General features: G+C 50.2%; 58 protein-coding genes, 1 pseudogene and 3 riboswitches (2 of these 62 cut by a window edge). Of the genes and pseudogenes, 12 read left to right on the top strand and 47 right to left on the bottom strand.

Annotated features, from left to right (window positions below):
• The 6 genes from Psch_RS06810 to Psch_RS06835 form a co-directional block, all read right to left on the bottom strand.
• Positions 1–1,364, bottom strand: partial view of an ABC transporter ATP-binding protein gene (locus Psch_RS06810; protein WP_190239611.1) — the 5' portion only. It extends 328 nt beyond the left edge of the window; only the first 1,364 of its 1,692 coding nucleotides appear in the window; the start codon lies at positions 1,362–1,364; the stop codon falls past the left edge of the window.
• Positions 1,337–2,266: an energy-coupling factor transporter transmembrane component T gene (locus Psch_RS06815; RefSeq protein ID WP_190239612.1), complete on the bottom strand. Its 930-nt coding sequence runs from the start codon at positions 2,264–2,266 to the stop codon at positions 1,337–1,339. The genes Psch_RS06810 and Psch_RS06815 overlap by 28 nt, the downstream gene beginning before the upstream one ends.
• A 65-nt stretch (positions 2,267–2,331) precedes the next feature.
• Positions 2,332–3,051 carry a DUF4430 domain-containing protein gene (locus Psch_RS06820; protein ID WP_190239613.1) on the bottom strand — a complete coding sequence of 240 codons (720 nt, stop codon included), beginning with the start codon at positions 3,049–3,051 and terminating at the stop codon, positions 2,332–2,334.
• Between the two features lie 138 nt (positions 3,052–3,189).
• Positions 3,190–5,955 (bottom strand): S-layer homology domain-containing protein, encoded by a 2,766-nt coding sequence (locus Psch_RS06825; RefSeq protein WP_190239614.1) that lies wholly within the window; start codon positions 5,953–5,955, stop codon positions 3,190–3,192.
• Positions 5,956–6,329: 374 nt separating this feature from the next.
• A riboswitch (cobalamin riboswitch) is annotated at positions 6,330–6,517 on the bottom strand.
• A gap of 138 nt (positions 6,518–6,655) precedes the next feature.
• Positions 6,656–7,195 (bottom strand): cob(I)yrinic acid a,c-diamide adenosyltransferase, encoded by a 540-nt coding sequence (locus tag Psch_RS06830; protein WP_190239615.1) that lies wholly within the window; start codon positions 7,193–7,195, stop codon positions 6,656–6,658.
• 116 nt (positions 7,196–7,311) lie between these two features.
• Positions 7,312–7,495, bottom strand: a riboswitch (cobalamin riboswitch).
• Positions 7,496–7,533: 38 nt separating this feature from the next.
• Complete coding sequence (locus Psch_RS06835; protein WP_190239616.1) at positions 7,534–8,316, bottom strand: DUF3793 family protein; 783 nt, start codon at positions 8,314–8,316, stop codon at positions 7,534–7,536.
• Positions 8,317–8,578: 262 nt separating this feature from the next.
• On the opposite strand from Psch_RS06835, the pseudogene Psch_RS21095 reads away from it, so the two are divergent.
• The 8 genes and pseudogenes from Psch_RS21095 to Psch_RS06870 all read left to right on the top strand — a co-directional run.
• Positions 8,579–8,914, top strand: a pseudogene (locus Psch_RS21095) (metal-dependent transcriptional regulator); the annotation flags it as partial.
• Between the two features lie 66 nt (positions 8,915–8,980).
• Entirely contained in the window at positions 8,981–9,265 is a 285-nt protein-coding gene (locus Psch_RS21100) for a FeoA family protein (RefSeq protein WP_243124040.1), read from the top strand.
• A 2-nt stretch (positions 9,266–9,267) separates the two neighbouring features.
• The gene (locus Psch_RS06845; RefSeq protein ID WP_190239618.1) at positions 9,268–9,513 is read left to right on the top strand and encodes a FeoA family protein; all 246 of its coding nucleotides are present in this window, start codon (positions 9,268–9,270) and stop codon (positions 9,511–9,513) included.
• A gap of 52 nt (positions 9,514–9,565) precedes the next feature.
• The gene (gene feoB, locus Psch_RS06850) at positions 9,566–11,620 is read left to right on the top strand and encodes a ferrous iron transport protein B (protein ID WP_190239619.1); all 2,055 of its coding nucleotides are present in this window, start codon (positions 9,566–9,568) and stop codon (positions 11,618–11,620) included.
• Positions 11,621–11,653: 33 nt separating this feature from the next.
• Positions 11,654–11,809 carry a FeoB-associated Cys-rich membrane protein gene (locus Psch_RS06855; RefSeq protein ID WP_190239620.1) on the top strand — a complete coding sequence of 52 codons (156 nt, stop codon included), beginning with the start codon at positions 11,654–11,656 and terminating at the stop codon, positions 11,807–11,809.
• Positions 11,810–11,964: 155 nt separating this feature from the next.
• Positions 11,965–12,155: riboswitch (cobalamin riboswitch) on the top strand.
• Positions 12,156–12,481: 326 nt separating this feature from the next.
• Positions 12,482–13,735, top strand: coding sequence for a sirohydrochlorin cobaltochelatase (locus Psch_RS06860; protein WP_190239621.1), 1,254 nt, complete (start codon positions 12,482–12,484; stop codon positions 13,733–13,735).
• A gap of 424 nt (positions 13,736–14,159) precedes the next feature.
• Positions 14,160–14,441 carry a type II toxin-antitoxin system RelB/DinJ family antitoxin gene (locus tag Psch_RS06865; protein ID WP_190239622.1) on the top strand — a complete coding sequence of 94 codons (282 nt, stop codon included), beginning with the start codon at positions 14,160–14,162 and terminating at the stop codon, positions 14,439–14,441.
• A 306-nt stretch (positions 14,442–14,747) separates the two neighbouring features.
• Positions 14,748–15,224, top strand: a complete 477-nt coding sequence (locus Psch_RS06870; RefSeq protein ID WP_190239623.1) for a superoxide dismutase family protein — start codon at positions 14,748–14,750, stop codon at positions 15,222–15,224.
• 148 nt (positions 15,225–15,372) lie between these two features.
• On the opposite strand, the gene Psch_RS06875 is transcribed toward Psch_RS06870, so the two are convergent.
• The 21 genes from Psch_RS06875 to Psch_RS06975 form a co-directional block, all read right to left on the bottom strand.
• Positions 15,373–15,897: a DUF2284 domain-containing protein gene (locus tag Psch_RS06875; RefSeq protein ID WP_190239624.1), complete on the bottom strand. Its 525-nt coding sequence runs from the start codon at positions 15,895–15,897 to the stop codon at positions 15,373–15,375.
• Positions 15,898–16,016: 119 nt separating this feature from the next.
• Positions 16,017–17,789 (bottom strand): aldehyde ferredoxin oxidoreductase N-terminal domain-containing protein, encoded by a 1,773-nt coding sequence (locus tag Psch_RS06880; protein WP_190239625.1) that lies wholly within the window; start codon positions 17,787–17,789, stop codon positions 16,017–16,019.
• Entirely contained in the window at positions 17,789–18,202 is a 414-nt protein-coding gene (locus tag Psch_RS06885; RefSeq protein ID WP_243123969.1) for a 4Fe-4S dicluster domain-containing protein, read from the bottom strand. Before Psch_RS06885 ends, Psch_RS06880 begins: the two co-directional genes overlap by 1 nt.
• A gap of 453 nt (positions 18,203–18,655) precedes the next feature.
• Positions 18,656–19,300 carry a fructose-6-phosphate aldolase gene (fsa, locus tag Psch_RS06890; protein WP_190239626.1) on the bottom strand — a complete coding sequence of 215 codons (645 nt, stop codon included), beginning with the start codon at positions 19,298–19,300 and terminating at the stop codon, positions 18,656–18,658.
• A 56-nt stretch (positions 19,301–19,356) separates the two neighbouring features.
• Positions 19,357–19,719 carry a VOC family protein gene (locus tag Psch_RS06895; protein ID WP_190239627.1) on the bottom strand — a complete coding sequence of 121 codons (363 nt, stop codon included), beginning with the start codon at positions 19,717–19,719 and terminating at the stop codon, positions 19,357–19,359.
• 175 nt (positions 19,720–19,894) lie between these two features.
• Positions 19,895–21,919, bottom strand: coding sequence for a transketolase (gene tkt / locus Psch_RS06900; protein ID WP_190239628.1), 2,025 nt, complete (start codon positions 21,917–21,919; stop codon positions 19,895–19,897).
• A gap of 910 nt (positions 21,920–22,829) precedes the next feature.
• Positions 22,830–24,248, bottom strand: a complete 1,419-nt coding sequence (locus Psch_RS06905) for an S-layer homology domain-containing protein (protein ID WP_190239629.1) — start codon at positions 24,246–24,248, stop codon at positions 22,830–22,832.
• Positions 24,249–24,314: 66 nt separating this feature from the next.
• The gene (locus Psch_RS06910; RefSeq protein ID WP_190239630.1) at positions 24,315–25,436 is read right to left on the bottom strand and encodes an outer membrane protein assembly factor BamB family protein; all 1,122 of its coding nucleotides are present in this window, start codon (positions 25,434–25,436) and stop codon (positions 24,315–24,317) included.
• A gap of 225 nt (positions 25,437–25,661) precedes the next feature.
• Complete coding sequence (locus Psch_RS06915; RefSeq protein ID WP_190239631.1) at positions 25,662–26,117, bottom strand: YhcN/YlaJ family sporulation lipoprotein; 456 nt, start codon at positions 26,115–26,117, stop codon at positions 25,662–25,664.
• 14 nt (positions 26,118–26,131) lie between these two features.
• Entirely contained in the window at positions 26,132–26,485 is a 354-nt protein-coding gene (spoVAE, locus tag Psch_RS06920) for a stage V sporulation protein AE (protein WP_134217535.1), read from the bottom strand.
• 11 nt (positions 26,486–26,496) lie between these two features.
• Positions 26,497–27,504, bottom strand: coding sequence for a stage V sporulation protein AD (spoVAD, locus tag Psch_RS06925; RefSeq protein ID WP_190239632.1), 1,008 nt, complete (start codon positions 27,502–27,504; stop codon positions 26,497–26,499).
• Between the two features lies 1 nt (position 27,505).
• Entirely contained in the window at positions 27,506–27,985 is a 480-nt protein-coding gene (gene spoVAC / locus Psch_RS06930) for a stage V sporulation protein AC (protein WP_134217533.1), read from the bottom strand.
• Positions 27,986–28,134: 149 nt separating this feature from the next.
• Entirely contained in the window at positions 28,135–28,995 is an 861-nt protein-coding gene (locus Psch_RS06935; protein WP_190239633.1) for a DUF421 domain-containing protein, read from the bottom strand.
• Positions 28,996–29,077: 82 nt separating this feature from the next.
• The gene (locus tag Psch_RS06940; protein WP_134217531.1) at positions 29,078–29,284 is read right to left on the bottom strand and encodes a DUF1657 domain-containing protein; all 207 of its coding nucleotides are present in this window, start codon (positions 29,282–29,284) and stop codon (positions 29,078–29,080) included.
• 106 nt (positions 29,285–29,390) lie between these two features.
• Positions 29,391–29,597, bottom strand: coding sequence for a DUF1657 domain-containing protein (locus Psch_RS06945; RefSeq protein WP_190239634.1), 207 nt, complete (start codon positions 29,595–29,597; stop codon positions 29,391–29,393).
• Positions 29,598–29,656: 59 nt separating this feature from the next.
• Positions 29,657–29,917 carry a GIY-YIG nuclease family protein gene (locus Psch_RS06950; protein ID WP_190239635.1) on the bottom strand — a complete coding sequence of 87 codons (261 nt, stop codon included), beginning with the start codon at positions 29,915–29,917 and terminating at the stop codon, positions 29,657–29,659.
• Positions 29,918–30,188: 271 nt separating this feature from the next.
• The gene (locus Psch_RS06955; protein ID WP_190239636.1) at positions 30,189–30,944 is read right to left on the bottom strand and encodes a tRNA threonylcarbamoyladenosine dehydratase; all 756 of its coding nucleotides are present in this window, start codon (positions 30,942–30,944) and stop codon (positions 30,189–30,191) included.
• 89 nt (positions 30,945–31,033) lie between these two features.
• The gene (locus Psch_RS06960; RefSeq protein ID WP_190239637.1) at positions 31,034–31,885 is read right to left on the bottom strand and encodes an MBL fold metallo-hydrolase; all 852 of its coding nucleotides are present in this window, start codon (positions 31,883–31,885) and stop codon (positions 31,034–31,036) included.
• A gap of 137 nt (positions 31,886–32,022) precedes the next feature.
• Entirely contained in the window at positions 32,023–32,826 is an 804-nt protein-coding gene (gene pflA / locus Psch_RS06965; protein ID WP_190239638.1) for a pyruvate formate-lyase-activating protein, read from the bottom strand.
• Positions 32,823–35,072 carry a formate C-acetyltransferase gene (pflB, locus tag Psch_RS06970; protein ID WP_190239639.1) on the bottom strand — a complete coding sequence of 750 codons (2,250 nt, stop codon included), beginning with the start codon at positions 35,070–35,072 and terminating at the stop codon, positions 32,823–32,825. Before pflB ends, pflA begins: the two co-directional genes overlap by 4 nt.
• A gap of 145 nt (positions 35,073–35,217) precedes the next feature.
• Positions 35,218–35,667, bottom strand: coding sequence for a hypothetical protein (locus tag Psch_RS06975; RefSeq protein WP_190239640.1), 450 nt, complete (start codon positions 35,665–35,667; stop codon positions 35,218–35,220).
• Between the two features lie 375 nt (positions 35,668–36,042).
• On the opposite strand from Psch_RS06975, the gene msrA reads away from it, so the two are divergent.
• The gene (gene msrA, locus Psch_RS06980; protein WP_190239641.1) at positions 36,043–36,987 is read left to right on the top strand and encodes a peptide-methionine (S)-S-oxide reductase MsrA; all 945 of its coding nucleotides are present in this window, start codon (positions 36,043–36,045) and stop codon (positions 36,985–36,987) included.
• Here the strand turns inward: msrA and Psch_RS06985 are convergent.
• The gene (locus tag Psch_RS06985) at positions 36,974–37,882 is read right to left on the bottom strand and encodes a TIGR01777 family oxidoreductase (protein WP_190239642.1); all 909 of its coding nucleotides are present in this window, start codon (positions 37,880–37,882) and stop codon (positions 36,974–36,976) included. The two genes, msrA and Psch_RS06985, sit on opposite strands and share 14 nt — an antisense overlap.
• A 322-nt stretch (positions 37,883–38,204) precedes the next feature.
• Here Psch_RS06985 and Psch_RS06995 point away from each other — a divergent pair, with 322 nt between their 5' ends.
• Positions 38,205–38,768, top strand: a complete 564-nt coding sequence (locus Psch_RS06995) for a peroxiredoxin (RefSeq protein WP_243120496.1) — start codon at positions 38,205–38,207, stop codon at positions 38,766–38,768.
• 57 nt (positions 38,769–38,825) lie between these two features.
• On the top strand, positions 38,826–39,179 hold the full coding sequence (locus Psch_RS07000; protein ID WP_243120491.1) for a carboxymuconolactone decarboxylase family protein: 354 nt from the start codon (positions 38,826–38,828) through the stop codon (positions 39,177–39,179).
• A 168-nt stretch (positions 39,180–39,347) separates the two neighbouring features.
• On the opposite strand, the gene Psch_RS07005 is transcribed toward Psch_RS07000, so the two are convergent.
• The 3 genes from Psch_RS07005 to Psch_RS07015 all read right to left on the bottom strand — a co-directional run bounded on the left by Psch_RS07005 (position 39,348) and on the right by Psch_RS07015 (position 41,580).
• Positions 39,348–40,052, bottom strand: a complete 705-nt coding sequence (locus Psch_RS07005; RefSeq protein ID WP_190239643.1) for a type 1 glutamine amidotransferase — start codon at positions 40,050–40,052, stop codon at positions 39,348–39,350.
• Between the two features lie 371 nt (positions 40,053–40,423).
• Positions 40,424–40,834 carry a hypothetical protein gene (locus Psch_RS07010; protein ID WP_190239644.1) on the bottom strand — a complete coding sequence of 137 codons (411 nt, stop codon included), beginning with the start codon at positions 40,832–40,834 and terminating at the stop codon, positions 40,424–40,426.
• 137 nt (positions 40,835–40,971) lie between these two features.
• Positions 40,972–41,580, bottom strand: coding sequence for a TatD family nuclease-associated radical SAM protein (locus tag Psch_RS07015; RefSeq protein WP_206663732.1), 609 nt, complete (start codon positions 41,578–41,580; stop codon positions 40,972–40,974).
• 213 nt (positions 41,581–41,793) lie between these two features.
• On the opposite strand from Psch_RS07015, the gene Psch_RS07020 reads away from it, so the two are divergent.
• Positions 41,794–41,961, top strand: coding sequence for a hypothetical protein (locus tag Psch_RS07020; protein ID WP_190239645.1), 168 nt, complete (start codon positions 41,794–41,796; stop codon positions 41,959–41,961).
• Between the two features lie 165 nt (positions 41,962–42,126).
• On the opposite strand, the gene Psch_RS07025 is transcribed toward Psch_RS07020, so the two are convergent.
• The 16 genes from Psch_RS07025 to Psch_RS07100 all read right to left on the bottom strand — a co-directional run.
• Positions 42,127–44,454 carry a DUF6519 domain-containing protein gene (locus Psch_RS07025; RefSeq protein ID WP_190239646.1) on the bottom strand — a complete coding sequence of 776 codons (2,328 nt, stop codon included), beginning with the start codon at positions 44,452–44,454 and terminating at the stop codon, positions 42,127–42,129.
• Positions 44,455–44,564: 110 nt separating this feature from the next.
• On the bottom strand, positions 44,565–45,086 hold the full coding sequence (locus Psch_RS07030) for a hypothetical protein (protein ID WP_190239647.1): 522 nt from the start codon (positions 45,084–45,086) through the stop codon (positions 44,565–44,567).
• Positions 45,087–45,089: 3 nt separating this feature from the next.
• On the bottom strand, positions 45,090–47,534 hold the full coding sequence (locus Psch_RS07035; RefSeq protein WP_190239648.1) for an exo-alpha-sialidase: 2,445 nt from the start codon (positions 47,532–47,534) through the stop codon (positions 45,090–45,092).
• A complete protein-coding gene (locus Psch_RS07040) occupies positions 47,524–49,071 on the bottom strand; it encodes a baseplate J/gp47 family protein (RefSeq protein WP_190239649.1) in 1,548 nt (515 codons plus the stop codon). The genes Psch_RS07035 and Psch_RS07040 overlap by 11 nt, the downstream gene beginning before the upstream one ends.
• 2 nt (positions 49,072–49,073) lie before the next feature.
• The gene (locus Psch_RS07045) at positions 49,074–49,451 is read right to left on the bottom strand and encodes a GPW/gp25 family protein (RefSeq protein WP_190239650.1); all 378 of its coding nucleotides are present in this window, start codon (positions 49,449–49,451) and stop codon (positions 49,074–49,076) included.
• A 12-nt stretch (positions 49,452–49,463) separates the two neighbouring features.
• Positions 49,464–49,778: a hypothetical protein gene (locus tag Psch_RS07050; RefSeq protein ID WP_190239651.1), complete on the bottom strand. Its 315-nt coding sequence runs from the start codon at positions 49,776–49,778 to the stop codon at positions 49,464–49,466.
• Positions 49,779–49,802: 24 nt separating this feature from the next.
• On the bottom strand, positions 49,803–50,525 hold the full coding sequence (locus tag Psch_RS07055) for a phage baseplate assembly protein V (protein WP_190239652.1): 723 nt from the start codon (positions 50,523–50,525) through the stop codon (positions 49,803–49,805).
• Positions 50,526–50,534: 9 nt separating this feature from the next.
• Positions 50,535–51,674: a phage late control D family protein gene (locus Psch_RS07060; RefSeq protein ID WP_190239653.1), complete on the bottom strand. Its 1,140-nt coding sequence runs from the start codon at positions 51,672–51,674 to the stop codon at positions 50,535–50,537.
• 2 nt (positions 51,675–51,676) lie between these two features.
• Positions 51,677–51,970 (bottom strand): LysM peptidoglycan-binding domain-containing protein, encoded by a 294-nt coding sequence (locus tag Psch_RS07065; protein ID WP_190239654.1) that lies wholly within the window; start codon positions 51,968–51,970, stop codon positions 51,677–51,679.
• 8 nt (positions 51,971–51,978) lie between these two features.
• Entirely contained in the window at positions 51,979–52,563 is a 585-nt protein-coding gene (locus tag Psch_RS07070) for a CIS tube protein (protein ID WP_190239655.1), read from the bottom strand.
• 27 nt (positions 52,564–52,590) lie between these two features.
• Positions 52,591–53,829, bottom strand: coding sequence for a hypothetical protein (locus Psch_RS07075; RefSeq protein ID WP_190239656.1), 1,239 nt, complete (start codon positions 53,827–53,829; stop codon positions 52,591–52,593).
• 5 nt (positions 53,830–53,834) lie between these two features.
• A complete protein-coding gene (locus Psch_RS21375; protein WP_282432437.1) occupies positions 53,835–53,969 on the bottom strand; it encodes a hypothetical protein in 135 nt (44 codons plus the stop codon).
• A gap of 53 nt (positions 53,970–54,022) precedes the next feature.
• Positions 54,023–54,781: a T4 family baseplate hub assembly chaperone gene (locus Psch_RS07085; protein ID WP_190239657.1), complete on the bottom strand. Its 759-nt coding sequence runs from the start codon at positions 54,779–54,781 to the stop codon at positions 54,023–54,025.
• Between the two features lie 22 nt (positions 54,782–54,803).
• On the bottom strand, positions 54,804–55,265 hold the full coding sequence (locus tag Psch_RS07090) for a phage tail protein (RefSeq protein ID WP_190239658.1): 462 nt from the start codon (positions 55,263–55,265) through the stop codon (positions 54,804–54,806).
• Positions 55,266–55,280: 15 nt separating this feature from the next.
• Positions 55,281–57,422: a phage tail sheath family protein gene (locus Psch_RS07095; RefSeq protein WP_190239659.1), complete on the bottom strand. Its 2,142-nt coding sequence runs from the start codon at positions 57,420–57,422 to the stop codon at positions 55,281–55,283.
• Positions 57,422–57,671, bottom strand: partial view of a Pvc16 family protein gene (locus Psch_RS07100; protein WP_190239660.1) — the final stretch only. Its footprint extends 419 nt past the window's final position; only the last 250 of its 669 coding nucleotides appear in the window; its start codon lies beyond the right edge, outside the window — the gene reads right to left on this strand; it ends in the stop codon at positions 57,422–57,424. Before Psch_RS07100 ends, Psch_RS07095 begins: the two co-directional genes overlap by 1 nt.

Genomic DNA, 57,671 nt, shown 5'->3' on the forward strand with positions numbered 1-57,671 from the left:
ATGAGCCGGGGTCCGGTGACCATGACCGAAGCCAGGGCAACTCTTTGCCGCTCTCCGCTGCTCAAGTCCCGGGGGTTCGTCTTGCGGTACTTCGACAGATGAAATTTTTCCAGTATTTCATTGACAACAGATAAGTCTTTTAAGCCAAAATTCTTTAAGGTAAAGAGCAGCTCTTCTTCTACGGTGTCCTGGAAAAGATAATCATTGGGATTTTGGGACAGGTAGGCGGTAAACCTTCTGATCTCTTTAAACCCGTTCTTGCTTATATCCTTGCCCAGCACCTCGACCCTGCCCCGGTCCGGCTTAAGCATGCCGGTTATCTGTTTGAGCATGGTCGACTTGCCCGCGCCGTTTTCGCCCAGGACTGCTACAAATTCTCCTTCTTTTATATCAAGGCTGACGCCTTTTAAAACCTGCCGCCCCCCTGGATAGGCGAACCACAGGTTTTTCATGCTGACTGCGCTCTGACGCTCCATCAAATCTCCAGCGCGGACACTTTTATGGCATGCGCCGGATTGGTTCCCGCCGGCAGTTTGATTTTCTTTTAGATAAGACCGTAAAAGCTTCCTGCCTTCTTTTACCGTAATGGGCACAGAGGAGACATTCAGGCCGGCAAAAAACCTGGACACCGGCGGTACAAAAGGCATGCCTCCTTTTATTGTTTTACGGGCCACCTCTTGAGCGCTCCCGTCACATGAAATTTCGCCGTTTTCCATAAACAGAACCCGGTCCGCTAAATGAAAACAGCGCTCCAGCCGCTGCTCAACCATGATCACCGTAAAGCCCATTTCCTCATTAAGCCGCTTGGCCAGATTCAGGATGTCTTCCGCCGAGACGGGATCCAGCTGGGAAGTGGGTTCATCAAGGATGAGCGCGTGAGGCTGCATGGCCAGAACGGAAGCCAGCGCCAGCTTTTGTTTCTGACCGCCGGAGAGATTGGCCGCAAATGCCTCTCTGATCTGCTCCAGATTCATGAAACAGATTACCTCCGCAACCCGCCGCAGCATCTCTTCATTACTTAAGCCCAGATTCTCCAGGCCAAAGGCAATTTCCGCCTCAACATGGGTTTGCACGATCTGCTTCTCCGGGTCCTGGAAGACCATACCTACTTCCCTGGCCAGCTTTTTGCGGTTCATGGTCCTGATGTCCTTCCCTTTAAAGAAAACCTTGCCTCCGATCCTGCCCCCATAAAAATCAGGGGCCAGTCCCGCCAATACCCTGGCCAAAGAGGACTTGCCCGAACCGGAGCCGCCCGCCACCAGAATGAATTCCCCTTCCTCGATCTCCAGATTTATATTTCTTAATGCGGCCCGATCCGTTTCAGGATAAAAATAGGTTAAATTTTCGACTTTAAACAGCGGCAATTTTTCCACCCCTCGCTCAAAATAAGCGGTACGGACATATAAAAAAGAACGGCAGCCAGGGTAATGATTGTTGGCATACCTTTAATCAAAACATCTGCCTCAGGATAAAAGGTGTATTGACCACACCCGTATTGCAAACCCCAGATGGCGGCAAACAAAGCCAGGAAGCTCCCCCCCGCGCAGAGGATATCTCTGGATCTCAGCATATAACGGCTGTAAACCGAACGCTTACCGCTTCCAAAAGCCCTGGCCTGCATGGATTCGGCAATCTCCATGGAATCTTCCATGGAGGATAAAAGCATAACATTATAAAGATAGGAGTATTTCTTTACTTTCTTCCACAGGCTTCCCTCATCGAAATCAACGCCGCGAAACTGCAGCACTTCTTTTATCCTTTTTAAGTCCCGCACCATGGTGGGAAACATTCTCGTGGCTAAAACGATCATCAGAACGGATTGGCCGGCCACTTTGGAAAAGAGATTCAGGATATTGTCCGGGTTGATCATCAGGTTATAAAGACAGAATATGCTCATGATTACCAGCAGCCTGATCCCCGAAACAGCTCCATAATACAGGGCTTCCATTGATATATCGAGCTTGCCCAGATACGGCGCCTGCGGGCCGTGCCAGATGATCGTGGAGCCGGCCCTGATTACCAGGGGGTTGATAAGCATGATCATAAGCATCAAAAAGACGCCTGCTTTCAAAAACCCCTCCCAGGCCTCCATGCCGTCTACCTCTTTGATTAAAAGGGCAAGAAGAAAAAACAAGGCTAAAAGATAAAGGGGATTTGCATACAGCAGACTGAGCACAAGGAGCACCAAAAGGTATGCCAGGACTGCAGCAGGGTGAAAGCTCTGCAAGAAAAGGCCCTTTTCCTGATAGTAAAGCTTGTCGAACAAATTTGCCGCCCCTTTACTTTTTATGTATATCTTCAATGAAACCGGTATCAAGGCAGGGCGTTCTTTTACTGGGCCAGCTCTTCCCATTGGGGCTGGGGCTGATCCATGCTGTTGCTGTACCACCAGATCACTTTATCTCCTGCTTTTACCGGGTGTTTATCAGCCATATGCATGGGAACATCACCGTTGACTGAATACATCCAGCCTGACACGCCACTGTTGGCCTGCCCGCTGATGGAATAAACAAAATCGGGCCAGGTCGGCGACGTGGTATAAGGGATGCCGGTGGCATCAAGGACGCCTAAGGCGGTAATGCCCCATTTATTGTCCTTTCCCACAACAACCTGTCCAGCCCTGTAAAGTAATTCGCTATTTTTCCCCACAATGGCAATCCACACCGCGCAGCCGTTATCAGGCGCCGCAGCCGCCACAGTATCACCCGCGGTCTGGACAGTTGCAGCGGCATCGTCCGAAGTCTGGGTAACCGCCGCTTTTGTCTGGGAATCGCTGGTCGACGCAGCCGCCTGCTGTTCCGGAGCCGGATCGCCTTGCCTTGTTTCATCAGCAGGCTGGACTTTACCCGGCTCAGGAGAAGCAAGGCCATCACCCGCGTCTGGCCTGTTCTGGTTTGCCGGACTGCCCTGTTCTTCAGCATTTATGCCGGTGCTTTCCGTCTGCCGGGACTGCTGGCCGGAACTAAACACTTTGTCCATGCAAAGGGCCGGCACGATTACCCCGGCCAGAATAACCAGCAAAGCAATAAGATAAAAGGCCTTTCGCTTCATAAAATCACCTCATATTAAAAAAGCGACACATTTGCGCACCATTTTCGGGGTATCGCTTTATGTGCTGAGCAGTTGTTTTCAGAGCAGAGAGCGGAGTAAGACCCGCTCCCGCGCAAAAAACCAGTCAATTAGCTCAAATCATAATGTTCCTGCCTGTTGGAGCTTTTGCAGCACACGGTAGAGCATAACCGTGGCTTCCGCCCTGGTAGCATTGCCAAGCGGCATGAACTGTCCGTTTTCCCGGCCGAGCATTAAACCATCCCTTACCACCAGGGCTACCGGCAAGCAGGCCCAGGGAGAAATATCTGCGGCATCGTTAAAACCTCCCAGCAATTCAGCTGCGTCTGCGTCGCTGAGGGTCATGTCCAGGCCGTTTTTTGCCATCAGTCTTATGATCATGGCCGCCATTTGTTCACGGGTAACCGGCTCGTCCGGCGCAAAGCTGTTTTCGGACGTCCCGTTGATTAAACCGGCGTTAGTAGCTGCGCCTACCGTGCCCCTGTACCAGGCGCCGGCAGGTACATCGCTGAAGCGATCCGCTCCGCCGGGATCGGCCGTCAATCCAGTCATACGGACCAGGATAGCAGCAAATTCGGCCCGTGTGACCGTGACCTCCGGCGCAAATTCATTGTCGCCTACACCGGCCACATACCCTTTTGCGGCCATGAATTCAATCTCCTTCTGCGCCCAATGTCCGGCTATATCTTTGAAGCTCTTCACCTCAAGTGGGGAAATTGATTCCATCAAGGCGTACTTGCTGAAGTGTTCGGTTTTAAAGGTGATGGTATTGCTGTCAGGATCGTATGTGCCGCCCACTTCTTCCCACATTTTGCTGTCTTCATTGTACCGGTAGGCCATTAACTTGCCATCAGCCGCTGTCTCCCGTAAATCTTCTGGTACTGGCAGCAGCACCGTGCATCCAGGAAATTGTTCAATTTTTTGCTGCGTGCCGTCCTCATTAACGGCCAGAACGTTTAGCTCATAAATATCGCCGGCCAGTCTAAATTTGACCCCAAAGGACTCCATTAGACTTTGCGCGTCCTTACTGCTTAATTTCTGCGCTGTCAGCTGCAGCTGTACTGTACTTGCAGACGTTAACTCAGGTACTTTGAGGCTGTCTGTGGATAAAACGAACTGCACTCCCTGGACGGTAACGGCCAGCGGTTTATCTGTGTTTATTATTTTGGTCAACTGGTCCTTTGACAGGGCCAGTGAAGTTTGAGTATCATCCGCCTGTAAGGCAACCAAGCCGGCAGCGTAGGCCTTTTGGATAGCGGTGTTTAAGACGGTATCGCTCACCGGGGCAGGCAGGTTGGTGGATTGGTCACCGGAACCCCCGGAAGAAGTCTGTTTTCCAAGCTCATCCCATTTGGGAGGCTGCTGATTCATGCTTTTGCTGTAATAAAAGATGATCTTGTCATTATTCTTAATATTGTATTTATCAGCGCCGACACTTGGGCTTGAACCGTTAACGACATACATCCAGCCGGCCATACCGCTGTTTGCCTGTCCACCGATTGAATTTACCAGATAGCCGTAAGACCATGAAGAAGTCTGGTAGGAAATGCCGGAGGCGTCCAGAGCACCCAAGGCCGTGAGACCCCATTTATTTGTCTCAGCCACGGCGACATCAGAAGGGCCGTATAAAAGCTCACCATTTACACCCACAACGGCCAGGCCCACGGTCTTTTCTGTCCCACTATTCCCACCCGAAGAATTTACGGTCAAATCAGCTGAAGCCGTAAGTCCACCGTAAACAGCATTCACTACGGTCTGCCCGGCTTTTAAAGCGGTGACCAGGCCGCTGCTGTCGACACCAGCAATGCTGCTGTCGGCGACAGACCACTGCGCGTACTGCGTTACATCAGCTGTCCCGTAAGTATTCTGCCAGACCGCTTCCAACTGCTTTGTATCGCCTACCTTCAGGGTCGCGCTGGAAGGGTCAAGATAAAACTGGGTATCCAATAAGTTATAAGCGCTAAGGGCCCAGATGGCATCCATGCCGTTCTTTGACGTGCCAAAGCTCCCGTCATCGTTAAGGGCGTTATTCATCATATAGTCAACGGGAGTTTTCCCCCCACTGCTTTCCCATGAGGCAGGATCCAGCCCCCTTACCTTTAAGGTCACAATCACTTCCGAGGTGTCTATAACCGGATCGTCCCAACCTCCAACATTGAAGCTTCCGTCAGCTTGTTGCTGATTCTTCATCCAGCTGCACCCGTCATTGATGGCGTTTTGTGTTTGACTGTCACTTTTGCCCGGGTCTAAATAATTCAGTGCACGCACTGCTTCAGCCGTGGTCATAAAGTCGGGATAAAAAATTCCGCCAAATGTACCGCCAAAACTTCCATAGTTCTGGTCACCGGCTGTTGTATTCTGTGACCCTAAAATACAGTCCTTAGCGTAGTCTATATTTATTTCACCAACAGAATCCACCCTGCCTAAAAGATCATAGGCCGGGATATCGCTGTACAGGTTGCTGTCAAAACCGGCGCTGCTCTGCCTGTTTTGCAAAATCTGCACTAATTGGTCAGCCAAATCATCTCGTCCCAACGCTTTTGCAGCCGCCAGATCCTGAGCCAGGAGCTTGGCGGAAGCTTTGGACGGGTCTGCGGCGTTTGTTATGTCCCCGGATATTGCGCTTATTACCGCATCTTTAAGATTCTCACCATTATATTCCCAGGTACTGACATCAACATCTGCCTGGGTTAACACAAAAAGGGCATAAGAACCCACTCCGGCGTCGGAGTTGTTTATCCCGTTTGTCGTGTAGTCGTTGTAGAGAAACTGCACGGCGCAATTTGCCGGCGAACCCGCCCCCCCTGCCGCATTAGCGCTGACCACGGGTATTAACAGCATTATGGTCATCAACACAGTAAGCCACAAGCTTGGCTTTTTAAACATTTTGTTACCCCTTGTATACAAATCTTCCAACCTCCCTTAAGTTTATTTTGTATCAAGCTGATCTGCCATGTGCCAGGGTCCATTCCAGTGTTTTCTTGGGTTCGATTTCGTCACCTATTAGTTTCACCTCCTAAACTTCCTGAATAATGTCAATATCCATGATAATGCTGCATCAAGGTGTGTAAAAGTATGGGTTTGAAGGCTCTATATGTAGTTGCTAATTATTTTAAAAAGGATACCTATTCATCACTGAACAGGTAAAACGAAAGAAGGAGATATCAACATGAAAAACCCGGCCTCATCCGTTAAGAGGCCGGGTTTTTCAAGGTACATACCTTAATAAACACAGCTAAAGCCCTGTCCTTTCCACGGAAGGCGGCGCTATTGACCAGGCAGGTCTCCTGACTTGTGGATCACAGCATGCCTCCCGCCTTCCCGGATTATAAATCCAGTGGCATTTTGGGAGTCGCTCCCCACTTACAGTGGCCAGACCGTCCGGGATTTTCACCCGGTTCCCTTTTCACCCCCGCTATGCGGAGGAACCTGGACAAATTTCTTAAATTATCCACATTTAAACACTAATCAATTATTATGTCAATACCAATTATTATCTGTCTTATTTGTTATTGTGCTTTTTCATATGCCTTTGAATTTATAAACCTGTTTCAAGAGCACTCTAAAGATTTATCGCCAAAGCGTGTTACCGTTCAATACCATCACGGGCAGGGACATCCTTGGTGTAATAATGCTTTATTTCCAGCATTTCCGTTACCAGGTCCGCAGCTTCAATAATTTCCTGCGGAGCATACCTGCCGGTAAATATTACTTCAACCTGATCAGGTTTGGAGTTGATAATTTCGAGCATTTCTTCAATTGTAATGAGGTTAAAGAAATGAGCGGTATTTATTTCATCGAATACGATTATATCGTATGCACCTGAATTCATTGCTTTTTTCGCTTTTTCAAGCCCTTCCCGGGCCATTTTAACGTCCTCTTCCAGAGGTGGATTTTGCACGTGAATAAATGTGTCCTTGCCGTATTGCTCAATAGTTATATAAGGCTTGCACATCTCCGCCGATTTTAACTCGGAGTACTTTTGACCTTTCATAAACTGGCCAATATACGTTTTTAACCCGCGGCCCATGGCACGGAAAGCCAGACCCAGGGCAGCCGTCGTTTTACCCTTGCTGTTGCCGGTATAAACCTGCACATATCCTTTTTCCAAACCAGTTAAAACCATATAAATACCCCCTTTAAATCAATTTGGAGCAAAATAAAAATCCCGGCTTTTCCAATAGAAAAACCGGGACTTTGATGTCAAAATTATGACAATCAAATCACGCGCCTTTCCCTGGAAAGCGCTTAATTTAAAAGACAGGTTTCCTGACTCATGGGTCATCGACGCTTCCGCCTTCCCGGACGACAAATATCCAGTGGCTAGTGGAAGTTACTACCCGACATACAGTGGCCGGACCGTCCAGGATTCTCACCTGGTTCCCCGTTCATATTTTGTTTAGCAATCAGTTGGTTTCATTAATATTTGCATTATACTTTATTTTCATTATTCTGTCTATAGTTTCAATTATAGGAATGCGGTATCAAGCTTTCTGATTCCGCGCAACCTTCGTTGCCGCTACAATATTCCCAATTCTTAGCATTCCCCACGACAGCCCTGGCAACACTGCTCCTTGCCGCGTCATAAACTCTGAAAAGAATCTCGGCGCGCCTGGGATTCTTATACACCTTCCAATCCCTGCTGGTGAGGCACTCTTTACCGTTATGCTTGATAAATCCTTCGACATCCTCCACGGGAATGCCCAGAAATATGCCTACCTCATGAGGGCATATCTCCTTAAACCTTTTCTTTAACATATGGAGCTTCTGCTCCAGGGTCACTGCTTCCCCATAACCCATTCTTCTTAAGAATTGCAGACTACGCTCGTTATTAACAAACAACTCTAGCATTGCGCTCTTGTAAAAGAGCACCAGCACATTCCCGTCCCCTTCTTTAAGCACGAGGTATTGCAGTTTGAGTTCTTCACATACCTCCCTGCCATACCGCTGCCATAAAAACATATGACCTTTAACTTTACTATTAAAGGCGATAAGAGAAGAAGGTTTTTTGCCCATTACCGTTGGGGCAGCTCCAAAGGCAATGAAAGCAGCTATATACTCTTTTCCTTCCATCCTGTTTAAGGCTTCTATAAACTGCAGCTTAAGCTCTTTGTCCAATAAAGACATCCCCCGTTGCAGCCTTTTTTCATCAAGAAGCCCTTTCCCGGCGGCGGTCATTCCTAGCTCACCAGGAGTTTCTTGCAAGGTTAATCCTGCAGCAACACGCTTGACACCTGTTTTCTTCATTCTTCCCTCCCGCTTCCTTATCCATTCGCCGTCGCCCCAACTTCCTTTTGTAGCAAGATCCACTTCCGCGTGTCCGACGCCGGCATTCTCAAAAATTATTCTTGACAAAGAGGCAAATAAAAGTTTATCTTTAGAATAGGATATTGATAATGATTATCATTATCCTTTATTTTTAATCTGAGAGTTAGGCTTGCTTAACCTTTCTCTGCCATTTATTCAAGGAGGTGTCGTCATGACCGGGACCTTTGCCATATCTTCGTCTATGCAGGACTACCTGGAAGCAATACTGAACCTGTCCGAAAAAGACGACGGTTTGGCCAGGATTACTGATATAGCCAACATGTTGAGCATCGCCAAAGCAAGTGTATCCCAGACTATCAGCAGCCTGAAAGACCTGGGGCTGGTAGCTCAGGAAAGATACGGACCGGTTGAATTAACCTGCGCAGGAAGAGAGTTGGCGATTAAAGTACGCCACCGGCACCGAACATTGAGAAGATTTCTCGTTGAAGTGCTGGGTGTCGATCCTAACATTGCCGAAAAGGACGCCTGCCTGATGGAACATGTGGTCAGCCAGCAAACCCTGGAAAAGTTTATGGAATTTCTGGAGACAACCGGTAAACCGGAAGGAGCCGCTGGCGCTGGCATCTCCTCCGGGGCGGGCGCCATGAAAAACCCGATAGGGGATGAAGGAAGGGAGGCAAAAATATTGAGATCGGTTAATACCAGGGCTCTCAGCGAGCTGCAAACCGGAGAAAAGGGTAAAGTGCTGCGCACTACGGCGAAAGGGCCTGTTCACCGCCGGATCCTGGAAATGGGTGTTACACCGGGGGCAGAAATCTTCGTGAAGGGCGTGGCCCCTCTAGGAGATCCTATTGAGGTATTGGTGAGAGGCTATCATCTGAGCCTCAGAAAAGAAGAAGCCGCTACTATCTTTGTGGAGGTGGTGTAGCCATGGGTGGCAGCGTTTTACCCCTTGGATTTCTCCAGGTAGGCAGGGACGCCGTCGTCAGGGAACTCGGCAGCGGCAGGAATTTAGCCCAGCGATTGTCGGAAATGGGTATTGTCCGCGGGACCAGGTTAAGCATTATCAAAAACGATATGGGCGGCCCGCTGATTATTTCTGTCGGGGATGGGCGCCTGGCTATCGGCCGGGGTATGGCTTTGAAGATTTTCGTAGAAGAAGCCAGTAAAGCATAATTTTTTTCAAAAAAGTGTTAGTCTCGACTAACTATCAGGAGGTGGTTTCCATATGGAAGCGGCGCAAGCCATAAAAAATGAAAAACAGATCGTGGTGGCCCTGGCTGGCAACCCCAACTCCGGCAAGACCACAATCTTCAACAGCTTGACAGGAGCGCATCAGCATGTGGGCAACTGGCCCGGCGTAACGGTTGAAAAAAAGGAAGGACAACTTGTTTCTGAAGGAAAGGTGATCCGGGTGGTGGACCTGCCCGGGACATACAGCCTTGGAGCTTACTCGGAAGACGAAGCGGTTGCCCGCGATTATATTCTATTTGAAAAACCTGACGTGGTCATCAATATCATTGACGCTACCAACCTCGAACGCAACCTTTATCTGACCACACAGCTTCTGGAGATGGGCTCCAATCTGGTAATCGCCCTGAACATGTCTGACGAACTGAAAGCAAAGCAGATAGACATTAATGCGGCCAGGTTCTCCGAGCTATTAGGCGTACCGGCGATCCGGACGGTAGGCACCCGCGGCCAGGGGACGAAAGAGCTGGTGGCACAGGCTTTACAAGCGGCCGGCAATAAAAACCCGCGAGTTGTTCAAATCAACTATGGTAAAGAAGTGGAAACTGAACTGGCCGCCCTGGAACAAGATATCTTGTCAAACCGGCAGTTGGTGGAAAATTTTGCGCCCCGGTGGCTGGCGGTGAAGGTGCTTGAGGGTGATCAAGGCGTCCTGAAAAGCCTGGCGAAGTATCCCGGCCTGGAGCGTCTGCTGGCCCGGCGCGCCGAAGCCGTCAAACGCCTGGAGGGACTTCTGGGAGAGGACATTGAATCCCTGCTCGCCGACAAACGCTACGGCTTTATCGGCGGCCTGGCCAAAGAGGTCATGACGCGGCGGCAGACGACCGAAGAACGGCTTTCCAGATCCGACAAGATCGACCGTATTGTCACCAACCGCTACCTGGGAATTCCGATCTTCTTATTCGCCATGTGGGCCATATTCCAGTTCACCTTTACAGTCGGCGACCCCTTTATCGGCTGGATTGAAACCTTCTTTGAGTGGTTTGGCGGAGTGACCGGAGCCTGGCTGGAGAGCGCAGGCATGCCCGGGCTTCTGATGTCACTGATAGTTGACGGCATTATTGGCGGCGTAGGCTCTGTCCTGGTCTTTATTCCTAATATATTTCTGTTGTTTTTTGCTATCTCACTTTTGGAAGACAGCGGGTACATGGCCCGCGCGGCGTTTATCATGGACCGGCTTATGCACGCCCTCGGCTTACACGGCAAGTCCTTTATTCCGCTTTTGATCGGCTTCGGGTGCAACGTCCCGGCTGTCATGGCCACCAGAACATTAGAGAATAAAAGAGACCGGTTGATCACCATCTTGATCACGCCGCTGATGTCCTGCACGGCGCGGCTGCCTGTCTATATCTTGTTTGCCGGCGCCTTTTTCACCGCAAACCAGGGATTGGTAATCTTCTCGCTTTACCTTCTGGGGCTGGCGCTGGCTATCCTGATGGGGATGCTGTTCAAGCGGTTCCTGTTTAAAGGGGAAACCTCCCACTTCGTCATGGAATTACCCCCATACCGCGTACCCACCCTTAAAAGCACCTTCATCCACATGTGGGAGAAGGGCAGTTCCTTTATCCGTAAGGCCGGGACGATTATTTTCGCAGTAGTGGTACTGGTCTGGGCACTGTCCAACTTGCCCGTTGGTGTAGAATACGCCAGCCAGGATAGCATCCTGGGCTGGATTGGCAGCTTTGTGGCGCCAATCTTTAAACCTGCCGGGTTCGGTACCTGGGAGGCGGCAGTCGCTCTGGTATTCGGCATCCTGGCCAAAGAGGTGGTTGTCGGCACCCTGGGTGTAATCTACGGAGCTGAAGAGGCCGGCTTAACGGCGGCAATCGCTCAAGCCTGGACACCCCTGTCCGCTTATGCCTTCATGGTTATGACTTTGCTCTATATTCCCTGCGCCGCCGTGATCGGGACAATTAAGAGGGAAACAAACTCCTGGACCTGGACGGCTTTTGCCGTGGCATACACGCTGGTACTCGGTTGGCTGATGGCAGTCCTGGTCTACCAGTTCGGCAGACTGCTCGGTCTCGGCTAAGAAGATATTTGATTAAAGGAGGCTTTTAGGGAGATGGAAACTATCATTTTGCTGGGAATAGGCGTCCTGGCTGCGGGGCTCCTGGTGCGCCAGTTTGTCAGAAACGCCAAGGTTGAAGGCTGCTCTTGCTGCGAACAGGAGTGCGGCAACCATTGCCAACAAACTGATGATCAAGAACGGTTGTCCTGAAATCATGATGCAAATGCATTTGATGCCCAATACTGAAACAGCGGAAGGACAAGCTTGGGCTTAAGCGCAATTATCAGGACAAAGTCATCGCATCGACTATCATGAATTAGTTCTTTATTCTATAGACAAACACAAAAAACGATGTTATTATGAAAAAAATGAATAACTATCCAGGAATCTCCGGTCATGCCGGGGATGAAAAGGGAACCGGGTGCGAATCCCGGACGGTCCGGCCACTGTAAGTGGGGAGCGGCTCCCGATATGCCACTGGGTTTCGACACCTGGGAAGGCGGGAAGTACGCTGTGAGCCACGAGTCAGGATACCTGCCTGAATAGTGTTGTACTACGTGTTGCCTTCCATAGAAAGGCCGGTGGTGTAAATGAGCATATTTCCGTGGCAATTAAATTGCTCATAATGATCATTACCCTGGCTCTTCCCAAAGGCCGGGGTTTTCATTTACCCCTACAGCGAGAGAAATTTGCGGAAAAATTTTGGTTTCGCGCGTACCGGCAGTTTCTATGGATAAAACCCGGGGGGTGGCAAAGCTGCTATGAACTAAGTAGAAATCGCACCTGCATCGCTGACTTTCATCCTCCGCTGGTACTGCGTAAAGCATGGGCATCCATTATCGAAAAGAAGCTATTTAATTACCGTAAGGGGGTAGCCAAATCGTGATATGTCTCAAAAGAGTTACCGTTTCCATCCTGACTCTTGCACTGGTCCTTATATTCTGTGCAACAGCGCCGGCCGAACAGAGTGAAAAAGGTAAAAAAGCCATCTTGCTGGTAACCTTCGGGACCAGCGTCCAGTCGGCAATGCCTGCCTACGACAATTTAGAAAACGCTGTTAAAGAGGCTTTTCCTGGCGTTGAGGTGCGCTGGTCTTTTACCTCAGGAATAATCAGAGATAAAATCGCCGAAAGGGACGGCAGGATTGTTGATGATCCCTTTACCGCGCTGAGCAAATTGAAGGCGGAAGGCTATGACCAAATAGTTGTTCAGTCGGATCATATTTTCTCCGGACAGGAGTACAGCGATCTCCGGGAACTCGTCAACAACTTTCTGGCGCTCCAGACGGCTGACGGCAGCCTCGGCCCCAAAAAGCTGGCCCTGGGCAAGCCGCTTTTGTATTACCACGAGGACTACTTCGATGCGGTAGAAGCTTTAGCTTCCCAGTTTCCCGCCGATACCTCGTCGAATGCCGTAGTTTTAATGGGACACGGTAGTGAACATCCTGCCGATTCCGCTTACGGTAAACTAAACGATATTCTAAGGCATAAGTACAAAAACGTATTTTTGGGCACGGTCGAAGGTTATCCCACCCTGGAGGAAATCCGGCAAGACCTGAAGGACTCCGGCGTTACGAAGATCACCCTGATGCCCTTTATGAACATCGCCGGAGATCATGCTTTGAACGATCTTTACGGTGACGAGGAAGAATCCTGGAAATCCCAGCTTGCGGAGAACGGCTATACAATCGATGGCTATCTGAAGGGGCTCCTGGAAAACAAGGCTGTCGTAAACATGTATGTCAACCACCTATCGGCAGCCATGGCAGAGTTTGAAGCAGACGGCATAAAAGAGGCAACTACACGGGTAAACGGCGAAAGGCTTAAATTCAGCGAGCCCTTGCGCCCCGAAGACGGTTCCATTTTAGCCCAATTGAAGCCGGTTTTTACCGCTTTGGGCTTCACGGTTACGTGGAATGAGGCTGAGGGGGTGGCAACGGCCAATAAAACAGATCTGACGGTGTCCTTCCAACCAGGCAGCAGTGTGGCGCTGGTTAACGGCGCCGAAATGATCATGGATACGAAATGCCAACTGGTTAACGGTTCGACTATGATTCCCCTTTCCTTTCTGAGTAAAAACCTTGGCTGCACGGTTAACTGGGATGCTGATAATACTATCAACATATTTAAAGAATAGGCAAATACCTTGCGCTTGCCATACACGATATCTATATCACCAAGAAGATGAAAAGAACTATAAATTCCATGCCGCAAAGGCCTGACTCTGATAGTCTATCGGAGTCAGGTCTTTGAGATTTTTCTGCAATCTTCTCGTGTTATAAAAACAATGTATTGCTCAATTGCTTGTTTCAATTCCTCATAGGTAGGCTAAAAACTTTAGCCAGCCACCCTACCGCTGCGAGTCAGCAGCGCAATGTTAGAGAGAGTTCCCAATAAAGAAGTATGGGGTTTAAGCAAACGGTGTAGCGCCGCTGCCGCAACAGTACAATGTGTATAAGAGCAGAGGAAAGAATAACACGGAATAATTATTGCAATATATTTACAATGCACATATTTTGTATTAAAATGTATATAATGAATCGTAAAGGGGGGAATTGCACGTGGCTGAAACGACAAATTTAAGTATCCGCATGGATAAGGAACTGAAAAAGCAGGCGGAACAGCTTTTTTCTGAATTGGGCATGAATATGACGACAGCATTCAACATCTTTGTCCGGCAGGCTGTGCGGCAGGGGAAAATACCCTTTGAAATTTCCCTGAATGTTCCAAATGCCGACACAATAGCGGCTATGGAAGAAGCCGATAAAATAAGCCGAGACCCAAACGCAAAACGCTATTCAAGTTTTGAAGAACTGGTAGCAGAGGTTCAGAATGAAGTATGAGATTTTGGCAACAGGAAGATTTAAAAAGGACTTAAAGTGTTTTATGCTATCCAGAACCGTACAGCAACTTTTTTAATCCGGCTTTGTATCTCATAGCAAAAAGTAAGGCTGCCACAGATTGCGGGGCGGCTCCCATACGGGGCCGCCCCGTATTTATTTTATGTCTGGAAGCATTTGCTTTAATATGGGTGGGCTCTGTAACAATAACCGGTAAATTTTTTTAGAGGGCTTATTTCAGTTGGTCTCATATTTTCACATTTTTTCATAGCATAAAAAGAGATCCTTGTAAAGGGGAACAATTCCAAAATGAATACCACAAAACCAGCCTATGGAACGGCCGGGGCTATCATACGTGGCGGGCCTTTAGCTCCGCAGATAACCGGAGTCGTGCATTTTATTGACGTCCCAGGCGGCGCCTGGGTTTATGTCGACGTGGCAGGGCTGCCGCCTTATCAACCCGCTCAGGCCGGCAACCCGCCTATCGGGCCCCATGGCTTCCATATCCACGAATTCGGCAACTGTGAAGTCGGCGATCCCGGGAACCCATTTCAAGCAGCCGGTGAACACTGGAACCCTTACAACCAACCGCACGGCAACCATGCCGGTGACTTTCCCGTGCTGTTTTCAAATAGCGGCCGGGCTGTTATGAATTTTTTCACCAACAAGTTTCGTGTCGCGCAGTTAATTGGCAAGGCTGTAATCATCCATCAAAACCCGGACGATTACCGGACTCAGCCGGCAGGAGCTGCGGGTAAGCGCCTGGCGTGCGGCGTAATCATGTAGGCAGCGGTTCCCGGCTCACCTTCCCGGTCAGCCTCCCGCTCAGGGAGGGACGACAGCCCAGCTTGAGACGGAATGAATGTAAAATTATCACTTAACGATAAAACGGCCCCCAGGCTGGGGGTCGTTCCTTTATGTGTATTTATACCTGTTACTCAATCAACAACAAACCGTAATAGTTCCCTTTGCTTTCTTTGTCCGGTAAAACCTCGATTGGAAAACCGTTTGCCCTCACTGTTGCAAACACATCTATACCGCAGGCTTCCATTGATGGCCTGGCCTCTTTGGAGTGAGCACATTTCTCACCTTCGGGATAGGCACACTTCTCCTTGTAATAAGGCCGGCACAACTCACACACTCCGTTACCCAGCCCGATAACTTTATAGTAACCGGATAAAAACAACTCCCTTTCCAACTGCAAAACGATTTTGGTGGGGCGGTCATCCTGGAGGCAATGGAGCAGCATAGCCTTTTGATAACAATCAATTATTTCCCGGGCTTCCTTTGGGGTCGGGGTGTTGGGAGGACAGCAGTGCCCCCTTCTGGAGCTGCAGCCATACATGCACTTCATCCTTACCCAGGCCGCTGTTTTGATGGTGGCCGGATCAATAAACTTTGCTTCATAAGCGCCAAGGCTTTTGGCTAATTCCAGGAACCGCGTCAAATCGTGGTCCATAATCGATGCCCCCCATGCTTTTATAGGATTTTTTTGCAATATACGCGTTTTCAGCTCAAGCTCCAACCATTCCGCAAGCGGTCAGTCCTGGTCTCCGGCCTGGAATAATCCGGAACCTTTCATCCGGCACTCCCTGAGCCTTTCATTTCTTCCGCCACCAGAGCCGCATAAAGATCAATCATTTCTTTTGCTACCTTTTCCTTCAGCACACCATGAAGGCCCGGTGTTTCAAAGAAGCGCCTGGGCAATTGGACCTGCTTGAGATCGAAACCCAGTTTATCCCTGATCCTCATTTTAGTTTGGAAGATCCTTTGGCCAATTCGCGTCAAAAATGCATCGTCCAGATCAAAGCCTACCGCCCGGCCTGCGGCAATGATCGTAGGCCGGTCATAGACTCTTCTGGAAAACAAGCAGATGATCATGGAGTTAGTCATGCAGCGTTCCTTTTCTTCCTTTAACAACCCCTCAACCATCTCCTGGCTGGTTAGCTGCTCATGGTCCCGGTCCAGCTCATAACCACCGTTACACAAATGGGAATGCCTTGCTCCCACCACACTGCCCACCAAAATGCCATATCCGGTATGATACCCGGACATTTCGTTTTTCGCCATGGTCATGGCAAAGTCCTGTCCGCCATAAACCTGTGCCGCGTGATAACAGCCGCGGCCCAGCAGACTGTAAAATTCATTTGCCGCCCCGGCAATATACCAGACGGCTTTGACATAATTTTCCGTGTCCCCGAACGCCAAAGGAACCAGGGTTTCCCCGGTGGAAAGCAGCCCTTTTTGGAAAGCCTCGGTGGCCCACCCCAGGGCCACACCACTGGACATGGCGTCCATACCGGTTTCCTCAACTGCATCAATCAGCATGAGGATTTCATCTGTGGTTTTAAGGCCAAGAAAGGAACCCAGCGCGAAGACCAGCTCATAATCATAATTGGTATTAACTACTTCATATTCATAGCCCGTGTTTTTGAATTGCCGTCTAAATTGCCCGACGTGGATGCAGTCAACGGGGCAGCCGGCGCAAGCCATCTTACGTACCAAATTCTTTTCGGCAAAAGCTTCGGCGCTTATTGCCTCTACACTCTCAAAATGCCCCGAGGTCAGATTATTCGTAGGGAATGCGTCCATAGCATTGAGAGAAAGTACATATGCTGCCGTACCCAGTCCGCGATACTTCTTCATAATATCAGTACCGGTTATCTTATCGAATATGGAGCGGTACACCTTGAAGTATTCCTTAAAACTGTCAGAAGGAATTGGAATATTTCTGTCACCGGTAACCGTAATCGCTTTAACGTTCTTACTGCCCAGGACCGCCCCTAAACCGAGCCTTCCGAAATGGCGGTAGTTATCAACGTTAACACTGGCATAGGCAACTTTGTTTTCGCCCGCCGGCCCAATCCGCATAATGCTCCTATTTCCTCTAGGTGTTTCATTATCGTGAATCGCCCGCCATACCTCTTCTGAGAGCATGCCCCACAAAGGTCTGGCGTCCTTATGCTCAACCCCTTGACCGGTAATTGATAAGTAACAAGGGTAACTGTACTTGCCGGTGAGGACAACGGCATCATAACCCGCCATACACAGCGCCAGAGCCAGCCGGCCCCCCACATAACTCTCCCCCAGCTCGCCGGTCAAGGGCGAAACAAACATCGCCGCGGTTTTGTTAATCGCCGGGTAGATTGATGCCCCAAGCGCCCCGATGGCAAACACAACCGGTTGCTGTTCATCTAAGGGCTCTAACTCAGGTTTCATGTTTTCCTCAAAAAGCTTGGCGGCCACACCCACTCCACCGAAATAATCGTTTAAGTCTGCCCGCTTTTCAACGCGCGTTGTTCTGGAGGACAGATCCACATAGAGGACTGTTATCGTATTTTCATACAGCATTACGCTTCCTCCATTTCCAAGCATCCATGCGTGCAAAACTGCGTGCAAACACCGCAATGCTTGCAGATAATCGGCTTATTGGTTGTGCTGTCAAAATGAACCGCACCTAAAGCACAGGCGGCAACGCATTTCCGGCAGCCGGTACATCTTTCAGGCAATAACGTAACTCCACCGCCCTCCCTGTCTGCAAGGGCGCCGGTGGGACAGGCTTCCGCACAGGCTCTAACCCCGGTGCAACCGGCACAAACAACCGCTGCCATGCTACCTGATAAACCGCCTGAGGTTATAATTTTGATGGCGCTTTTGGCCAGGGAATGATTATGCCGGTTAACCACCGCACAGGACGTCATGCAGGAAAAACAACCGATGCACCGTCTCATCTCTTTAACCTTTAGAATTTTTGCGATGTTCAACACTCCTACTTCCAGGGTAATTAATATTTCTGTTTTCATGATAAACAATATATCAAAATATTAAGTTCACCTTTTCATCCATCGATTAAATACACCGGAAAGCAACGTCTCCGACTGATAATACCTACTTATACCAAATTTCTTAGTTTAGGTATAGCTCTTCTCCTGTTCTTACTGGTAGAAGGCATCATCTCAAATAAACCATTTGTCTTCAGGAGGTGATTTACGCCTTTGCTGCCGGTTTTTTCGGGGGTCTCAATTTTAAGGTTATCATCTGAGGTTGCTCTCTTTTAAGAGTTTCTCTTCTTTGATTAGCCTCCGGAATACTTAAACATTGTATTTTGTCAATACTGTTTAAGTAATCCGGAGGCCAATTCCCGCATGTCTGAACATTCGTCCAAATGTACAGATATTGTTTTAAAGCATACTCTTACGTGTGTTAATGATTTTATGTCATTTGTTCATAGAATTCCAGTCATCCTTGAACATTTGCAATCCAATGTCAGTGAGCGGGTGTTTTACCATCTTCTTGAGCACCGCGTAAGGGATAGTTGCGATATGAGCGCCTGCCAGTGCGCATTCAACCGTGTACTTAGGATACCTTGGACTTGCTGCTATGATCTGAGTCTTTATATCATGGGCCTTAAAGATATCTGCTATATTTTTTACAAGTTCGGTTCCACTCCCGCCGATGTCATCTGTTCTTCCCAAAAACGGACTCACGTAGGTTGCGCCTGCCCGGGCTGCAAGCAGCGCCTGGTTTACAGAAAAAATCAGTGTCATGTTAGTCGCAATATTTTCTTTGGCAAGAGGACCCAATGCTTTTAGACCTTCTTCAATCATAGGGACTTTAATTGTAATATTTTTGTGTATCTTCTTCAGGTCACGCGCTTCTTCAACCATTCCCTCCCAGTCATCAGCCATTACTTCGGCACTGATCGGTCCGTCGACTATACCTGCTATTTCAGCTAATAACTCCTTAAAGTCTCTCCCTGACTCTGCTACCAGACTGGGATTAGTCGTTACCCCCGACAAAACACCCCATGACGCAACTTCCCGGATCTCATCGACATTCGCGGTATCAATAAATATCTTCATTTCCTACCTCCACTATTTCGGGTTTTATTCAGCCTCACTCAACTTATACTATAAACTTATATGGTTTCTACAAACAGAATTTTTAATCCATCGGGATCCAGCATATAGAAATACTTCAACTCTGGATTGACTTGAAAAGGTCCGCTAAGAATGTCTAAACCTTTTTCCTTAATAAACTTTATCTTTTCATCAACGGAGTTTACTTCAAATCCTAAAGAAATATCCTTACCTATATTAATATCCTTATAGTCTTCCATACATATAAGTTCAATCTTTGTTTCCCCATCTCCCAAAAATGCAATCTCAACTCCTGGACGATCTATATATCTTCTGTCCACTACAAGCCCAACTATTTCCTGATAAAAGTTTAAGGAATCCTCCAGGTTTTTCACCTTTAATGTTGCCGAACGTAATTTCATAGCCTCTTTCCTCCCTAAATTAATAACTTTATATTACTATTTTTCAATCAAGTCGTTGCTGATCGCAATTTAATAAAAAAACAATATATTCAACTTCTTCGATAATATCAATTGGTGCATATAACATTCACACTGTGCTCAACCACACAACTTATCATAGATAGGAGCCATCAGTTCAAACAGCATTTTTACACGCCTGCACTGCCTTTAAAGTCTTTTCTACTATATTTTCCACTGTGAACCCGAATTTTTCAAAAAGCGTGTCGGCAGGGGCTGATGCTCCGAAACGGTCGATACTGATAATTTCACCACTAGCCCCGGTATAGCGATGCCACCCCTGGCTGATGCCGGCCTCCACTGCCACCCGTGCTTTAACTTGCGGCGGTAAAACTGCCTGGTGGTACTCTTGCGGCTGCTGCTCAAATAATTCCCAACTCGGCATACTGACCACGCGAGCTGCAACACCAGTTTTCTGTAGTCTTTCCGCAGCCTGCAAGGCCAGGTGGACTTCAGAACCGCTGGCCAGAATAATGGCGTCCGGCGTGCTGTTGCCTGCTTGGTTGAGTGTATAAGCGCCCCGGGATAGCCCGCCTGCCGCGGCAAACTTCTGCCGGTCCAGCACCGGCAGTTTTTGGCTGGGTAGAATCAGGGCCACCGGCCCTTTTACCGTAAGAGCAGCACGCCAGGCTTCATTTGTTTCGTTGGCATCAGCCGGACGGATAACTGTCAGACCGGGGATTATCCGAAGCGAGGCCAGGTGTTCAACAGGCTGGTGGGTGGGGCCGTCCTCGCCCACCGCGATGCTGTCGTGGGTAAAGACATAAATGACCTTCAAACCCATCATGGCCGACAGGCGCATAGGCGGGCGCATGTAATCGGTGAAAGCCAGGAAAGTAGCCCCGTAGGGGATTAAACCGCCATGCAGGGCCATCCCGTTAAGAATTGAACCCATACCATGCTCGCGGACACCGAAACGAAGGTTCCGCCCCTGATAATGACCGGCGGCAAAGTCGCCGGCGCCTTTGATAATTGTTCTATTTGAGGGACCCAGGTCGGCCGACCCACCCAAAAGGTTGGACAGGCTGCCCGAAACCGCATTGATGAATTCGCCGGAGGCATCCCTGGTAGCCATTCCCTTTTCGTTGGGTGAGAAAACGGGTACATTGCGATCCCACCCGGCCGGCAGCCGGCCGCTTGTCCACTGGTGAAATTCTTGTGCCAATGCGGGAAAAGACTTGGTGTAGGAGTCAAAAAGGTCCTGCCAATTGGCCTCAAGTGACCGGCCCTTTTCCACTGCCTGGCGGAAATGGTCCAGAGACTGGTCCGGGATGTAAAAGGGAGGCTCTTGCGGCCAACCTAAGTTTTCTTTGGTAAGCTTGAGCTCTTCGGCTCCCAGCGGCTCGCCGTGCGCAACGACTTGACCCTGTTTATGGGGGCTACCGAAACCTATATAGGTACGCACCATGATCAGTGAGGGTTTCTCCTTCTCAGCCAATGCCGCCTCGAGAGCCGCCTCTAGGGCAGCGATATCGTTCCCGTCCTCTACCCGCAAAACCTGCCAACCGTAAGCCTCAAAGCGCTTACCGCGGTCCTCGGTAAAGGCCAGTCCGGTGTCTCCTTCGTTCATTATATGGTTGTCGTCGTATAGACAGATCAGGCGTCCCAATTTGAGGTGACCGGCCAGCGAGGCCGCCTCGCTGGTGACCCCCTCCATTAGGTCCCCGTCACCACTAATCACGTAAGTGTAGTGGTCAACAATATTAAAACCAGGGCGGTTGAAATGCGCAGCCAGAAAACACTCGGCCATGGCCATACCGACCGCGCTGGACAGGCCCTGGCCTAAAGGCCCGGTAGTTACCTCAACTCCGGGGGTTTGTCCATACTCGGGGTGGCCGGGTGTCCTGCTGCCCCACTGGCGAAACTCCTTCAAATCTTCCAAAGGAAGGTCATAGCCTGTTAAATGCAGCAGGGCGTAAAGCAGCGCCGAGCCGTGTCCGGCCGACAGGACGAAGCGGTCCCTGTCCGTCCAGGAAGGGTTGGTCGGGTTATGGCGCAAAAACTTGGTCCACAGCACGTAGGCCATTGGGGCAGATCCCATGGGCATGCCGGGGTGTCCGGATTTCGCTTTTTCGACCACCTCCGCTGCCAGCACGCGGATCGTGTTGATGCAGAGCTGGTCCAACTGGTTCACATTGTTCATTGTTCATCCTCTCTCTTTTTCTAACTCAAAGACACCAAAAACCCTTTTTCTGGGGCTCCATGAATTATGAACTTTCAAAGTTGGAAACATAGCTTTAACATTTTGTGCTATTCAAGAGCTAATAGGCTTCTATACTACAAATTTCACCTCCCTTTAAGTACTAAAACAAAAATTGTTTTTTAAAGTACGTAGAATGCGCCGGCTATGATATTGCTTGCGTATGTTGTGAAGTATCTAGCAGGATAGAACGGGTTTCCCATCCAGCCACACGGTGCAAGCCAGCGTCGGAAGTGTCGTAAGGCAGTCTGTGCTAAACATGCCATAATTCCTTCAAGTATTCGCCAGAAGCACAGCCACCAGCGCTATTATGATTGACCGATAAAATCCTGCATGCTTTTTCCACCTTACCTTGTAGTACTATAATCAATAAACGTAAAATCTTAACCACTTTTTACTAAAACTATTAATACCACACGTCCTTTATAAATGTAGCATACTGTTACACTATCTGCAACTAAATAGTTGAAATTAGCAAATACTATGAAAAATTATGCACCTTAAAGAAACATGTGAAATAGTTCACTAATATTTGTAACTATGTGAAATAAATCACAAAAGCCGCATTAGATATATCCATATACTCAAAGTCTAAATTCACTCAATAATTTCTATGATCAGTTTAAAATACAACAATGCGAGACTTGGAAAAGACTGAATCATTAAGAACCGGCGTTTAAAGCAAAAAATGACCTTACGGTCACAACAATTAATGGAACTTGACTCCATCAGTATTCACAATATGTCAAGACATAGATTCCAGCATAATATCAGTATGTCCGACCAAAGCTCATCTATATTTTACGCATCAAAGCCTGGACGATTACCGGACTCAGCCGGCGGTGCTACGTAATTACATAACTTTTATTTCAAGAGGTATCTCATCATCAATTTCTCCCGGGAATGGATCCAAATAGGTTACCTGGACCTTTTCACCAGGCAATATACCGTCTTTTCTAACCCCTTCTTTATCTACCATCCGGGCAAATTCATAGTTGTTGAACCATCCCGGTTTTTTGGCTGATGCAGTACCTTTTAAATACAGGCGCCTATCGCCCAGTTTTTCTACCTGCCCCGATATATTCTTAACCTCCAGCAGCTCTATCCTTGTAGCACGATCCGAATCTATTTCCACGTCTACAAATGTGCCCGCCTTAAGAGAGGCAAGGTCTTTTGGGGCTTTTTCCCCAGCCACTACTGTATCCCAGGCCAGGTGCAAAATCCGCTCTGTGCAGTTCAAGTCACTTACGATTAACAAATTGTCATTGCCCAGCGCCACTGATTTCACGGAACCCCTGATTTTGACCGGGTTTTGTACGGTATTCTTCTGTTGCAGCAGGTTAACCCAACTCACCTTTTTGCTTTTGTCCAATATTATTTCACCAATATAACCGGCCGCCCGCTCAATAGGATATTCCTGATTGGCATTGAGACAATATACACCTTGGGCCACCTTGAACCTTTGCGCTTTGCCAAATGAAGTCAATTCCAGCTCCATACTTCCTCTTTGCGTTTCTATACCGGATATCCACCCTGTTAGGCTCCGGCCTGCATTCATACGCACCCATCCCTGCTCCGCCAGGCGGCTGATGATCACCGACATTTCCGCTCGCGTCAGGCAGCCAAAGGGCCGGAATGTACCGTCAGGATAGCCCGACATCACACCGGCAGCAGCCACTGCTCTGATACAGGCCTGGTCGTCAGAGTCCACCGGCATCACGTCGGAAAAGACTTTGTCCAACGTATAACCGGTCCCTTCAGGCAAGTCTTTTACATCCGTCGCTGTCCCGGATTTAGATGCGGGCGGTGTCAGGTAAAGGACACGGGCAAGCAGCTTTGCTGTCCATAGCCGGGTAGCGGGCGCGGCAAAGTCAAAATCGGAAGCGGCGTCGTAAGATAAAAACCCCTTTTGCACTGCCAGGTCAAGATATTGCTGCCCCCAGGGCACCCGGGGTGTTGCTGTTAAACCCCCGGACGTCAGGCGCTCTGCCTCTGCGGTGAAACCACCCGACCTTAATATCAAAACCGTGGTTTCCAGTTGACTAATCTGTTGGTCCGGCAAAAAAGTGTGATCCGGATAACCGCTGACAACCTCCAGGGCAACCAACCGCGTGATTTGGGTGCGTGCCCAGTGGCCTTGCAGATCGGTTAAGCGAACAGCGTCCTCTGTAATTGACGCTGCTCCGGCAGGCAAGGACCTGGAAAATGCAAATAGAAGGAAAAAGAAGGATAATAGCCCCAACCCAACATATTTCGCTAATCCTATGTTCATGAATCGTCCTCCAGGTTAACATTAAAATAACGCTGTATCTCAAAAATGAATTTGGTTAACCAGCAATTAGTCTTGAATTTTATACAGGCTTCCTTTTTCCGTTGTCACATATATAATTCCACCAGGGCCAAACAGTGGCCGGCATGATACCTTGCCGTCGAGAGTTAGTTCCCAGTCAAGGCGTCCCTGCTGGTTTACAGCCAGCAGACGGTTGTCCTGCGTCCCGAGGTAAACCCGTTTGCTGCCCTCGGCAACAGCCGGCGCTGTCACAACTTTATAAATCAGATTACTCCATGCTTCTGTCCCGTCTGCCTGGTTTAAAGCAACAAGTTTATCATCAGCCCGAAAATATAGCAGACCGTGTTCAGACACAGTGGGCTCCGTCATATTCTTACATTTAACGGAATTGCTCCAGAGTGGGCTGCCGTCACTTTTGCTATCGAAGGCGCATACCTTCCATAGTGTTCCATCAGCATTCTTAATGGGACCCGTAGTGACAAAAAGCCTCCCGTCAGAACCGGTTGCCAGGTTGACTGCCTTTATATTCCCCAGCCAGTACCCCCAGAGGATTTCCCCATCTCCACTCACTGCCACCAACCGGTTTTCCTTACCCCCTATACCGGTAGCCACATATACAGCCTGGGTAGTTCCGGCACAGGCCAGGGTTTTTCGCCCTTTATCAGCCTGGGTACTTATCGCATCGTCACTTTCCCAATGCATCATCCATTTATATTTACCCGCCGTATCAACAGCATAAAGTCCCGACGCCAGTGGGAGGTATAAAAGATTACCGGGACCGAAGGTTAACTGAGAGTCATCTTTGTTGTTACCCTGATAAACAGCAAAACTCCAACCGCTGCCTCCGTTTAACTTAATTTCCTGAATGAATGCGCTGCCCGGATAAAAGACCGAACCATGCTGATCAAAAATCAACCGGCCGGCTTTAGCGCCGCCAGGTACAGTAGCCTCCCAAAGTTTTTGACCACCGGCATCCACCGCTACCAATTTATTTCCTGAAAACAGATAGAATAGGCCATTGGGGCCTAAATTAAAATCCGTTGACTTTCCCAATTTCTGAGCCTGCCAGATAATTTGGGGGGTGCCTGCGTCATAGCACTCAGCTAACGGTATTGTATAAACCATTAGAAAAAATAAAGTTAAAACCATTGCAGCAATTTTCTTAAGCATTAAATCCTCCCCTTGGAATTTCCTATCTTCTATATTTTTCGGTCTTAACGGAGATTCCTTAAGGCCTTTTAGAAATTTGGTTTCCCACTAACTAGTTGGATTTGACTAATTGATTATGAAATCAATCACTAATGCTACATTATAAGTAGTGAATTAATCACCAGCAATAACAAATATCGATATTGTGTTAGTACTACACTTCGTCTCCTGTATCGTACCCCGGGACTAGCTGTCGATCTCTTTGATGATCTTGTTGACATTGCTCAGGACATCTGTCATTTTTGTGTCTTGCGGATCGCTCAACTGGCTTTCTATCTGTTTTAGCTGTACACAATGCTTTTTATCAGAGGTCACATGGACGTTATAAGCCTTATCCAGCTCTTTTATTTTATCGTGCACCTCATTTTTGATGGGTTTGAGGCGCCACCTGTCAAAGCCGGTTACCTTTACGGCAACCGTCACGTCCCGGTTTATGGCTATAGCCGTACTCTCCTTGACCCCTTTAATTGATCCGGCGGTTTCCTTTGCCCTCCGGGTAAGCTCCGTATTGATCTGGATATCCTGCTCATTCTGGTTTGTCTGCCCTGTTTGTTGCTTTTTTAAAGGGGAATTCTGCAGGCCGCAGCCAGTCGCCAGCAGCAGTAACAGCACAATAGCAGTAACCCTTAAAATGCTCTTCATTGTATCACCTTTCCTTATCCCTTGGGCTTAAAAAACAAGGCGGCCAGAAAGCCGAAAATAATGGCCGCGGATATACCTGCGCTGGTAATTTCAAAAATGCCGGTAAGGATCCCGATTATGCCGGAAGTCTCAGCTTCAGACATGGCTCCCTGGAATAAAGAATTTCCGAAGCTGGCTATGGGAATAGTCGCTCCGGCGCCGGCGAAATCAATCAAAGGGCCATAAAGCCCCAAACCGCCTAAAACGGCGCCTGAGACTACAAGTATACTCATGGTATGAGCCGGGGTGAACTTACCGACATCGAGCAGCAATTGCCCTATTACACAGATCAGCCCGCCCACCACAAAAGCCCAAAAATAAACTTCCATAAGAGCACTCCTTAAGATATATACTCAATTGAAACGGCATGAGCGATACAGGGGATGCTTTCCTTCTGCTGGTAAGACAACGGCGATAGAAGCGCCCCCGTGGCGACGATCAAGACTTTTTTCAACTCGCCTTTTCTCATTCTGTTTAAGATATGGCCATAAGTGACGGTAGCCGAACAGCCGCAACCGCTTCCCCCGGCCAATACCGGCTGCTCTTCACTGTAGATGAGTATCCCGCAGTCCGTGAAGATATCTTCCGGGATCTCCAAACCGTGTTTTTTCAGCAAATCGCCGGCGATTTTGAACCCTACCTTCCCCAGGTCTCCCGTGGCGATCAGGTCATATTCCCGGGGCGAAATCCGCAGGTCCCTGAAATGAGCCGTAATCGTGTCCACAGCCGCCGGCGCCATGGCGCTCCCCATACTGAAGGGGTCGCTGATGCCCATATCCACCACTCTGCCGACGGTGGCGGCCATAACCTTTGGACCCTCCCCTTCCCGGCCAAGCAGGGCGGCGCCGGCGCCGGTCACTGTCCACTGCGCTGTGGGCGGCTTTTGTGAACCATATTCGGTAGGATACCTGAACTGTTTTTCAGCCGTAGCATTGTGGCTGGAGGTTCCGCAGAGAACATAATTACCGGCTTTGCTGTCTACAATCAGGGAACCCAGGGCAAGGCTTTCCATTGAGCTGGAGCAGGCGCCGAAAAGTCCAATAAAGGGCACGGCCAGGGTTCTGGCGGTAAAACTGCTGGATATAATCTGGTTCATCAGGTCGCCGCTCAAGAAGAACTGGACGTCACTTTTTTGCAAACCGGCCTTTTCAATGGCGGTTGTACAGGCCTCTTCCAGCAGCTTCTTTTCGGCCTTTTCATAGCTGTCCTGGCCGAGCCATAAATCGCCGTGCAGTTTATCAAAGTCTTTTGCCAATGGACCTTCAGCCTCAAAGGGCCCCCCCACCGCGGCAGTGGCTATAATGGCCGGCCTGTTGCGAAATACCCACGTTTGGTGTCCTTGCAGCATGTCAGGAGCCCCCCAGTATTGCTAATGTCGTTTTGATCAGGGCAACTATAAAAGCAGCGAAAACACCGAAAACTATTACCGAACCGGCTAATTTAAACATGTTCCCGCCAACACCGAGCACAAACCCTTCACTGCGATGTTCAATAGCTGCTGAAGCAACCGAATTGGCGAACCCGGTCACAGGCACCGCGGTACCTGCTCCCGCCCACTGGGCGATATGATCATAGACCCCCAGGCTTGTTAGAATGACAGAGAGTATAATCATTACCGCCACAGCCGGGTTCCCCGCTGTTTTTTCAGTAAAATCAAAATTCCAGATAAAAAAATCCTGAACGAGCTGCCCCAAAAGGCATATGAACCCTCCCACGAAAAAAGCTCTGACCACATTAAGCAAAACCGGCCTTTGCGGCTCCCTGGCCTTGGAAAAATCTTGATACTCCTGCTGTACTTTAGTCAGCTTCTTCTTTTTTTTATTTGACATCTTTGTTTCTCCCACTCCAGGAAGCAGGGGGACGGGGAAGCAGGGGGACGGTTCTTTTGCTTCCTTTTTTGCTTCCTTGAAAATAACTTTACAGCGCACGGGCGAATCTCAAAAATGCAGGCGCGGAATTGTTATGAAAAGATTGGTGTTTATCTTTTTAATATGGGTTCCAGATCCCGGACTGCTTCCGCCAGGATCCTGGAAGAGCTTTCGTACATGTCCTTGGCCTTATGATTTTTTGCGGCCAGGGCGAACAGTTCACAGTCCGCCTGGCATTTTTTTAAAGTGGTATGGACCAGTTCTTTGGTTTTCGGCTTCGGCGCCTGAAGAGTATCGTCAAATAAATCCAGGTAAAGCTGCCCCACCGAATCAACCTGGGCGATAAAGACGTTTTCAGGCGCCACGCCTGCCTTCTCCAGTTCCGTATGCAGCCAGCCTCTGTTAAGTCCCATCGCCGCAAGCGGCTCGTCCATCACCACTCCATCCAGCATAACCGTCTGGGGTACGCTTTCCTGCCCCACCTCCATGCCCAAAGTCTTGGGGGTGGCAGGCTGTTTATCTTTTTTGAGCAGCACACTTAACTCTCCGGTGGGTTCCATTACCGCAAACTCCACATCGGCGACATTAAACGCATTTTTCCTGCGCAGCTGGCTCAACAGGTCTTCAGGTGTGAAGCGGGCCTCAAGCAACTTATCTTCCAGTACTTTACCATGGTTGATCAGGATTGTTTCTTTTCCCTGCACGATATCTCTTACTGCTTTATATTTCATCGACAGGACATAAATCAAGGCCGGGAAAATGGTCCAAACCGCCAGGGCGATCAGCCCGTTGACCGGATTAGCGACAAGATTTATCGAGATGGCGGCCGCTATCGCCGCTATAGTCACGCCGGTCACCAGATCAAAAAAAGTCAACCTTGCTGTCTGTCTCTTCCCAATCAGGCGGACAAGGAACAGGGTAATGATAAATAAACCTGATGAACGCAGCAAAAAAACCAACCATTCCGGCATTTAACAGTAAACTCCTTATATGAGACAGGGGACGGTTCTCTGTCTCAATTTTGATATGTAAGACAGAGAACCGTCCCCTGCCTTAAAAACCCTTATACTGCGGTTCTTCAAATTCCAATACGCTGAGTCTCTTTTCAAAATTCCCGATAACCTGGTTGACCCGTTGCGCATTGCGGCGCAGTACTTCCTTAGCTTCAGTGTTTTCTTCAATTCTGGAGAAGTCTTCCAGTGTGGCCTCTATTCCTTTAAGGCTGGCCAGAGTTTGCTTTACCTGGGCAGAGATTGTCATTTAGTAAACACCCTCCCACCCGTATTTTGCATACCAGTGCAAATTAATATACAAAAAATTGAGACCGGATCTTTTTTAATCCGGTCTCAGTCTGTAGCTTTAAGGGCTAGAAGCCTTTATACTGGGGTTCCTGGCTCTCCATTTGACCAATCCTCGGTTCCAGAGTGTCAACAATCGTTTGAGTCTGCTGGGCGGCATTGGTATAGAGTTGTTTGGCCTGCTGGTTTTGCGTCTGGAGAGCATAGGCCTCCAAGTTGGCCTGGGCGCTTTTAAGGCTTGCTAAGGTTTGTTTTACCTGTGCTGAAACTGTCATCGGTATACCTCCTTGAAATCTTGATTTTCAAGGATATTGGTATCCCTATCGCCCAAAATTTATTCTTTTATTCCTTCCGTATTCTTTAAAACCAGTTCTTCTTTTTGTTTTCTACCGAGTTTTCGGATCATTGCCTCCCGCCGCTGGGCATCGCCCCGGCTCAGGTGAGATTCCCAATAAACTAATTCAACCGGTAATCTGCTTCGGGTATAACGGGCGCCTTTTCCGCTGTTATGCGCTTTCAGCCTGGCCTCAAGATCGACTGTCCAACCTGTGTAAAACGTTCCATCAGAACACTGAAGCATGTAAGTGTAAGGCATAATGACTCCTGTTTAGATATAGCCCGGCTATCCGTTTTGGGCCAATTGTATCATTGTACAACTGTTCAGCTCACAGAGCGAATCCCCAAAAATGCAGGTGCGAATTCATTCTCACAAATGTTACATTGGCTGCCACAAGTGCGGGCTAACGGCCGTGGTTGCGATTAAAATCGCACCTACATCGCCAGGGTTTGATTATCTAGTGGCGCCGGGAAGCAACATTGGCGCATAACTGCGTATAACGAGCGCCTCAGGTTGTACAAGTTTCTGATTACCTGGCAATAATATCCTTTACTACTTCCGAAGCAATAATTAAGCCGGCCACCGAAGGAACAAAAGACACGCTGCCGGGAATGCTTCTTCTGTCAGCGCAGGACCTGTTCATGCCTTTATTTGGACAGATACAGTCGGTACTACAATCTCCCCCTGTTTGTAAAGGCTGAATGGGAGGTTCTTTTGAATATACTACTTTCAGCGCGGTAATGCCGCGTTTTCTCAGTTCCCGTCTGATTACCCGCGCCAGCGGACACACACTGGTGTCGAAGATATCGGCCGCCTCAAACTGGGTCGGATTAAGCTTATTGCCTGCTCCCATACTGCTAATAATGGGAATGTTCATTTTAAAGCATCTTTCAATGAGGTCCAGTTTAGCTGTAACCATATCAATAGCGTCAACCACATAGCTGTAGCCGGCAGAAAGAAGCTTATCGGCGCTTTCGGCGGTATACAGTTCTTGGTAAACCTCTACCCCGGCCTTCGGGTTTATTTCCAGGATCCTTTCCTTCATTACCTCAACCTTGGGCCGGCCTATGGTTTTTCTGGTGGCATGGATCTGGCGGTTGATGTTGGTCAGGCAGACACAATCGTCGTCCACCAGGACAAACCCGCCAACACCACTGCGGACCAGTCCTTCAACAACAAAGGTCCCCACGCCACCGACGCCGAATACCGCCACTGTGCTTTGTTTTAGTTTATTTAAACCTTCCGTACCGATAAGCATTTCTGTTCTGGAAAACTCATGGAGCACTATGAACACCTCGTTCATATCATAGATGAGCGCCTGTTAAGCTTGCACCCAACACCTTAGGTATGCAACGCTTAAGAAAATTATACTGATTAGTCATTAGTAGAAAAGATGAATTTAGCTCCCGCGGGAGCAAAGTGGAAGCGCGATCCGAAAATACCGGCTAACCGCGCCATCATCGGCTGCCCGGTGCAATGATTGGGGGCTATGAATTGAAGTTCCAGGCTTTGCAAAAAGTTAATGGTAGCTTCTTGCTGGGAGACCGGCGCCGGACCCAAATGAGTGCCGCCGATAATTCCATAAACCTTGGATACACCGGTCACTTCCCGGGCGTGCTCTATAATATTGACCAAACCGGCATGAGCGCAGCCCAGGATGATCACCAGTCCTCCCGGTACAACGCAGTACAAACTCATGTCGTCATGCAAGGCGTCAGGCACTTGATTACCATTATTGTCCAGGCAAATCAGGCTACTGTCTCCTTTTTCAAAATCCGTTTTTCGAGGTATTTCTCCGCTGATCCAAACTCCAGGTATAAGCTCTCTGGGTCCATGGGTTAAAATAAAATCCGCGCCTAAACTTGTCAGCGCTTCTTTGCAGAATGGGACTCCAATATAGCGTGGCTTGTCACGATTATCATAATGAAAGGTGAAAAAATCGGGATGCGCATATACGGGCAGCCTGCCCCGCAGTCGTAGAAAAGCTTGCATGCCTCCACTGTGGTCGTAGTGACCGTGGCTCATAACCAGGGCGTCAACCGAGTTCAGTCCGACTCCAAGGGCGGCGGCATTCTCTAACAAAGCGCCCCGTTCTCCGGTGTCAAAAAGAAATTTCTTCCCTGCTGTTTCCACCAGCATGGCAAGGCCCCACTCCCCGGCCAGTCCCAGTGGCGCACCTACAGTATTTTCGCTAAGTACAGTTATTTCCAATACAGTATTAGGCATTAAAGTATCGCTCCTTCCCCGAACATGCTTATTAATATTACGCTTATCCTTTCTATCTCCTTCTTCTGTGCAGCAAAAGTGAGACAGAGGACGGTTTTCTGTCTCACTCAACATAGATATTATTACATTTCTGCCTGTTACTCTGCATGTATCACGCTGTAATTACCGGCAAACTTGTCCCGGCCCTCATCATCGAGAAAATTTCCCCACCTGCGTACATTATGCAGGTGTACACCCAACCGGCGCAGTCCCGACTGGAAGAGTTCCACCTGCTTTTGCGTTGCCGGGGCAACTCCGGCCATTGGATCGCAAAGCCCCATTTCCTCCCACTTGTCAGCTCCCAGCTTGCTATAGGCCAGGACATCCACCGGGACATCTTTGTTCAGGGATTTGACCAGGTCCGCCAAGGCTTGGGCGTCTTCAGGAGCGTCGTTGACACCGGGAATCAAAACGTAACAGACCACCAATTGCACCTGGCTTTCAGCAGTCATCCTGAGGTTCTTGATGATATCGACATTTTCCCTTTCGGTCAGCTGACGGTGCTTCTCCGGGTCTACCACTTTTAAAGAAAAGAGGACCTGATCCGTGTGCGGTAAAACTTCCTGTAAATCCCCCCGCTTGCAGTAACCTGCTGTATCCAAAGCCCGGTGTATTCCCAACTTGCCCGCTTCGATGAACAGTTCCTTGACAAAGCCGCTTTGCAAGAGGGGTTCCCCTCCGGAGACAGTAAGACCACCGCCGGACAATTCGAAAAAAGTCTTATAACTTTTCAGCTGTTCGATAACCTCTGCCGCTTCCACCGGTTTGCCGCTCGCCAGCCAGGTGTCCGGGTTGTGGCAAAAGCTGCAGCGCAGGCCGCAGCCCTGCAGGAACAAAACAAAACGGATCCCGCCGTTATCCACGGCACCCATAGTTTCAATGGAATGAATGTAGCCAATCATAGTCCGGCCTCCCTTGCAAAGATAGTGCGGCTGATGATCTCCTCCTGCTGCTCCCTGGTCAGTTTAACGAAATTCACCGCGTAGCCTGAAACCCTGACTGTCAGTTGAGGGTATTTTTCCGGATGGTCCATAGCGTCCAGTAAGAGTTCCCGGTCGAAAACGTTGACGTTCAAGTGGTGCCCGCCTTTCATGAAGTAACCGTCCAACAGCGCCATAAGGTTGTTGACCTGATCTTCCGGGGTCCTGCCCAGGGCTCCCGGAGTGATGGAGAAGGTATAGGAGATGCCGTCCAAAGCGTGCTCGTAGGGTATTTTGGCCACAGAACTCAAGGCGGCCAACGCTCCTTTGGTGTCACGTCCGTGCATGGGGTTGGCGCCGGGGGCAAAAGGTTCCCCGCTTTTTCGACCGTCCGGGGTGCTCCCGGTCTTTTTGCCGTAAACCACGTTGCTGGTAATGGTCAGAATGGACAGGGTATGCTTGGCGTTGCGGTAGGTCCGGTGTTTTTTCAGTTCAGCGTCAAACAGTTTGACGACCTCCACGGCCAGGTCATCTACCCGGTTATCATTGTTCCCATACTTGGGGTAATCCCCGGTGATGTTAAAACCGGTGATCAAACGCCGGTGATCGAAAACAGGCTCAACTTGCGCGAATTTAATAGCGCTAAGTGAGTCCGCCACTACCGACAGCCCGGCCAGGCCGAAGGCCATAAGCCGGTCGGCCCGTGTATCCAGGAGAGCCATCTCCAGGTCCTCGTAAAAATACCGGTCGTGCATATAGTGGATGATGTTCATGGTAGCCACATACCTTTCCGCCAGCCAGGCCGCCATCTTCTGAAAGGCGGGCCATACTTTATGGAAATCCAGAGGCCCGTCACCCGCCTGAAACACCTCGGGAGCGATTTTTTCCCCGCTGAACTCCTCCCTGCCGCCGTTTAAAGTCAATAAGAGGCATTTGGCCAGGTTGGATCTTGCCCCGAAGTACTGGGTCTGACGGCCGAGGCGCATGGCGGAGACACAGCAGGCGATGCCGTAATCGCACCCGAAGATGGGGCGCATCAGGTCATCGTTTTCATACTGCAGGGAACAGGTATCAGCGGACAATTTGGCGCAGAACTCCTTAAAACCCCTGGGCAGGTCCACAGACCAGAGCACCGTTAAGTTCGGTTCCGGAGCGGATCCCATATTGTAAAGGGTCTGCAGCATCCGGAAAGAGGTTTTGGTCACCAGGGTGCGGCCGTCCGTGGTCATCCCCCCGACTGATTCGGTCACCCAGTTGGGATCTCCGGCAAAAAGCTCGTAATATTCTTTTGTCCGCAATTGCCGGGTCAGACGCAGCTTGATGACAAAGTCGTCAATCAGTTCCTGGGCGCCTGACTCGTCCAGCTTGCCCTCGGCCAGATCCCGCTCCAGGTAGATGTCCAGGAAGGTACTCACCCGGCCCAGGGACATAGCCGCCCCGTTCTGTTCCTTAATAGCCGCCAGGTAAGCGAAATAGAGCCACTGCACCGCCTCCCGGCCGTTCTCCGCCGGCCTGCCGATATCATAGCCATAAGCTGCGGCCATCTCCTTTAACTCCCGCAAGGCACGGAGCTGCAGCCGCACCTCCTCCCGGAGCCTGATCGTCTCCTCTGTGATCACTTGCAGGTCAGGCGCTTTCAGGTCTTCCTCTTTAGCGGCAATCAGCCGGTCTACCCCATATAGGGCCACGCGGCGGTAGTCCCCCATGATGCGGCCCCGGCCATAGGCATCCGGCAGGCCGGTGATGATGCCGTGGTGGCGCAGCCGCAGTATCTCACCGGTGTAGGCCCGGAACACCCCCTCATTGTGGGTGGTCCGGTACTTGGTAAAAACTTCGACGATCCCGGGATCCAGTTCTACTCCATACTGCTGGCAGGCCTTCACGGCCATGCGGATCCCCCCGAAAGGGTTGACCGCCCTTTTCAAGGGTTCATCAGTCTGCAGACCGGTTATAATCTCCAATTTACGGTCGATATAACCTGGCTTAAAGGCAGTAATACCTGTAATCTGATGAGTGTCGATCTCGTAGACCCCGCCCCTCCTTGTCTCTTCCGTCAGCAAAGTACGGCACTTTTCCCAGAGGCTCCGGGTCCGTTCGGTAGGTTCTGCCAGAAAGGAAGCGTCCCCGGTATAAGGGTTGACATTGGATTGGATGAAATCCCTTACGTCAATACCTTCTTGCCAGGAACCTCCCTGGAAACCACGGTAGCAGCCTTGTTCTTTGGACATAAATAAACTCACCCCCAACTTAAAATGTCCGGGGCGAGCCGGTTCAATACCAATTTAAAACAGACCCGTATATTTTTCTGCCAATCCAGCCCGGGTTCTGCAGCGGGTTAGAACTCTGTTATTGCTGGTGGAGCGCTCCCCTATATTAAGACAATACCGATTTTAACAAACCCCGAAAATAAGGTTTTGTTAAAGTCTCAACATTAAATGGTGTTTTTGAAATTACTTGTTTCCAAATTCCATCTCTATCTCTAATAAAAAAAATATTGCCTTTTTTGGTCTTCATTTCTATTTTCCCGGTTGCCCCAACTATAGTCCTTCCATTTGGTATAAACTCAATTTCATCTTCTCCTGTTTTTAATTTAAATCTTTTTGTTTTATAAGCACCCGATTTTTGCTTATTTACGGTTACCACTTCATAAGAAGTTGATATCATTTGTTCTTCAATTAAATCTGATAGCCAATCTTCAAGGCACTGAAAAAATGACTTTATCCCACTGGGACATAGTTCCTTAATTTCATTTGTTTTATCTTCTCGCTCTCTCTGTAACAATTTTTTTTTCCTCCTCAAGAAATCAGCCAAATCATCACACATTATCCCTCACCCCTCGCACTTACCTAAGATAACTTAAATTTAAAACTCGTCTCATAAAACTTGTATTAGTGTCGTGAATATCCTACAAAATATACAGCAAATAACATGCCAATAGGCTGTATAAACTGGAACTATTTGCATCCCAAACCTCGAATAGCTTCTATCTTAAGCTTTCCTCTTAGAATGTATTGTCTTGTCGACCACGATTGTATCAGGCTACCTTACCTCTGGCAATGGGCTTACCCACTCCCCAGGCCGCGTTGATCACTCACTGGTCGTGATCCAAGAATAATCTTTACATAAACAGGACTATTTTTCAACATGCTATAGTGAAATAAGGACTATTTGGGAATTAATTGCGAGGTGAGGAGCAAAATGGAACTGGCAACCTTTGCCGGCGGGTGCTTTTGGTGCATGGCAGCTCCATTTGAAAAAATGGATGGGGTTATTCATGTTGTATCGGGCTACACTGGGGGTTACACGGAGAATCCAACATATAAAGAAGTCTGCTCCGGATCGACCGGGCATCATGAAGCCGTCCAGATTACATTTGAGCCAAGTCAGATATCTTATGATAAACTCTTAGAGATCTTTTGGCAGCAAATCGACCCGACCGACCCCGGCGGGCAGTTCAATGATCGTGGGCAGTCCTATCAAACCGCGATTTTTTATCATGACGACGAACAACGCCGCAAGGCGGAAGCATCTAAAAAGGCTCTAGATGAAAGCGAACGTTTTCAAAAACCGGTTGCCACAAAAATTCTACCCGCCAAAACCTTTTACCCTGCTGAAGAGTATCATCAAGATTTTCACAAAAAGAACTCTTTTCGCTATGCGCTGTACCGTCAAGGTTCGGGCAGGGATGAATTTATCAAAAAACATTGGCCAACAGATAAGTCCCACTTAAAGGCCAAGCTAACGGATTTAGAATATCACGTTACCCAGGAAAACGGAACTGAGCCCCCATTCCGGAACGAATACTGGAATAATGAACGTGAAGGGATTTATGTCGATGTTGTCTCGGGTGAGCCATTATTCAGCTCAAAAGACAAATTCAATAGTGAATGCGGCTGGCCCAGCTTCACAAAACCGATTCTTTCAGCTGCTATTGAAGAAAAGGTTGATCAAAGCCATGGTATGACTCGTACCGAGGTGCGAAGTAAAAAAGCTGATTCTCACTTAGGGCACGTTTTTCCCGATGGACCAGGTCCCAACGGGCTCCGTTATTGTATAAACTCCGCCTCACTGCGCTTTATTCCCAAAGAAGACTTAGAAAATGAAGGATACGGAGACTATCTCAAGCTTTTTACTGCTGAATAATATCCTCAAGAGCATTCTTGAGGACCGGGAAGCGGAATAAAAAACCTTCTTTGAGAATCTTATCCGGCAAGACCCGCTGGCTGTTTAACAACATATCTGACATTTCTCCCAAAACAACTTTAAGCAAGAAACCAGGAACCGGTAACCATGAGGGTCTTCCCATAACTTGGCCCAGCGTATTACAAAAGTCTTTCATTCGAACCGGCTCCGGCGCAGTGGCGTTAACCGGACCATTGATGTTTTCATTTTCTGCCGCAAATCGTATCAACCTTGTCAAGTCCTTAACATGTATCCAAGACATCCATTGGGCTCCTGTTCCCAGCGGCCCACCTACATAAAAGCGAAAAGGAGCCTTCATCCGGGCAAGCGCTCCTGCATCCCCAATTACCACGCCAATTCTTACAACAACTACCCTAACGCCTGAAGTTTGAGCTTTAAAAGCTTCTTCTTCCCAAGCCTGGCATACTTTAGCTAAAAAATCATGCCCCGCCGGTGTGCTCTCGGTTATTTCCGCATCCCCACGGGGGCCATAAAACCCAATGGCCGATGCGTTGATCAATACTTTGGGTATAACCCGTTGTTGTTTGATGGCGTTTACAATAGCTTGTGTTATTTGGACTCTGCTGTTCAAGATTTCCTCTTTTACAGGCTGTGTCCAACGTCGGTTTCCAATAGATTCTCCGGCTAAATTTATAATTACAGTGACACCATCCAATAACTCCACGGGTAGCGCGCCAGCAGATACACTCCATTCTACTGCCTCCGCCCCGCTTCCTGATAAACCTGCCTTTTGGGGATTCCGGCTAACAATTGAAACTTTGTAGCCGGCAGAAAGCAATTCATTGCATAAATTCCTCCCGATAAACCCTGTCCCGCCAAAAATAAGGGCTTTCATTATACCCACCTCCTGGAATGGCATCGAATGTTCCGGGCATTCAGGGGCTCCCGAATCTTTTCCCCATTATTGCTAAACAGAATAGCCTTATCTTTAAATTCTTGCCCTACTACAATTCAACAGGCAATTAACAAAACCTCCAAATATTCCTAAGAATATCCATCACAACGGGGGAAAGAACACTTGTACCAGATTTTATTATTAGTAGCAAACCAATCCAGGAATACGTAGAATAAATGGAAACCTTTAGGGGGTGGTATTTTTGTCCATCGAGCTTGAAACAAAAGCACCGGGCAGCCTTCGTCCCTGCCAATATCCCAATATATTAGTTAAACCAGACCAACCTGCTCCGGATTTTGAGGCGGAAGCTTATTACCGCGGCGGACAAATCACGGTAAAACTCCGTGATTTCCAGAACCAGTGGGTGGTCCTGTTTTTCTATGCCAGTGATTTCACCTTTGTCTGACCGACCGAACTGGCAGCCGTGGCTGCCCGGTACGACGAGTTTATCAAGCTGGGCGCTCAAGTCCTGGCTATCAGCACCGACAGCGTCTTTGCCCACAAGGTATTCGCCGAGGTTTCGCCCTCCGCCCGCACCGTGCAGTATCCTCTGTTGTCCGACAGGTCCCATTTAATATCCCGGCAGTATGGAGTACTGAGGGAGGAATTGGGCTTCACCTACAGGGCCACTTTCATCATATCTCCCCGGCGGGAGATCAAATATGCCTGTCTTTACCCTCGCGAAGTAGGCCGCAACGTCGACGAGATCATCCGGGTGATTCAGGGGCTGCAATTCGAAGAGGCCACAGGCCTCGGTGTCCCGGCCGGCTGGCAGCCGGGCATGCCGGGCATTAAGAGGGACTTCGCCATGGTTGGAAGAATTTAAAAAGCTAGTATGAATAACAATCAGAAGCGCTGGCTATGCTAAAGGAAAATTGATCTAATGAAGGGATTTGTGGTTATGGATACAATAGAACAAAACTTAAAGTATTTTATCGGCAAACATGAAGATGTTTATAGGGCCTATGAGAACTACGGCAAATTGGTACACACTGAAGGCGGCCCGCTGGACGAAAAGACTCGCTGGCTGATCAAAGTTGCTATTTCTGCCGCCGGTCAACATCATTATTCACTCAGAACCCACATAATTAAAGCAATAAAAAGCGGGTGCAGCAGAGAGGAAATTGAACATGCGCTTATGTTGGTCGCACCCACAGCCGGTTTCCCAACCTCAATGGAAGGGATACTGATCCTTAGACAGGAAATGGGTGAAACATCGCCTTCCAGAAAACACTAAAACCTGGCGGCTGCCAGGTTTTTTGGCGCCATGAGTACAATTCCCGCCAAAAAACCATTTCCATCACATACCTTCTCAACCTCCGCATTGTTCAACTCTTCTGTTTTTGATTAAATATCTAAATAAAAAATTAGATAATGAATAATGATTAATCTAAATTTTGTATTATCACATACCAGCCAGCCAGTTGTTTAATATTCTATTTGCCAGCTTATCATATCGGCTCCAAATGCTCCCGGTTTCTTGAATTACGTTTTCCACAGCACCGCAACCGTTTTCTTCAAGCAGAACATCACTCCAGACGCTAATCCACTTCTTAATGATTTCCGGAGTGATCTCCAGGTGAAACTGCAGCGCATAGGAGTTGGAGCCCAAAGAACAGGCTTGATTCGCGCAAGCTTGGGTCGAGGCCAGCAGGGTGGTGCAAGACGGCAGCGAAAAAGTGTCCTCGTGCCAGTGAAAAACCGGGAATTCTTCCGGCATACCTTCAAACAACGGTGATCTTAGCCCGTCCGCGGTCAGGCGGAGTTTAAACCACCCGATTTCTTTCACGGGATTGTGTGTAACAGGCGCGCCCAGCGCCTTGGCCATCAACTGCCCTCCCAGACAGCTGCCTAAAGTGGGCAAGTCCTTTGCGAAAGCCTCTTGAAACAGCAGGCAAACCTTCTTCAAATGAGGGTACAACCCTTCCTCGTTGGCGCTCATGGAACCCCCCAGAATAACCAGGGACTGATAATTATCTAGATTATCGGGCAAAACTGAACCAGGCTTACCCATGACACGAATATCAAGTTCCCATCCGGCCGCTTCCATAGCGCTCTTAATCAATCCTGGTCCAACGATTGACTCATTTTGTATAATTAATGATTTCATGACCGAAGAGCTCCTTTCATCTTCCCTTCGTAAACTAAAAGCGCCAGTGATTAAGTGCATCACCGGCGTCTTTGCCTGTTCGTAAGCTCATATCAAAAACTCATTTACTATATTGCTTTATCTATCTTATAGCAGGATCTTAAAAAAAGTCAATATATGATATTTAAAAAAGCCATACTTTATCATGTCCAGTTACTTTCTTAAATCTTCATATAAACAGCATATCCGGGGAGCTCCAGATCACCTCAAAACAAAGTTTTTGCAAACATGAATGGATATTACCAGTTTCCTTCGTTACTTTTACGTATTGATAGTATCCGGAACACTGTTTCGGATAAGCAACCTCTCAGGTAAAGAAGCATTGAAGGCAGTCAGTCACCCTTCTTGATTTTATGATAAAGAAAACGGACGAGCGCCGCGGCTGACGCTCCACCAAGGCCCACAATGGTAAAGATGACTGCGTAAAATAGCAACCCGTACCATTCACCCCGGCCTCCGCTCCAAACGAGCCATAAGGTGAGAAATGAATAAAAGAACGATAATGCGGCAGCTATAATAAAACCGTTCGCCTTTGTATAAAGGCTATAGGCGAGAGCCCCCAAAAAGAAAATCAAGGGGGGATTCACCATAAAGCTTTTTACTTCGGACGTTATTATACTGGTTCCCCAACTGTATGTGATAACGGCGGACATAGGCTCAAAACCCAACCATATGGCTGTACCTACCGGAACAAATAACAGCAAGCCCAGTAAGACGCCCATTAACTTACGTAACTTTGCCAAAACTGCCACCTCCCACATCGCTATAACATATTCCTGAACGGCACGTATTAACCCTTCCTTAGAAAAAACAAAACACCGCGCCTATTAACCTGTACACGGTGTCTGTTGATGTTTACCACAAACATGGCAAAACCTTATCAAGCCGATTTTTTTACATGATACCTAACCCTAAATTCTGCGCCGATAGATTGCGCTAGTTCTGTGCAATTTCGTATGTTTTCCCCAGAGATTGAGTTTACCACAGTCATTACTACCTTGGGGATATGCTCCTTGCAATTGACAGCAAAGTCCAGCATGGCTTCAAAGGCCGCTTCTCCATATTTGGACCGGCATAGGGCCTGATACTCATACCTGTCCCCGGCATTCATGCTGATAGAAACAGCGTCCACCAATCCTTGCAATTGAGGTGTGATATCCTTGCCGCAAATAAGATTGGCATGGCCGTTGGTATTGATGCGGATTGGCAGACAATATTTCTCTTTGAGCTTTTTACATATTTCAATAATGTCATATGCGCGCATCATGGGCTCACCAAAACCGCAAAATACAAATTCCTTATACTTGGCAATATCCCGCCTTTGGATATCTTCAATAACCTCATCTATAGATGGTTCCTGTTCGAGCCACAGGTTCGTTCCACTACCAACACCGTCGGATATGTTTCTGATGCAAAAAAGGCAATTATTGGTGCAGCGGTTGGTTATATTAATATATAACGAGTCGCCTAATTCATACGTGATTGTCATCAAAATCTCCAACACATGTCAACATTTTGCTTCAATTTATCTTATAGCAAGGCCTTGAAAATGTCAATATACGATTCTTCAGGCTCCATACGGCGAATTAACATCGGAACCGGCCACTTAATTTTTATAATTTATACCTGCTTAGAACAGGCTAATTCCAATCAACGGCGAATATTTCTACATGTTCATTTTTAATAAAACCAGGTGATGATAATGAACCGGGAAGAACTTAACAAGGCCATGGAACAAACAATAAATGATATATCTGAAGTTAAGCGGCAAATTGCGGGGGCAACTGAGTCACAGGAAATCGAACGCCTGGAGGGAAAGCTCAAAGAACTTGAGGCGCTGCAGCTGTGGCAAATTGAGAAACTAGGGTGATAATTATCAAAAACCGGCGTGACCGGTTTTATTCCTTCATATAAGAGTAAGAATAGGCGTTTCCCTGCATTGTTGAAAAACGCCACTGTTTTTACTATATTGGTTTGGAACGGTTCGATTTTATCATGTTGTTTATTGGACGACGTTTTGATCATTGAGTTGCATTTATATATACGGCAAGAGCTTTCTACAGCTAATTTCCCGTTGAGACCCCATATTGTTAATATAAACCGCCCAAATATTGTCCCAACTGTCAACAGCTGCACTTATACCGCCCCCGGTACCAAATATTCCAGGAACAATTTGCATCTCCTGACCCCACCCATGGTCGCTTGTATAACATCTGCACCATATCTCCGATATCTTACCGCCAACAAATTTATTCCATATTATAAATATATCCCCTTCTCTATTGCTGATAGCTCTCCCTGTACTGTCACTGCAGAGTTGCCCGGTTGTAAGTTGTACCAGAGCCACGCCTTGATGATCCGGCCTGATTCTTAAGTACCATAGACTTGTTTTAAAATTTTCCTCAGACGAAAAGAACACCCAGATATCGTTTGTTTTGTCCTTTACAACAGACAGGCCGCCTGATATTTTTTGGGTAGAAGCATGAGTTTCTTCCTGGCCCCATGATGGGCTGGACGGGTTTTTTAAATCACAAGTAATTGAGCGTATGCTCGGGCTCCCATCTTGAGACAGCCATAATACCAGTAAATTGCCATTTCCATCTACAATGGCAACCGGATCTCCCGCCGACTGGCCCGGTACCTTTCTCTTGCCCTCCCAATCTGTAGAATCTCTTCCTGTGGTGTAAGGTTTACGCCTGTTGTACCATATGGCGTTTTTCCCTGACTCGGTGTCCGCGTCCATCCAGAATAGCCATAGATAATCGTTATGCATAATTGCGAATACTTCGCATTCCTCATTGCTTATCAGTATATCGGGAATCATAATTCCGACATCTTTCCACTCATCTACATACTTAGTATAAAATATGCAACGTTTTCTTCGATCATAATCGCCGACCCACAGGGCGAGCACACCTTCATCACCTTCTAACAGGAACGGGTTGCAGGGGTGAGCATTACCACCTCCTACTTTTGTAGGACCATTCCAAGCATTGCCGTCATATACCATAAAAGAAAGGCACCAGGAATCAGCCGTAACCGATCCCCGATTTTCCTGCCAGCAGACATGCATGACCTCATTTCCTTCAACGATGGAAGGACGAGTCTTTTTATGATTGGTCTTAGCCAAAGATTGGGCGGGCATGCCCGGCATGTGGCCCCGAAGAACCGCATTGATCGCTTCCCTCAGGCTGGTATTTATATATGACCTTCCGGTGTGGGCCAGCCTGTAATCAGCGCCAAAAGCATCAGACGCTATAGCTTTTACATCGACTGTTATTTTTTCTAAGTCAGGCTGAGATACAATTGTTACTCCGGTCCGGCGTAGATCGGCAAGCATGGTGAAGCCCCTGCCATATTGTTGATAGTAGTCTAAGCGTGCCAGCGGGTAATACACATGACCTTGTCTGCGAATTGTCTCAGGCACAGTTACCGTGTTTTTTTCACAGCCCTCCAACCCCCGTACTACCCACTCGCGCTTAATACGCACGCACGTTGGAACGCCGATAATCTTATTGACGAGATCTGTATCCTCATGCTCGTCGACTACACGCTCCCAAACATCCAGGTAGTACAAGTTGCTGTGAGCTTGATCCGGTTTTTGGCCGGTTAGCGGCAGCAATGGGTCTACACCCAGGGCAGCGGCCAGGGTATCGTTTTCATACAGCTGTTGATCTGTATAATGCAGATCACATTCATTTATTACCTCCCATCCCTCGACCAGGCAGCGGCCGGCTCCCTCCGGAGTTCCGTCACCGCCCTTAATGATAAAGTCATTTTGTAAGCCGGCGGATACGCGCAGGTCTGAAGCAGCTCTGGCGATCGCGGCAGCGACTTCCGCGGCGGTTGCCTTGCCGATATCTTTAAACTGCGCGCCATTCTGGAATACCACCTTCCACGTTCGCGACCATGCGGCCTTTCCAGTGGACGAAAGAGGGGAGCGTTTAACGTTGATCACCAACAACGTACCGTCTCTAAGAGCAAACGGCTCTTTCGCCGTCCCGGACAGGCGAGCTGAAAGTCCATTGCCGGCAGCCGAACAGTTGGCAGATCCAAAACCCAAAATATCAGCGGCTGTTGACTGGCTGTGATCAATTGTAATTATCGTTTGCATGCCGAATTCACCGCTCATCGAGAGGCGAATGTTGCCGCCCTCATTGGCGTGCTCGATTTTGAATCCGTCATTGCCAAGAGGTACCCCATCACCCACGAACCACTTGAGAAACGTTTCAAGTTCGAATTTTCGAATATCTTCCAGCTCGTTCCAGTCGGCGTCAACAATCGGCACGCCCTGCTGAAGTCGAACACCAACATAGTGCTTCAACTTATCGAAGGTATTTCTTGAAAAGTTACCCTTGCCCACTGCGCTCCTCCTTCTTTTAGCAAATGAATTCCATTAATATGTAAAAAGTCTAACGGGCTATCCGCTTTGTATGAACCCAATGACTAAACACAGGGCTTGTTCCGCCACAGCTAGAAAATCAGCCGGACCAACCTGAGCAGTGTTTCCGAGGCGGCCTTTTGTATGGGAGGATGCCGTACACAATTGATCATGCGGAGATCCTTGTCAAAACGTCCAAAAAGTCCGAATTCGCGCAATTCACTTGTCTTGCCTTTTTCCGGGAAATCCTTCCCCAGGACAACCCGTACCTCCAGCCTGTGTGTCGGCTGGTCGGTTTTATTGTTTTTGCCGTCAAGGTAGGAAATGTCCGTATCCGGGTCAATGAGCACTTTATTTTTGTACGGTGTTACGAGATCGGTTAATGAAGCCGCCGGCTGCTTAGGGTTACTGCCCCATGTTTCCAACCCCATGCCCGCCTTCATGCAATAGATGCCGCTGGCATTCTGGTCTCTCTTCATAAAGGCCGCCAGCAGGACGCGGCCGTTTACGACAATCGTGTTGGATATCCACCCGCTGTCAAAAACCAGCCGGTTTTCCGCGTCAAACAGGGTGTCGCGATACATGCCGCGCAGTGCGCCTCCAACGTTTTCCATGCCTTAACCTCCACTTTTTACGCCGACTTGCCAGGTCCGGTATCGTGTAACGACCGGGACAGCTTTACAATCCACCGACCTGTGATCACGGCAGGACTCGCTCCATGCCCGCATCCAGACCCAGTCAGGCAAAATATCTTCGTAAGCTTCTCCCGGCCCGTCATATTGCTCGACCCGCTCGAGTATATCGACATATTGCTCTTCGACGAGGGCCTGCGTTTTATCGTCCGGGAAATCATAAGTGTAAACTTTTTCAAGAACAACCGGCGGTTCTATGACAAACACGATCCGCGTCTGAACCGGCAGAAACCTCTGGATCAGACCCTTGACAAGTTCCTGCCCCCGGGTGATCAGCTCCGCGTCCAGTGTATCAGGGGTCAGATATACACCCACCGTATCCCGCGCACACCATGCATCATGATTGATAACCGCCCGGCCGGCGCTACGCGCCCGGGTGTCATAAGTGTAGTGCACACGATTGTTGAAGGCTTCTTTCTGCAAGTGAACATGAGCCAGCATTTCGGCGTTGCGCGTGTCAACAGTACACGATTGAAAAGGATATCCCCTGCCTTGAGATTGACCTGCAATACGAAAATAACCCCGGCGCTGAGACCGCCAGAAGACGCGCAGCCGCCCGTTTGCGTCCACCAGAGCCGTCGGCTCCTTGTCCGCCGCGGGATGGTCAGTGACCCGGCCTCTTTTTCCCCATTTCTTCCCGTTGAAAGTTTTGCTCCAAATTTGCCACCCTTCTTGAGCGTCCCGGGCCTGCCAGAACAGCCATATATTGTTCCCCTGGACAACCGCTGCAGGTGATTCATCATGCGGCCCGTCTGTGCCGGCATCTTCCCTGTCGATCCATTCATGGCCGTCGAAAGTCCGGCAGCGCAACCGGCGGGAAAGCCCCTGTTCGCTATAGTCATCTTCACAGTAAAAGAGCCACAGAGTATTACTATTGTCGACAACGGCGGCGGGGGCCCAATGACGGAAGCCGGCAGTGGTTATTCTCCCGGGCGGTCCCCATTGGCCGTCTTTATGAACCCTGGCCCAGATGTCGGTCGGACCGCGACGGTTCGACTGCCAGAACACCCACACCTGGTCCTCTAATGTAACCGCAGCCGGATTGGAGTCATCCCCGGGATGCAGCGACAGGTTCCGGGCAGGGCAGACAGCAGCTTTGTCCGGTGATTCCTTACCAATAGCATCGGGTAACAGATTCGCTGTGCACCAGACCTCGCGTTTCTCCGGTTGACCGGATTCACAGAACAGCCACAGCTCCTTACCGGCCAATATCACCGACGGGGCTCCAAGGCTTTGCAGGAGGCTGCCGGAGTCATCCTGCGGGCAAAGATCTATCCGGCGCGGAGCAGCGCCGGGGACATCAAGGTTTTGACACCAGAGGCTGCGTCCGCTGCTTTGGCCGGCATGCCAGAACAGCCATGAATTGCCGGCGGCGTCCTTCACGCAGGCAGGACGTCCGTCATAATTTTCTGCCATGGAGTGCTGCACGGGCGTTAACCATGCTGTACCCGCCTTGTTGCGTGAGATTTCCCAGATGTCCCACAGATGAAGGGTTTCAGGCGCATTACTCAGGCAAACATTGTGAACAAACTCCTTGATGCGGCAGTCCCATCCGGTGACGCGATTTACCAGGGCCTGGATATTGGGGAGGGTGCCGACTGTCCGGTACAACTCCGGAGCGAACAGGATCTCCATGCGCTGCGAGATCTCGTCCTGGGTCAGGTCCAGATCCCAGCCGATCCATCCGGCCAGATGAGGCAAGAGGTCGGCGCGTGTCTGCAGCACATCGTGAAGGCCGCGCAAGCCCTCGGCCCGGCTCCGGAAATAGTCCAGAGCAGCCCCGAAGACTTCGAGAAATTGGCGCAGCTGCCCCCGCCCCCTCCCGGCAGGCGCCGGTTCATCATAGGCGCGGTGTACTCCGGGAAGAAGCCGGTAAAGCTGATCCGCAAAGCCGTGGCTCACGCTGGCCGTCGCAGATGCGCGTGCAACCGGTTTGGCAGACAGGCCGTCGCCGACAAAAAGGGTGTAGTAATAACAGACCCCTGCGGCATGCTCTATTGTATTGAGGCAGCCGGACAGGCTTTTCTTTATGTAGTGTTCTGCGACCCCTTGATCCGCTACCTTGAAAGAGTAGGCACAGCCGCCGCTGTCAGGGTCTTCCCCCTCAACAAGAACCCCGCTGCCGTCGGGGGCCAGAACCGCGTTAAGCCGATATGTCTGCGGAACTTTGGGCGGGATTTGATTCTGGCCGGGATCCACAGGAACGCGCATGTCGAGCACCGGCACGCCGTCTTCCGGACCGACAGGATATCTTCGCTCGCGCCGGAGCAGTCTGAACCGTGTGGACTGTTGCCCGGACGCCCTCCAGGCCCATTCCAGATCGATGCGCTGTCTGCCCAGGTGTGACCTGGCCTGCAGTTCAACGTCCACTCTGACCTCCTGTTACACTTTTAAAATTGATACCGGACAAATATGGTATCTCGTTCCAATCGAAACGCAGCACACCCCAAACAGGTTTCGGATCCAATCCTTCCGGGGGAGGCGTAACCCGTTCGAATCCGGAGATGGTAACGCCTTCAACGCCCTCAATGGCTTCAATAACCTCATACACCTTGCTGACGTACAGTACCCGGGCAAAATCAACGTTTTCAAAGGCAAGCAAACGGTTTACAGCGTCTTCTACCCGTTGGCGGACGGAATCTCTGAAATATTGCGGCTTAATGAACAAATCTCCTTCGATCATTACATCCACATATACCGGATCTTTCACTTCGATGATCGTGGTGAGCATTCTCTTATCTTCAAAGTAAAGCCGCAAGTCTTCTTTAAGGGTATCGCTGGGCTTGCCGCCCCCGGCCGGGGCGACATACAACTCCACCGTGTTCCAGTTGGCGGCCTGCGCCCTTACCTTTGCCACTCCGAAATCCCTGGCATAGGCCTCATAGTCCTCTCCAGTGACCGCCCGGCTGCGGGCTCGAAACAGTTGAGGCCCCCGCAGGACTGCCTGGGCGCAATCCTCACGCTCCATACCTCCGGACGAGGCATTGGGGTTGAAGACCAACTGCAGGTTGGAGCCGGGGTCTCCGATCGCACTCACCTTGAAAATGGAATTTTTCGGGATGTTTCCCTTGATCCCGCCACCGGTCCGGTAGGAGGCGGTTATATTGTTGCTCCCTTTACGCGGGATACTGCCGAAATTGCCGTCGCCGAACTCGATCCAGGACACATCCGACTCGTCGCGGCGCACAACGTAATGCTTACCGGCGGAGTCGCTGTAAAAGAGCGTTTCCCGGCGCTCCCACTTTTCCCCGTCCACATAAACTTCCAGTGAGTCAACAATGAGAGGCGTTCCCGCTAGCCTGAAACGTTGGCCGGAGCTATTATCAGAGGAACCAACAATTTCTTTTTCCTGGACGGAATCCACCTGAATCACAGGCAGGCTGTCATAACAGCGGTACGTTTTACCGTCGGTGTGCTGTATTAGGGGAAGCAGTTGAAGATCAATCGTCAACGGCTGCCGCACATACCGAAAACTGACCGGGTCACCTCCGGCAGGACCGGCAGTGGTCTTGAACTCAGCTTTGTCGTCGATAGTGACTGTGCCGGCATCCGTTTTGATATCTGGTTTGAACAGCAGAGTCAGATCAACAGAGGCCGGCTGCGGCGGACGCAGCTCATACCCGATCAGGCGCAGCAGGTTGATAACACTGCTCCGTTCCACAGCGGTATCCAGAAAACTCTCGTTGGCGATCCGGTCCTGGTAGTAGAGGATTAAGTCGCCCATGTAGGCAAACAGCTCCAGCAGTACGACGCCCGGATCGTTGGCCGAGTGGTCCGTCCAGCCCGGCAGTTTCTCCGTGGCCAGCGCCAGCATCGCATCGCGCAGTGAATCGTAGTCCTTGTCCGTATAATCAATATGAGGACGGTTGGACGTGTCGCTTCCGTTTTGCCCGTTAGATGTGCTCATGCTCAGATACCTCCCAGCCCGATGGGCACCGATAGACTCTGCGGCTGCTGCGTCCGGCCGATCAAATACAAGATTTCAACGTAGAGGTTTCCATCCTTCTGCGTGACCGTCACACCCTGTATCTGCACCCCCGGCTCCCACTGACCAATGGCTTTGCCGATCTGATGCTGTACTATCGCCCGCAGCGCGTCGTTGTTTGGGTCATGGACGAGCTGGCGCAGACCGCCGCCATAGTCGCGGCGCATCACCCTCTCTCCAATGCCGGTCAGCAGGATATGCTTGATATTTTCCTTCAGTTTTTCCGGCCCGCTGGTCCGGGCCACCCGGCCCGACGAATCGATGCGGAAGGGAAAAGAAAAGCCGCTGATTGTTTCACTCATACTCTCTTACCTTTACTGGATTTTGCCCGTGTCAACCTGCGTAGAGGTAAAATCGGCGTCTCCTTGCTGGCTCGATGCATTTCCTGTTGTGACTACATGGACGCTCCCCTCTGTTACGATTCCGACAACGTCCCCACTTTTGATATAGGATTCTATCGCGCTAGCCAGATCCTGCGCCAGCTGGTCCTGAACCTTGTTCTCAATTTCCACAATTTTATCCTGTACCTCTTCGGGCTGCAGTTTACCGATCTCTTTTACTGCCCTGTCTTTCGCATTGTTAAAAGCCTTTTTGATATTTTCCTGCAGCTCTGCGGTTTTTAAAGACATGCTTGACTCCTCACAATATGGACATCATTTCACAGCCTTAACCTTCTGACTCACTGCGGTAGAGAGAGGCGGTTGAGCGGGAGGCAGCGGCGTACTGGTGGGCCCCACCGCCGTAGTGTGCGTATGGTTAATAAACAAGTTCCATATATTCCCGAATGAATCGCCCATTACAACTCCTTCACCGGAAGATCCACCCAGATTGACAGCGTCGGCATTCAGGGTAATCCCTGTTGAGTCCATGGTGATGTTAACATTGTTCCCCGCGGCAAGCTTGATGCCGTTTTTATCCATGATAATGGTATTTTTGTTCTTTTCATCGGCGATCACCAACTTCTCGGACCCGCTGCTGTCATCCAGTTGAATCACTTGTCCGGAAACAGTGCGGATAACCTTTTGGAATTTTGCCGGCGCCTGGGCGTCTATCGTGTTGGGTGTCTTTCCTTTCGGATACCAGACCCCGGTCCAGATGGGGTTATTGATGTCGCCGGCGCCAAATTCCACCCACACATTGTCTCCCTGCTCCGGGATGAAGAAAAAGCCCGGCGGAAAGCACGGTTTGGCCTTAACCTGGATGGGGCGCTGGCTCTTGCCATCCAGCGTCTCTTCCAGGATACCGTGCACCTCGACCAAAAGCTCGCCCCGGTGGGGGTCGTTCTGGGGAGGATCGTTACCCAACACCACCCCCGGATACTTGCCGAAGTATTTCTTTAAGGCGTATTCCTGTTTATTGTTTTCTGTTTCGAACATAATCTCCCCTTATCGCCGGCATTGAAACTCGGTCTGATAGCCTTCCTTATTCAACACATGCCGCACCCGGGACAGGTACCATGTTCCGGAAAAGCGGCCACCCACGTCGGCAATGCCGATGGTGGACTGGGAATGGATGCGGTGGTTGCCGGGAACGCTTCCGCTTGCGCTCATGCCATGGATGCTGGTGCTGAACTGGTTGTCGGCCCGCTTGTTCAGTTCATCCTGCGTTGTAAAGCCTGGCGTAACCTCACGCTCCACGCTTCCCAGTTCATCCCGCAACTGTTTTTGAACGGTACCGGCAGCCGCCAGCAGGTTCTTTATGGACAAGGCCCTGGCCGGATAGCGGCTGTAGAACTGGGTGAGGTTCTCGTCCGTGAAACGGTCTTCGGTGGTTCCTACATCCTGAACCGGCGCCGTGACCTGCTGAATACACTGCCCCGTATCGAAATCGGTACCGGCAAAAACACGCGGTAGCTGGATCTTGGCCGCATCGACGGTCGCTTCAAAAGAGAGCAGACGGTTGCTGACACCATATCTTCCGTGATAAAGCGTGACTTCCGGAGCGGATTTCATGATCTTGTACTGCGCCTTGAAAAAAAGCTCGTCTTTCTGCTCACCGCTCACCACGAACACCTCACAGCCATATCTTGAAGCAAGCCTGAGCAGGAAAGCCAGGTCGGTTTCATCCTGCTGGCGGATGCCGTTGCCCGTGAAATTCGGGTTCCCCTTCAGATCCACCTTTATATCGCCGGTGTTGAAATATGCTCCCGCGATATCCTTCACGATCTTTTCCAGCGAAGTATCGGTCCAGACACGGTTTCTTTTCCGAAGTCCCATGTTCATGCTCCTGTCAAAGGCCAGGAGCCTGAGCGCCGGCACACCATGCCGGGGGAAGCTTCCTTCGACCTTGGAGATCCGGCCGCGAAAGATGATGGAATGATCGCTGACCTTGCCCAGGTCCGTCTCAACCTGCATCCCCTCCTGCAGGGCATGGCTGTAGACCTTGAACGGATCGGTCATCTCTATCGTAAGCTTGTCCGGCCCGGTTTCGCTTTCCTCGACCGTTAAGGAGGACAGGTCATGGGACAAATCATAAGAGGCATTGCCGGCCTTGACTGAGATTCGATAATAAAGGTCGTATTTCACTTTTACCTCCGCGGCGTGCGCGTGGCTACCCGGATGGGTGGAATGATGAGGGTGTCGCCTGCTTTCCAGTCCAGGGGGAACTTAAGTGGATTGGCGTCGGCAATGCGCCACCAAAGCTCCGCACGCCCGTAGTAGTGCGCCGCCAGCTGGTCCAGGGTTTCATTCCCCACCACCGTATGAATAATGCTATCCGGGTAAGTTTCAAGGGGGACGGCGGGACGTTGGGCCAAACTCACCCGTCCGTTTTTTTCGACAGTATCCAGTCCATAGTATCTTGAATAAATAGAGACAGGCATATTCACCTCTAAAATGGCCTTATATTTTGGATTCCCAGAGCAGCCAGGGCGTTTCTGTGCGCCTTGTCCAGGATGTAGAGCTTATTATCCTTTTCCTCGATGACCGCAAGAGTGATCCTGGCCTCTGCCTGCACAGGCGCCAGGGCGCTGTTAAACTGCGTCTCCGTGATGTTCATGCCGGTCACGACACATTCCAGGATTTTCGTTCCGAAACCGAAAATACAGGTGGGCGGCGAGCTGATCCGCCTGCCCTCCTCGCCGCCGCCTACTGTTGCCCAGGCGTCGGCCTTGGGGTACAGGAAGGAGCGCAGCTTGGCCAGTTCCGTCGATATCCCGTTATCCACGGGCGTCGGGTTGAGCGCATTCGTGCCCTGCTCAAGGCCGTGCAGTTTTATATCGAAGGAGATCGTCCGGTCACCGCCGCCGGTATAAACCTTTCCCGGCGTATCTTCACTCAGACTCGCATTACGTCCGGCGTAGTTTACGACCTTGTTGTCGCTAATCGATGCCGGGTTAAACTGGAATGTGACAATTAATGGCGGAATAACCTCTGCGTTGGCGAGAAACCCGCGCAGCACCTGTTTTTCGATCATGCCCATACTCCTTTTCGCACCGCGCTTTTAGCGCAGCAGGCCCAGTCTAAAGCGTTCCTCCTCAGCCAGTTTGCGCATTTTCTGCATGAACAGCCGCACCATATTGTCGCTGACAAGATTCCCTGCCGACGTCATGTCAATTCCGCTTGAGCGGTTCGATGCAAGTGATTGAGCTTCTTCTTCCCGTTCCCTTATGGCTGCGGCCACCTCGCGTTTCATCGTGTGCCTGATGGTTTCCAGAGCCAGGCTCAGCCCTTGCAGGGACACGGCGGGGGCAACTGTCTCAGGCCCCCCATGCAGCTTGTGTTCAGGCAGGGGCGGCATTTCCTGAGTATCGCCTGCTTCCGGCGGGCTTTGGAACAAGAGCTCTGCCTGCTTTGCCCTGTGTCCGGGCGCTGCCGTTGTCATTATCCGGTAAAAGGCCGACGGGGAAGTTCCGGGCGTAAGATATCTGAAACCACCCAGAGGACCCCATAACGGGGTCATTTTCGGAAGGCGCGACGGCATTGATCCAGACGAGCGGCCGGAACCCGGCGGAGCTACTGCTTCTTCTCCTCTTGCACCAGCCACGGTTTGCTTGTCCGTTGCTTTAGAATCCGACACAGGCAGATTGTCCGCCCGCCGTGCCGCACCCGCATGGTACGGTAAAATCTGCGGCTGAATGTGGAGCGCGCCGGCCAAGGTTGGCTTGTCCGTTGCTTTAGAGTCCGGTACGGACAGGTCGTCCGTCTGCCGTGCCATGTCCGAATGGGACGGCAAAACCTTCGGCAAAATATAGGTATGTGAAAAGAAGCTGCCCATCTTTGCAGTTTCCCTTTTTGTCCGCGCCGGATGCACAACCGGTTCCGCCGGTGTCGGAGATGACGGCGCCGGTGTGCGCTGTTCCCCGGAAAAGGGCGAAACCAGGGCAAGCGCGATCAGCGGCTGCGCTTGTTGCTCCGAAGGTGTGCGCACCGGCGGAGAGGTAACGTTGAGTGTGGTTGCCATGGGCGGGTGCATTACCGGCTCATTAACATGAGCAGGCGCCGCATCCCGTTCCGGCCTCTCCAACCATCTTGGCGCCAGCCAGGGCATCGCCGTCAGCAGGCCAAGAGACCGGGCCGCTGCGGCCTGCAGCAAATACCGCCCACCCAATGCCAGGAAAGGCGTGACAAGCCGGAGCAGCCGGCAGCCAAGCAAGCGTTTCCTGCGCTGCGCCGTCAGATTTAGCCCCCATCCGGCGCACAGATGAGCAGGCGGTGAGAATGTCTCGCTCCTTTCCATCATCAGTTTCAACCTCTTTTCAACCGGTCGGTCAGGGTTTCCCAGGCCCGGTTATCCTCATCGATCCTTTCGGCAAGCATCCGAACGAAAGCCTGCCGTTCGCCAACCGCCAGATCCATGATTTCCGACCACGGCCAGTGCAAGTGGTACGCCAGGTAAAAGACCTCCTGGCGCAGCCGGCGCCCACCTCCCAGCTCTAGACGAAAAAATTTGCAACGTCCATTATCCCCTGGAAGGAGGTCCCGCAAGAGTCGCAGCGCACCGGGCACTGAAAATCGACACCCGGCATTTGGCTGTTGAGCGCCTGGTACAGCCGGTGGCGATCACCCATGGTGAGATCGCGCAGGATCTTTATCCCATAGGCTTCCAGGGCCGCCGGGGGCAGCGACCCAAAGCGCCTTATGCAACGCAGGAGCAGGACATCCTGAGCCCTCAGCGGGTCTTTTTCGACCATGGATGACACAAACTCCTCGTCGACACCGCGTGGCAGGGTCAGGACAATTTCTGTGTGCAGGGCCCCTTCCCGATCTATGTAACCGTCCTCGAGCTGCAAAGTGATGTCAGCCAGGGCCTGGCCTTCCTCCAGCCTGCGCACCGGGATCCTGCTTAAATCCTGGGCAACAGATATTTCAGTACCGCAGCGGGGGCAGACGTATACCGCAGGCAAGCGATCACCCAGAGTAATCCGGCGCAGTTCGAGCAGCAGATAATTTCGATCGACCGTATAGAGCTCCGATACAATCTGTGACGAAACAGCCTCGATACCACCCAGCCGGATCAGGCAGCTCCGGATAAGCTCCGTAACGAGCCTGCCGGCCGACAATGTCTGATCATAAAGCAGCGCCTCTTCGTGCCCCCGCATCTTGCGGATTACCGCCTGCCGGTGGACCCGGCCCGATCCGTCTGTATACCCGACAGGCAAAAGCACGTCAAACTCACGCGGGTATTGTGCCATAAGTCAGTCAACCTCCAAGTTGTCAAACACGATACATCCGCTCAATTGCCAGGACTATCGTCTGCTTCATCAGGCCGGAGCTTCCCGCGTCCAGGTCGCTGAACTTGGACGATTTAATCCAAGCCCCTTCGAACACAAAGCGCATGACTTCCTTCTGGTGTTCCTTGACGACGATGGAGCCGTTGCGCCGCAACTGGGAGCCGGTTCCCGTCCCGTCTATGGTGAACATTGTCTGAAACCATTCTTTAAAACCCTTGTCGGCGTTGCTGCCGTCCATGTTCCTCTCGAGAGTCAAATCGCCATACTTGATAATCCCCGAGCTGATTTTGTGGGTAATGTTGGCCCCGCCGTCCGGCTGCTCAATCGCTTCCACCTCGCCTTCGGTAAGGCCTGTCACTTTCGTGATGTTGGGACTCTCAATACCTTCGATCTCAACTACGAACTCGTGTGTCCGGTATGCTTCATTAAAGCCTAGAGCGGCCATTTTCCCCCTCCTTATCTATTTTTCGCCAGCGGTTGCCCCACCTTCCTGCTGGCCTACGGTAATTATGATGGTCTCCGCTGGCCGCGACGGGTAGAAGTAGACCTCGACCGTCAGGATACCCTGCTGGATGTTCGCAGGCGGGTTATTCTCGGCGTCCACCTTCACGGTAAACACCTGCTCCGGTGCACCGGGGCCGAATGCGCCCTGGCGCCACAATCCCATCAGGAACGGCGTCACGGAGTTATACTTGATCTTGTTCCACAGCGCGTCGTTGTTGGGCTCCTGGACAACCCAGCGCAGTCCGGACCTCAGTGAACTCTTGACAAAATTGAAGAGCAGCCGCACATTGACATAAAGCCAGAGCGTACTGGTACTCAGGGTCCGCGAGCTGTCGATCACGATGCCCTGCCCGGAGATAAAGCGCACTGCGTTCACGCTGCCGTTCTTGACCATGTCGGTATGTTCGGTATCCGTAATGCTGTACTGCACATCCAGCGCTCCGTTGATTCGGGCGGCGTTGCCGGCGGGCGCCTTCCAGATACCCCGTTCACGCTCTGTGCGCGCATAGACGCCCAGCACGTGGCCCGTGGGCGGTATGAATTTCGGCTTATGCCCAAGCGGGTCGAGGGGGTCGTAAACCCGAATCCAGGGGAAGTAGAGCGCGCCGTATACTTTGTCGCCGCGAAACTTCTTGCCGTAATCTTTCACGGCGCTCCCTTTCGCGCCTACGGGCGTATGGCCGACGAACATGCAATCGCCCCTTTTTTCGCAGTAGGTCAGCAAATCACTGACAACTTCCGGCTCGGAACTTTCAGGGCAACAGACCAGTTGGACATCGTATGTATTGAAGAACTCCTTGGCGTCGCGAACCTGACTCTTGACATGATCCTGGCTCAAATTATCGTCGCTGCCGTTTGTCAATGGAGTGAGGGGGGCGACTGAAAGAGTTCCTGAAGCGGGACTCTGGATCATGATGAACTTTGAGCCCGAGGACACGTTGTTTATAACCGAAGCTGCATTCTGCGCGTCCTCCACTTCCCATACTTCGACCTTCTCTTTGCCATAATAGACACCAAGATCAAAGTGATTGTTATTCTCATTGTTCTTTGTTATTTCTACGGCAAGATCGGTCCCCCATGCCCCTGGATCTTCTTTGCCCATGTAACCCGCCTTAACCGTCAGGCTTCCCAGTGCGGCGGAAGCCGCGACAGCTGCAATAACATCTTCCCCCTCATGAACGTTGGTGTCAAAGCCAAAGGTATTGCTGGTATTGTTTACGACCTGTACAGTGTGGGCTTTCCCGGGCATAGTGTGGCTTATAACAATTTGCTTGCCGTCGGGGGAGAGGATAGCCCGCAGGCCGGTTGTTTTAAGGCCGTCACAGATGGCTTCTACCGCCTCCATTAGATCAACCGTACCCATATTCGTGATGTTTCCTGCTCCTTTAACCAGATCTGTGGGAAACTTCAGGATGCCGGCCAGCTTTCCACCCGCTTTGAGTGAAGCGTTTGCCCCCTTGAGATCGGTCCGCACACATAATTTGGTGTTTTCATCTTTGATGACAAAAGCCTGAATACCCATAAATTCACGGTTTAAAACCGCAACGATCTCTTCCAGGGTTGCCTTATCGAAACCATTTGGGAAGTCTTGTCCAACGAATGTGTAGCTTGCCTTAAGCTGACCATTCACTTCGAGGGTCAGATCCAGGTCCGTATCATTCGGCAGCGGGCCGGCAAGGGAGCCATCGAGCATGGCGGGAGTCTTTGCATTGAAACTCACGGCAGATTCGGCGCCTCGATCGATCTTTAATTGTAGCTGTAAACCCTCGGTCAAGGCCAGGGGGTTCTTCGGCGTGCCGGTGACAGATGCGCAAACAGCCTCTACTGCGGCGCCGGTCTTGTTTACAAGTCTCGTGACATATGCCATTGTCCCGCCGTTATCGAAAAAACCCTGAAGCGCATAAGCGCCGTTGGCTCCTGCTTTGAATGAGCCGAAATGTTCCTTGAACTGGCTCCAATTGACCACCTGAAACACTTCCCCCGGCGCCCCGCGATCGGATAGGATCATGAAAGCGGCGACCGAGGTCTGGGCTGGTTGAATGCTGGGAGTTGCCCGGCCATCTGTCTCAACAATGTTCAACCCTATGTTGTAGCTCATTACCTTATCTCCTCCTTCTCCATTTCATTCCCATTGCCATGCTCTTGACCGTAGATGGTGACTAGGGTCGTCACCGGCGGCTCGAGTAGTCTCTCCGGCCTTATTACCGGCAGCGTTATTACCAGATAAACAGCCGGTTTCCAGCGATATCCGGCGCCCATGGCGCCCCAGAATTCGGCCAGTTTGGGGAAGCCTTCCCCCGGCAGGATGGTAAACGGCAACGCGGCGTCAGCCAATACCCGGGGAAAG

The sequence above is a fragment of the Pelotomaculum schinkii genome (genome assembly GCF_004369205.1).
Classification (GTDB): Bacteria; Bacillota; Desulfotomaculia; order Desulfotomaculales; family Pelotomaculaceae; genus Pelotomaculum_C; species Pelotomaculum_C schinkii.

Bases quoted from the DNA above. Each gene is read 5' to 3' on its own strand.
- Psch_RS06820 (WP_190239613.1), bottom strand. From the start codon at position 3,051: ATGAAGCGAAAGGCCTTTTATCTTATTGCTTTGCTGGTTATTCTGGCC.
- Psch_RS06825 (WP_190239614.1), bottom strand. From the start codon at position 5,955: ATGTTTAAAAAGCCAAGCTTGTGGCTTACTGTGTTGATGACCATAATG.
- Psch_RS06830 (WP_190239615.1), bottom strand. From the start codon at position 7,195: ATGGTTTTAACTGGTTTGGAAAAAGGATATGTGCAGGTTTATACCGGC.
- Psch_RS06835 (WP_190239616.1), bottom strand. From the start codon at position 8,316: ATGAAGAAAACAGGTGTCAAGCGTGTTGCTGCAGGATTAACCTTGCAA.
- Psch_RS21100 (WP_243124040.1), top strand. From the start codon at position 8,981: ATGAAAAACCCGATAGGGGATGAAGGAAGGGAGGCAAAAATATTGAGA.
- Psch_RS06845 (WP_190239618.1), top strand. From the start codon at position 9,268: ATGGGTGGCAGCGTTTTACCCCTTGGATTTCTCCAGGTAGGCAGGGAC.
- feoB (WP_190239619.1), top strand. From the start codon at position 9,566: ATGGAAGCGGCGCAAGCCATAAAAAATGAAAAACAGATCGTGGTGGCC.
- Psch_RS06855 (WP_190239620.1), top strand. From the start codon at position 11,654: ATGGAAACTATCATTTTGCTGGGAATAGGCGTCCTGGCTGCGGGGCTC.
- Psch_RS06870 (WP_190239623.1), top strand. From the start codon at position 14,748: ATGAATACCACAAAACCAGCCTATGGAACGGCCGGGGCTATCATACGT.
- Psch_RS06875 (WP_190239624.1), bottom strand. From the start codon at position 15,897: ATGGACCACGATTTGACGCGGTTCCTGGAATTAGCCAAAAGCCTTGGC.
- Psch_RS06880 (WP_190239625.1), bottom strand. From the start codon at position 17,789: ATGCTGTATGAAAATACGATAACAGTCCTCTATGTGGATCTGTCCTCC.
- fsa (WP_190239626.1), bottom strand. From the start codon at position 19,300: ATGAAGATATTTATTGATACCGCGAATGTCGATGAGATCCGGGAAGTT.
- Psch_RS06895 (WP_190239627.1), bottom strand. From the start codon at position 19,719: ATGAAATTACGTTCGGCAACATTAAAGGTGAAAAACCTGGAGGATTCC.
- tkt (WP_190239628.1), bottom strand. From the start codon at position 21,919: ATGAACAATGTGAACCAGTTGGACCAGCTCTGCATCAACACGATCCGC.
- Psch_RS06905 (WP_190239629.1), bottom strand. From the start codon at position 24,248: ATGAACATAGGATTAGCGAAATATGTTGGGTTGGGGCTATTATCCTTC.
- Psch_RS06910 (WP_190239630.1), bottom strand. From the start codon at position 25,436: ATGCTTAAGAAAATTGCTGCAATGGTTTTAACTTTATTTTTTCTAATG.
- Psch_RS06915 (WP_190239631.1), bottom strand. From the start codon at position 26,117: ATGAAGAGCATTTTAAGGGTTACTGCTATTGTGCTGTTACTGCTGCTG.
- spoVAE (WP_134217535.1), bottom strand. From the start codon at position 26,485: ATGGAAGTTTATTTTTGGGCTTTTGTGGTGGGCGGGCTGATCTGTGTA.
- spoVAD (WP_190239632.1), bottom strand. From the start codon at position 27,504: ATGCTGCAAGGACACCAAACGTGGGTATTTCGCAACAGGCCGGCCATT.
- spoVAC (WP_134217533.1), bottom strand. From the start codon at position 27,985: ATGTCAAATAAAAAAAAGAAGAAGCTGACTAAAGTACAGCAGGAGTAT.
- Psch_RS06935 (WP_190239633.1), bottom strand. From the start codon at position 28,995: ATGCCGGAATGGTTGGTTTTTTTGCTGCGTTCATCAGGTTTATTTATC.
- Psch_RS06940 (WP_134217531.1), bottom strand. From the start codon at position 29,284: ATGACAATCTCTGCCCAGGTAAAGCAAACTCTGGCCAGCCTTAAAGGA.
- Psch_RS06945 (WP_190239634.1), bottom strand. From the start codon at position 29,597: ATGACAGTTTCAGCACAGGTAAAACAAACCTTAGCAAGCCTTAAAAGC.
- Psch_RS06950 (WP_190239635.1), bottom strand. From the start codon at position 29,917: ATGCCTTACACTTACATGCTTCAGTGTTCTGATGGAACGTTTTACACA.
- Psch_RS06960 (WP_190239637.1), bottom strand. From the start codon at position 31,885: ATGCCTAATACTGTATTGGAAATAACTGTACTTAGCGAAAATACTGTA.
- pflA (WP_190239638.1), bottom strand. From the start codon at position 32,826: ATGATTGGCTACATTCATTCCATTGAAACTATGGGTGCCGTGGATAAC.
- pflB (WP_190239639.1), bottom strand. From the start codon at position 35,072: ATGTCCAAAGAACAAGGCTGCTACCGTGGTTTCCAGGGAGGTTCCTGG.
- Psch_RS06975 (WP_190239640.1), bottom strand. From the start codon at position 35,667: ATGTGTGATGATTTGGCTGATTTCTTGAGGAGGAAAAAAAAATTGTTA.
- msrA (WP_190239641.1), top strand. From the start codon at position 36,043: ATGGAACTGGCAACCTTTGCCGGCGGGTGCTTTTGGTGCATGGCAGCT.
- Psch_RS06985 (WP_190239642.1), bottom strand. From the start codon at position 37,882: ATGAAAGCCCTTATTTTTGGCGGGACAGGGTTTATCGGGAGGAATTTA.
- Psch_RS07000 (WP_243120491.1), top strand. From the start codon at position 38,826: ATGAAGGGATTTGTGGTTATGGATACAATAGAACAAAACTTAAAGTAT.
- Psch_RS07005 (WP_190239643.1), bottom strand. From the start codon at position 40,052: ATGAAATCATTAATTATACAAAATGAGTCAATCGTTGGACCAGGATTG.
- Psch_RS07015 (WP_206663732.1), bottom strand. From the start codon at position 41,580: ATGACAATCACGTATGAATTAGGCGACTCGTTATATATTAATATAACC.
- Psch_RS07020 (WP_190239645.1), top strand. From the start codon at position 41,794: ATGAACCGGGAAGAACTTAACAAGGCCATGGAACAAACAATAAATGAT.
- Psch_RS07030 (WP_190239647.1), bottom strand. From the start codon at position 45,086: ATGGAAAACGTTGGAGGCGCACTGCGCGGCATGTATCGCGACACCCTG.
- Psch_RS07040 (WP_190239649.1), bottom strand. From the start codon at position 49,071: ATGAGCACATCTAACGGGCAAAACGGAAGCGACACGTCCAACCGTCCT.
- Psch_RS07045 (WP_190239650.1), bottom strand. From the start codon at position 49,451: ATGAGTGAAACAATCAGCGGCTTTTCTTTTCCCTTCCGCATCGATTCG.
- Psch_RS07050 (WP_190239651.1), bottom strand. From the start codon at position 49,778: ATGTCTTTAAAAACCGCAGAGCTGCAGGAAAATATCAAAAAGGCTTTT.
- Psch_RS07055 (WP_190239652.1), bottom strand. From the start codon at position 50,525: ATGTTCGAAACAGAAAACAATAAACAGGAATACGCCTTAAAGAAATAC.
- Psch_RS07065 (WP_190239654.1), bottom strand. From the start codon at position 51,970: ATGCCTGTCTCTATTTATTCAAGATACTATGGACTGGATACTGTCGAA.
- Psch_RS07070 (WP_190239655.1), bottom strand. From the start codon at position 52,563: ATGATCGAAAAACAGGTGCTGCGCGGGTTTCTCGCCAACGCAGAGGTT.
- Psch_RS07075 (WP_190239656.1), bottom strand. From the start codon at position 53,829: ATGATGGAAAGGAGCGAGACATTCTCACCGCCTGCTCATCTGTGCGCC.
- Psch_RS07085 (WP_190239657.1), bottom strand. From the start codon at position 54,781: ATGGCACAATACCCGCGTGAGTTTGACGTGCTTTTGCCTGTCGGGTAT.
- Psch_RS07090 (WP_190239658.1), bottom strand. From the start codon at position 55,265: ATGGCCGCTCTAGGCTTTAATGAAGCATACCGGACACACGAGTTCGTA.
- Psch_RS07095 (WP_190239659.1), bottom strand. From the start codon at position 57,422: ATGAGCTACAACATAGGGTTGAACATTGTTGAGACAGATGGCCGGGCA.